This window comes from Hymenobacter terrestris (assembly GCF_013377905.1).
GTDB classification, from domain to species: Bacteria; Bacteroidota; Bacteroidia; order Cytophagales; family Hymenobacteraceae; genus Hymenobacter; species Hymenobacter terrestris.
Genome location: NZ_JABKAV010000020.1, coordinates 1 through 57,464 on the forward strand (window position 1 = coordinate 1; position 57,464 = coordinate 57,464).

The 57,464-nt window shown below is 60.1% G+C and carries 49 protein-coding genes (1 of these 49 running past the window's edge); 22 read left to right on the forward strand and 27 right to left on the reverse strand.

Annotated elements, in window-relative coordinates; genetic code table 11:
* Positions 1–143 precede the first annotated feature (143 nt).
* The gene (locus HW556_RS08975) at positions 144–758 is read right to left on the reverse strand and encodes a fumarylacetoacetate hydrolase family protein (RefSeq protein ID WP_176899691.1); all 615 of its coding nucleotides are present in this window, start codon (positions 756–758) and stop codon (positions 144–146) included.
* A 283-nt stretch (positions 759–1,041) separates the two neighbouring features.
* Between HW556_RS08975 and HW556_RS08980 the strand changes: the two genes are divergently transcribed.
* The 4 genes from HW556_RS08980 (at position 1,042) to ppk1 (ending at position 5,248) form a co-directional block, all read left to right on the forward strand.
* A complete protein-coding gene (locus tag HW556_RS08980) occupies positions 1,042–1,836 on the forward strand; it encodes a M48 family metallopeptidase (RefSeq protein ID WP_176899692.1) in 795 nt (264 codons plus the stop codon).
* 100 nt (positions 1,837–1,936) lie between these two features.
* Complete coding sequence (locus HW556_RS08985) at positions 1,937–2,506, forward strand: hypothetical protein (RefSeq protein WP_176899693.1); 570 nt, start codon at positions 1,937–1,939, stop codon at positions 2,504–2,506.
* A 2-nt stretch (positions 2,507–2,508) separates the two neighbouring features.
* On the forward strand, positions 2,509–2,658 hold the full coding sequence (locus HW556_RS08990) for a hypothetical protein (protein ID WP_176899694.1): 150 nt from the start codon (positions 2,509–2,511) through the stop codon (positions 2,656–2,658).
* A gap of 277 nt (positions 2,659–2,935) precedes the next feature.
* Positions 2,936–5,248: a polyphosphate kinase 1 gene (gene ppk1, locus HW556_RS08995; RefSeq protein WP_176899695.1), complete on the forward strand. Its 2,313-nt coding sequence runs from the start codon at positions 2,936–2,938 to the stop codon at positions 5,246–5,248.
* Between the two features lie 159 nt (positions 5,249–5,407).
* Here ppk1 and HW556_RS09000 read toward each other — a convergent pair whose 3' ends face one another.
* The 7 genes from HW556_RS09000 to topA form a co-directional block, all read right to left on the reverse strand.
* Positions 5,408–6,403 carry a Ppx/GppA phosphatase family protein gene (locus HW556_RS09000; protein WP_176899696.1) on the reverse strand — a complete coding sequence of 332 codons (996 nt, stop codon included), beginning with the start codon at positions 6,401–6,403 and terminating at the stop codon, positions 5,408–5,410.
* A 185-nt stretch (positions 6,404–6,588) separates the two neighbouring features.
* The gene (locus HW556_RS09005) at positions 6,589–10,365 is read right to left on the reverse strand and encodes a BamA/TamA family outer membrane protein (RefSeq protein WP_176899697.1); all 3,777 of its coding nucleotides are present in this window, start codon (positions 10,363–10,365) and stop codon (positions 6,589–6,591) included.
* Positions 10,366–10,432: 67 nt separating this feature from the next.
* The gene (locus HW556_RS09010) at positions 10,433–10,990 is read right to left on the reverse strand and encodes a metal-dependent hydrolase (RefSeq protein ID WP_176899698.1); all 558 of its coding nucleotides are present in this window, start codon (positions 10,988–10,990) and stop codon (positions 10,433–10,435) included.
* Positions 10,991–11,042: 52 nt separating this feature from the next.
* The gene (locus HW556_RS09015; protein WP_176899699.1) at positions 11,043–12,437 is read right to left on the reverse strand and encodes a peptidoglycan DD-metalloendopeptidase family protein; all 1,395 of its coding nucleotides are present in this window, start codon (positions 12,435–12,437) and stop codon (positions 11,043–11,045) included.
* A gap of 121 nt (positions 12,438–12,558) precedes the next feature.
* On the reverse strand, positions 12,559–13,257 hold the full coding sequence (locus tag HW556_RS09020) for an SIR2 family NAD-dependent protein deacylase (protein ID WP_176899700.1): 699 nt from the start codon (positions 13,255–13,257) through the stop codon (positions 12,559–12,561).
* 48 nt (positions 13,258–13,305) lie between these two features.
* Positions 13,306–14,187, reverse strand: coding sequence for a DUF4846 domain-containing protein (locus HW556_RS09025; protein WP_218136890.1), 882 nt, complete (start codon positions 14,185–14,187; stop codon positions 13,306–13,308).
* A 284-nt stretch (positions 14,188–14,471) separates the two neighbouring features.
* Positions 14,472–16,982 (reverse strand): type I DNA topoisomerase, encoded by a 2,511-nt coding sequence (topA, locus tag HW556_RS09030; RefSeq protein ID WP_176899701.1) that lies wholly within the window; start codon positions 16,980–16,982, stop codon positions 14,472–14,474.
* A 377-nt stretch (positions 16,983–17,359) separates the two neighbouring features.
* Here topA and HW556_RS09035 point away from each other — a divergent pair, with 377 nt between their 5' ends.
* From HW556_RS09035 to HW556_RS09065, 7 genes are all read left to right on the forward strand, one after another.
* Positions 17,360–21,118: a HAMP domain-containing protein gene (locus HW556_RS09035; RefSeq protein WP_176899702.1), complete on the forward strand. Its 3,759-nt coding sequence runs from the start codon at positions 17,360–17,362 to the stop codon at positions 21,116–21,118.
* A gap of 53 nt (positions 21,119–21,171) precedes the next feature.
* Positions 21,172–21,672, forward strand: a complete 501-nt coding sequence (locus HW556_RS09040) for a chemotaxis protein CheW (RefSeq protein WP_176899703.1) — start codon at positions 21,172–21,174, stop codon at positions 21,670–21,672.
* 77 nt (positions 21,673–21,749) lie between these two features.
* Positions 21,750–22,112 (forward strand): response regulator, encoded by a 363-nt coding sequence (locus HW556_RS09045; protein ID WP_019948088.1) that lies wholly within the window; start codon positions 21,750–21,752, stop codon positions 22,110–22,112.
* A 288-nt stretch (positions 22,113–22,400) separates the two neighbouring features.
* Entirely contained in the window at positions 22,401–24,038 is a 1,638-nt protein-coding gene (locus HW556_RS09050) for a chemotaxis protein CheA (RefSeq protein ID WP_176899704.1), read from the forward strand.
* Positions 24,039–24,095: 57 nt separating this feature from the next.
* Positions 24,096–24,734 carry a chemotaxis protein CheC gene (locus tag HW556_RS09055; protein WP_246289577.1) on the forward strand — a complete coding sequence of 213 codons (639 nt, stop codon included), beginning with the start codon at positions 24,096–24,098 and terminating at the stop codon, positions 24,732–24,734.
* A gap of 173 nt (positions 24,735–24,907) precedes the next feature.
* Positions 24,908–25,996 (forward strand): agmatinase family protein, encoded by a 1,089-nt coding sequence (locus HW556_RS09060; RefSeq protein ID WP_176899705.1) that lies wholly within the window; start codon positions 24,908–24,910, stop codon positions 25,994–25,996.
* A gap of 95 nt (positions 25,997–26,091) precedes the next feature.
* A complete protein-coding gene (locus HW556_RS09065) occupies positions 26,092–26,427 on the forward strand; it encodes a phage holin family protein (protein WP_176899706.1) in 336 nt (111 codons plus the stop codon).
* A 191-nt stretch (positions 26,428–26,618) separates the two neighbouring features.
* On the opposite strand, the gene HW556_RS09070 is transcribed toward HW556_RS09065, so the two are convergent.
* The 4 genes from HW556_RS09070 to HW556_RS09085 all read right to left on the reverse strand — a co-directional run bounded on the left by HW556_RS09070 (position 26,619) and on the right by HW556_RS09085 (position 32,216).
* Entirely contained in the window at positions 26,619–27,467 is an 849-nt protein-coding gene (locus tag HW556_RS09070) for a DUF4349 domain-containing protein (protein ID WP_176899707.1), read from the reverse strand.
* A 157-nt stretch (positions 27,468–27,624) separates the two neighbouring features.
* A complete protein-coding gene (gene murA, locus HW556_RS09075; RefSeq protein ID WP_176899708.1) occupies positions 27,625–28,929 on the reverse strand; it encodes a UDP-N-acetylglucosamine 1-carboxyvinyltransferase in 1,305 nt (434 codons plus the stop codon).
* Between the two features lie 122 nt (positions 28,930–29,051).
* Positions 29,052–29,777, reverse strand: a complete 726-nt coding sequence (locus tag HW556_RS09080; RefSeq protein WP_176899709.1) for a DUF4290 domain-containing protein — start codon at positions 29,775–29,777, stop codon at positions 29,052–29,054.
* Positions 29,778–29,954: 177 nt separating this feature from the next.
* Entirely contained in the window at positions 29,955–32,216 is a 2,262-nt protein-coding gene (locus HW556_RS09085) for an ATP-dependent helicase (RefSeq protein ID WP_176899710.1), read from the reverse strand.
* Positions 32,217–32,312: 96 nt separating this feature from the next.
* Between HW556_RS09085 and HW556_RS09090 the strand changes: the two genes are divergently transcribed.
* On the forward strand, positions 32,313–33,458 hold the full coding sequence (locus tag HW556_RS09090; RefSeq protein WP_176899711.1) for a glycosyltransferase family 4 protein: 1,146 nt from the start codon (positions 32,313–32,315) through the stop codon (positions 33,456–33,458).
* 58 nt (positions 33,459–33,516) lie between these two features.
* Positions 33,517–34,095, forward strand: a complete 579-nt coding sequence (locus HW556_RS09095; RefSeq protein WP_176899712.1) for a DUF3109 family protein — start codon at positions 33,517–33,519, stop codon at positions 34,093–34,095.
* Between the two features lie 94 nt (positions 34,096–34,189).
* Here the strand turns inward: HW556_RS09095 and accC are convergent, their stop codons facing one another.
* The 10 genes from accC to HW556_RS09145 all read right to left on the reverse strand — a co-directional run bounded on the left by accC (position 34,190) and on the right by HW556_RS09145 (position 43,254).
* Entirely contained in the window at positions 34,190–35,539 is a 1,350-nt protein-coding gene (gene accC / locus HW556_RS09100) for an acetyl-CoA carboxylase biotin carboxylase subunit (protein WP_176899713.1), read from the reverse strand.
* 111 nt (positions 35,540–35,650) lie between these two features.
* Positions 35,651–36,136: an acetyl-CoA carboxylase biotin carboxyl carrier protein gene (accB, locus tag HW556_RS09105; protein ID WP_176899714.1), complete on the reverse strand. Its 486-nt coding sequence runs from the start codon at positions 36,134–36,136 to the stop codon at positions 35,651–35,653.
* A 41-nt stretch (positions 36,137–36,177) separates the two neighbouring features.
* Positions 36,178–36,741, reverse strand: a complete 564-nt coding sequence (efp, locus tag HW556_RS09110) for an elongation factor P (RefSeq protein ID WP_116942825.1) — start codon at positions 36,739–36,741, stop codon at positions 36,178–36,180.
* Positions 36,742–36,832: 91 nt separating this feature from the next.
* Positions 36,833–37,846, reverse strand: coding sequence for a beta-ketoacyl-ACP synthase III (locus tag HW556_RS09115; protein ID WP_176899715.1), 1,014 nt, complete (start codon positions 37,844–37,846; stop codon positions 36,833–36,835).
* A gap of 76 nt (positions 37,847–37,922) precedes the next feature.
* Positions 37,923–38,864 (reverse strand): phosphate acyltransferase PlsX, encoded by a 942-nt coding sequence (plsX, locus tag HW556_RS09120; RefSeq protein WP_176899716.1) that lies wholly within the window; start codon positions 38,862–38,864, stop codon positions 37,923–37,925.
* Between the two features lie 123 nt (positions 38,865–38,987).
* On the reverse strand, positions 38,988–39,212 hold the full coding sequence (gene rpmF, locus HW556_RS09125; RefSeq protein ID WP_176899717.1) for a 50S ribosomal protein L32: 225 nt from the start codon (positions 39,210–39,212) through the stop codon (positions 38,988–38,990).
* A gap of 61 nt (positions 39,213–39,273) precedes the next feature.
* A complete protein-coding gene (locus HW556_RS09130; protein WP_218136891.1) occupies positions 39,274–39,819 on the reverse strand; it encodes a YceD family protein in 546 nt (181 codons plus the stop codon).
* A 54-nt stretch (positions 39,820–39,873) separates the two neighbouring features.
* The gene (locus tag HW556_RS09135) at positions 39,874–40,242 is read right to left on the reverse strand and encodes a helix-turn-helix domain-containing protein (protein WP_176899718.1); all 369 of its coding nucleotides are present in this window, start codon (positions 40,240–40,242) and stop codon (positions 39,874–39,876) included.
* A gap of 298 nt (positions 40,243–40,540) precedes the next feature.
* Positions 40,541–41,599 (reverse strand): 4-hydroxythreonine-4-phosphate dehydrogenase PdxA, encoded by a 1,059-nt coding sequence (pdxA, locus tag HW556_RS09140; RefSeq protein WP_176899719.1) that lies wholly within the window; start codon positions 41,597–41,599, stop codon positions 40,541–40,543.
* A 203-nt stretch (positions 41,600–41,802) separates the two neighbouring features.
* Positions 41,803–43,254: a leucyl aminopeptidase family protein gene (locus HW556_RS09145; RefSeq protein ID WP_176899720.1), complete on the reverse strand. Its 1,452-nt coding sequence runs from the start codon at positions 43,252–43,254 to the stop codon at positions 41,803–41,805.
* Between the two features lie 295 nt (positions 43,255–43,549).
* Between HW556_RS09145 and rsmA the strand changes: the two genes are divergently transcribed.
* A complete protein-coding gene (gene rsmA, locus HW556_RS09150; RefSeq protein WP_176899721.1) occupies positions 43,550–44,338 on the forward strand; it encodes a 16S rRNA (adenine(1518)-N(6)/adenine(1519)-N(6))-dimethyltransferase RsmA in 789 nt (262 codons plus the stop codon).
* Positions 44,339–44,412: 74 nt separating this feature from the next.
* Here rsmA and HW556_RS09155 read toward each other — a convergent pair whose 3' ends face one another.
* Positions 44,413–45,345: a DUF3078 domain-containing protein gene (locus tag HW556_RS09155; RefSeq protein ID WP_176899722.1), complete on the reverse strand. Its 933-nt coding sequence runs from the start codon at positions 45,343–45,345 to the stop codon at positions 44,413–44,415.
* Between the two features lie 215 nt (positions 45,346–45,560).
* Between HW556_RS09155 and HW556_RS09160 the strand changes: the two genes are divergently transcribed.
* From HW556_RS09160 to HW556_RS18915, 3 genes are all read left to right on the forward strand, one after another.
* Entirely contained in the window at positions 45,561–46,511 is a 951-nt protein-coding gene (locus HW556_RS09160) for an NAD(P)-dependent oxidoreductase (protein ID WP_176899723.1), read from the forward strand.
* 239 nt (positions 46,512–46,750) lie between these two features.
* The gene (greA, locus tag HW556_RS09165; RefSeq protein ID WP_176899724.1) at positions 46,751–47,224 is read left to right on the forward strand and encodes a transcription elongation factor GreA; all 474 of its coding nucleotides are present in this window, start codon (positions 46,751–46,753) and stop codon (positions 47,222–47,224) included.
* A 139-nt stretch (positions 47,225–47,363) separates the two neighbouring features.
* Positions 47,364–48,275, forward strand: a complete 912-nt coding sequence (locus HW556_RS18915) for a nuclease A inhibitor family protein (RefSeq protein WP_176899725.1) — start codon at positions 47,364–47,366, stop codon at positions 48,273–48,275.
* Positions 48,276–48,351: 76 nt separating this feature from the next.
* Here HW556_RS18915 and HW556_RS09175 read toward each other — a convergent pair whose 3' ends face one another.
* The 3 genes from HW556_RS09175 to HW556_RS09185 form a co-directional block, all read right to left on the reverse strand.
* Positions 48,352–49,458, reverse strand: coding sequence for an AI-2E family transporter (locus HW556_RS09175; RefSeq protein WP_176899726.1), 1,107 nt, complete (start codon positions 49,456–49,458; stop codon positions 48,352–48,354).
* Between the two features lie 181 nt (positions 49,459–49,639).
* A complete protein-coding gene (locus HW556_RS09180) occupies positions 49,640–50,770 on the reverse strand; it encodes an MFS transporter (protein WP_176899727.1) in 1,131 nt (376 codons plus the stop codon).
* A gap of 177 nt (positions 50,771–50,947) precedes the next feature.
* Positions 50,948–52,381, reverse strand: coding sequence for a DNA/RNA non-specific endonuclease (locus HW556_RS09185; RefSeq protein WP_246289578.1), 1,434 nt, complete (start codon positions 52,379–52,381; stop codon positions 50,948–50,950).
* 106 nt (positions 52,382–52,487) lie between these two features.
* On the opposite strand from HW556_RS09185, the gene HW556_RS09190 reads away from it, so the two are divergent.
* The 5 genes from HW556_RS09190 (at position 52,488) to HW556_RS09210 (ending at position 56,957) form a co-directional block, all read left to right on the forward strand.
* Positions 52,488–53,501, forward strand: coding sequence for an endonuclease/exonuclease/phosphatase family protein (locus HW556_RS09190; RefSeq protein WP_176899728.1), 1,014 nt, complete (start codon positions 52,488–52,490; stop codon positions 53,499–53,501).
* A gap of 78 nt (positions 53,502–53,579) precedes the next feature.
* Complete coding sequence (locus tag HW556_RS09195) at positions 53,580–54,038, forward strand: hypothetical protein (RefSeq protein WP_176899729.1); 459 nt, start codon at positions 53,580–53,582, stop codon at positions 54,036–54,038.
* 117 nt (positions 54,039–54,155) lie between these two features.
* Positions 54,156–54,572, forward strand: coding sequence for a hypothetical protein (locus HW556_RS09200; protein ID WP_176899730.1), 417 nt, complete (start codon positions 54,156–54,158; stop codon positions 54,570–54,572).
* Between the two features lie 57 nt (positions 54,573–54,629).
* The gene (locus HW556_RS09205) at positions 54,630–55,079 is read left to right on the forward strand and encodes a hypothetical protein (RefSeq protein WP_176899731.1); all 450 of its coding nucleotides are present in this window, start codon (positions 54,630–54,632) and stop codon (positions 55,077–55,079) included.
* Positions 55,080–55,175: 96 nt separating this feature from the next.
* A complete protein-coding gene (locus HW556_RS09210) occupies positions 55,176–56,957 on the forward strand; it encodes a DUF885 domain-containing protein (protein ID WP_176899732.1) in 1,782 nt (593 codons plus the stop codon).
* A 180-nt stretch (positions 56,958–57,137) separates the two neighbouring features.
* Here HW556_RS09210 and HW556_RS09215 read toward each other — a convergent pair whose 3' ends face one another.
* Positions 57,138–57,464, reverse strand: the end of a protein-coding gene (locus HW556_RS09215; protein ID WP_176899733.1) for a toxin-antitoxin system YwqK family antitoxin. It continues 1,119 nt past the right edge of the window; only the last 327 of its 1,446 coding nucleotides appear in the window; its start codon lies beyond the right edge, outside the window; the stop codon is at positions 57,138–57,140.

Genomic DNA, 57,464 nt, shown 5'->3' on the forward strand with positions numbered 1-57,464 from the left:
CTGTAGCCCTTTTTCCACACCCGCCCCCTTAAACCCGCCCGCGCCCGCAGCCACCGCCCGGCCCCCCCGCGCCCGCCCCCCCCCGACCGGCCGGCGGCCGGGGCAGTTGCTACCCGCGCCCCTACATCGTTCGGATTAGCGGTTTATTTAACGGCCAAGTCCAGCATTTTTTCCTCGCCGATGAAGCCCGTGAGCTGGTCGCCGATGTGGACCGGACCCACGCCGCTGGGCGTACCGGTGAAAATCAGGTCGCCCATTTTCAGGGTGATAAAGCGCGAGATGTAGCTGATGATTTTGCTGAAATCGTGCAACATGAGGCCCGAGTTACCCTGCTGGCGCGTTTCACCGTTCACTTCGAGCCGGAAGTCGATGTTGCCCAGATCGGCGAAGTCGGCTACCGGTTTGAAGGTTTGCGAGATAGGGGCCGAGCCGTCGAAGCCTTTGGCCAGCTCCCAGGGCAGGCCCTTGCTTTTGAGCTGGCTCTGTAGGTCGCGGGCCGTGAAGTCGATGCCCAGCCCGATGGCGTCGAAGTAGGTAGGCGCAAACTGCTCCTCGATGTTCTTGCCGTTTTTGCACACGCGCAGCACCAGCTCAATTTCGTGGTGAATATCCTGCGAGAAATCGGGCATGAAGAATGGCTGGTTGCGCTGCAACAGAGCCGTGTCGGGCTTGGCAAATACGACGGGCGCGCTGGGCGTTTCGTTCTGTAGTTCAGCAATATGCTCCGCGTAGTTGCGGCCAATACACAGGATTTTCATAGGAGGAAAGGCTTGGGATTTGTGGGGCGTGGGGCCGGCAGGATGTTCGGATAAAACCAGCTTTCATCTAACCACCTGCCAGGCCCGGGCCCCATCAGTATCAAAAGTAACGGTAATTAATGGGGCTCTAGTACCAAAACGAGGAGGTTTTTAGTCGCGCAGGGCCAAATGCAAACATTTTGCCGGGTTGCTGACGTATAGCACTTCAGCAATGGCTGCGTCGGACCCGGGCTTCCGGGCTGGCACGAGTGGCCGGATTCTTTCCTCTCAACTTCCTTCGCATATGTTTAAGAATATCGCCCTGGCCAGCTGCCTGTTCGTGGCAACGGCCTGCTCCACGGTTCCCATCACCGGCCGCCGCCAGCTTAGCCTGGTTTCCGATGCCGAAATGAACCAGATGGCCGCCCAGGAGTATCAGAAAGTGCTGGCCAGCAGCCAAGTCGTGAATAGTGGCGCGCAGGCCGCCATGGTGAAGCGCGTGGGCCAGCGCATCGAGCAGGCCGTGCAGCAATACTTCAGTCAGCAAAACCAGTCGCAGCAGCTCGACGGCTATGCCTGGGAGTTCAGCCTGATAAACGACAAGCAGGAAAATGCCTGGGCCATGCCCGGCGGCAAAACGGCCGTGTACACTGGTATCCTGCCCATCACGCAGGACGAAAACGGCCTGGCCGTAGTAATGGCGCACGAAATTGCCCACGCCGTAGCCAAACACGGCTCCGAGCGCATGAGCCAGCAGATGGCCGCGCAGGGTTTGGGCGGCGTTGTATCAACGGCTGTCGGACAGAATCCGTCGGCTACCCAGAACATATTCATGCAGGCTGTTGGAGCCGGCTCGCAGCTGGGGTTGCTGCGTTATGGCCGTAACCAAGAGTCGGAGGCCGACCGTTTGGGCCTCGTTTTCATGGCGATGGCAGGCTATAACCCCGAGGGGGCCGTGGCGTTCTGGCAGCGTATGGAGGCGCGCTCCGGTGGGTCGGCGCAGCCCGAGTTCCTATCTACGCACCCTTCCAACGGCACCCGTATCGCCGATATTCAGCAGCAGCTACCTGAGGCCCGTAAGTATTACAAACCCCGCTAAGTTTACTGCCACCAAAGCGCGCCGTAGTGGAAGTGTTGCCTATATACTCGTCGGCTACCTCACTATATTGCCCATCAAACTGCTATTTTCTGTATCCTGAATGATGAATTCTTTCCTGCGTAACAGTGCTGTTGCCTGCCTGAGCGCCGCCCTACTACTGGGTGGGCTGAGTGCCTGCGAAACCAGCAAACGTGGCTTCCCGGAGGTTAGCTCGCCCACCAACGACCCCGACGCGCTGAACCGGCGGCAGATGGAAGCTACCAGCAAGCAGATTGCCCAGGTGGTAAACGATAAGGTAGACTACATTACGCCCAAGCAGGATCTGGCTACCCGGTTCACCCGACAGTTCGGCGACGGCACGTCCATCAATAAAACCATCATCCGCAAGGTTCAGGAAACGCCCAAAGACAAAGCGGTCTACTACCTTGTGGGCCTAGGCCTGCGCGACGGCATGTTCCGGGCCATGGCTATTCCGCTGCTGACTTCGTCTAATAACAGCCTGTACCTGAGCTCCAACGCACCGCGTTACATTCTCACCAGCGTGGGCTGCACGTTCTGCTATTTCAACTTCGAGAGCAACGAAATAGTAGGTACCTCGTGCGAGGAAAACACCGGTGGCAGCCGCTGCGACCTGACGGTGGAAAACAACAATGCCTTCTTCGCCCGCTAGCTATGCTTAGCCGCAAATGGCTCCTGCGCCTTTCGCTCACGGCCCTGGCCCTGCTCGTCACCACCGACCGGCGGCGGCCGGCCGGGCCCACGCCGCCACCGCCAAAGCCCACGCCGCCGGAGCCGGAAACCGAGCCCGATAAGCTTACTTGAAACCGCTGCGCCGCTTGGTGGCCTGGCTGCATTTGACCTATTGCAGAACAGCGCCGGCCGGTTGGTCGGCGCTGTTTTGTTAATGGGGCTTGTAGATAACGAAACGAGCTGTGGATTGAATTGGCTTGACAGGTAGCCCAGTAGATTAGGTTCTGTACCAGTGCCACTCTGTTTCACTGCTGGCCGCAGCGCCGAAAACCTCATGCAGCATTTCCTGCCTCAAAAACACGTAACGGCACGGTTTTCCCGTATTTTGCCATCTAAAGCCTGCTATCCTATGAAAATCTTCAAATCTGCCGACCTGATTCGTAAAAGCAAGTACATCAGCCGCGACCTGAGCTGGCTGCGCTTTAACTATCGGGTGCTCGACCAGGCTCGCGACACCAGTCGCTCGCTGTTCGACAGGCTGCGCTTTATGGCCATTACCAGCAGCAACCTCGACGAGTTTTTTATGATTCGGGTGGGCTCGCTCTATAACTATATCGACTACGGCAAGGAGCGGGTGGACTACTCCGGCCTGCGCGAAATGCCCTTTCGGCGCAAGCTGCTCGATTTTGCCCATCGGTTCGTCAACGACCAGTCGATGACCTATCTGAACGATTTGAAGCCGCAATTCGAGAAGAACGGCTTCAACGTGCTGGCCCTTAGTGAGCTGACGGAGGTGGAGTTGAAGAAGGCCGACGGCTACTTCAAGAACACTGTGTTTCCGCTGCTCACGCCCATGGTATACGATTCGTACCACGGCTTCCCGCTGATGATGAACCAGATGCTCATCTTCGGGGTCGTCACGCGTACAGGCTCCGGCGACATTGAGATGGAGAAGGGGCAGGAGCGGCTTACGTTCGTGCAGATTCCGCAGAACCTGTCGCGCTTTTTCGAGCTCACGCGGCGCGACAAAGTACTATTTGTGCCCATCGAGGAAATCGTGCGGGCCAACCTGCCCAAGCTGTTCCGAAACGTGGAAATTCTGTCGGCCGACATGTTCCGGATTACCCGCAACGGGGATTTCACGCTGGAAGAGTCGGACGATATTGATGCCAACTTCATCAAGGAGATTCAGTCGGGCCTGAAAACCCGCAAGAAGGGCCGCGTGGTGCGCCTGGAGGTGGAGCCCGACGCGGCCGCTTTCCTGATGCAGGTGCTGCGCGAGCGGTGGAATATCGACAACGGCAATGTGTTCGTTATCAACTCGATGATTGATATGCGCGGCCTGCTGCAGATTCTCAAGCACCCTAACTTCCGGGGCAAAGGGTTCAAGCAGCCGGCGTCGGTGCCGCCCATCACGCTGCCCGAAACGGTGGAGGAGAATATGTTCGACTACCTCAAGCACCAGGATGTGCTGCTGCACCACCCCTACAACAGCATCGACCCGGTGGTACGGCTGCTGGAACAGGCGGCCGAGGACCCGCACGTGCTGGGCATCAAGCAAACCATTTACCGCCTCGCCGACGACTCGCGGGTAACGGCGGCGCTGCTGAAGGCGGCCGAGAACGGCAAGCACGTATCGGTGCTGTTCGAGGTAAAGGCCCGCTTTGATGAGGAGCGCAATATCCGGGAGGGGGCGCGGCTCGAAAAGGCCGGCTGCTTCGTGATTTACGGGGTCAGCAAGTTCAAGACGCACACCAAGATGCTCATGATTATCCGCCGTGAAGGCGAGAAAGTGACGCGCTACGTGCACCTGGGCACCGGTAACTACAACGAGCAAACCTCACGCATCTACACCGATGTAAGCCTGCTCACCACCGACGAAGTATACGGCCACGATGTGTCGGAATTCTTCAACGTGATAACCGGCCACAGCCAGCCCGACGAGTACGAATACCTGATTACGGCCCCCAAAGACATGCGCCAGCAGCTGGTGTGCCTGATTCGGGAGGAAGTGAAGAACGCCAAAAAAGGCCTGCCCAGCGGCATCGTGATGAAGATGAATTCGCTGGAAGACAAGGAGATGATTGACGAGTTCTACAAGGCCAGCAAGGCCGGTGTGCCTATCCGGTTTATTGTGCGGGGCATTTGCTGCCTGCGGCCGGGCCGGGCGGGCCTAAGCGAGAACATTGAGGTGCGCAGCATTGTGGGCGACTACCTGGAGCACGCCCGGCTGTTCTATTTCCATCAGGCCGGCAAGCCCCGCCTGTACGCTGGCTCCGCCGATATGATGGTGCGCTCCTTCGAGCGGCGGCTGGAGGCGCTGTTTCTGCTGGCCAACCCCCAGATCAAGCGCGAGGCCATCAACATCCTCTACTACAACCTGCTCGACAACCAGAATACCTACGTGATGCGCGAAGATGGAGCCTACGTGCGCCGCACGCCGCAGGAAGACGAGCCCATTTCCAACCTGCATAAGGAGTTTTACAGCCGTAGCTTCACCATTATGCCCGAGGAGGCACTCTACGACGACTGGCTTTCGGTAGCCAACATCCGGGCCTCTTCCGAAGATGCCAACGCCCAGCCCAAGGAGGCGGTAGTCGTCATTACCTCCGAAATGCTGCCTCCCGCGTCCGGCGAAACCGAGCCCGTGCTTCCGCAGAAGGAGGCTCCGATGAGTGCCAACGTGGACTACGATGCCCAGGAAGAAGCCGACCTGGCGTAAATTGTAGCGAGCAGGTAAGTGAAGTAGGATAGAAAGTCATTCAGAGCGCAGCGAAGAATCTAGCGTGCTAATCGTTGAAATTAACCTCCAACGATCAGCACGCTAGATTCTTCGCTGCGCTCTGAATGACTTTCTATCTCCCCTTTAGCTCTCTGCTCTTCATTCCGTTTCGGCGGGGCGGCTTTGGATGGTGGTGGTGCCGCCGGGGCGGTGGTCGTCGTGGGCCCGGAACTCCTCGAAGTGCTCTTCGAACAGCGTTTGCAGCATGCCGTCTTTGAGGCCGATGTCGGGCACGAACATATGCTGGGTGTCGGCCCATTCCATGGCCGAGAGGTAGATGTGGCCGGCCGGTACGATAACGTCGGCGCGGTCGGGGTTGAGTAGCGCCACGTTCACGCGCTCGTCCATGCTCATGTTGGTGATGCGCTCCAGCAATTCGGCAATGCGCTGGCGGGTTACCGGCTTGTCGAGGCCAGTGCCAGCCTGAGCCATGCTGTAAATCTTGTTGATGTTGCCGCCCGTGCCGATGGCCCGCGTAACGTGGAAGCGGCGGGCATTTTCGCTTACCCAGTCTTCCATGCGCTGCCAGGTTTCGCGCATGGCCTCGGTGCTCAGGCCGGCCTCCTCCTGCTGCATGCGCCGGATGCTGCCCACCTCAAACGACTGCGAAGCCACTTTGCGGCGGTTGTGGTAGATGTTGAACTCGGTGCTGCCTCCGCCCACATCAATGTGCAGGTAGTGCTTGTTATCTTCAAGTAGGTGCTCGATTACGCGGTTGATGTAGAGGGCTTCGGCCTGGCCGTCAATCACGTTTACCAGCATGCCCAGTTCCCGCTCGATGCGGGCCGCTACCTCCGGGCCGTTGCTGGCGGTGCGCATGGCCGAGGTAGCGCAGATGAGGTAGTGATTGGGGGCCACATCGTGCACTTCCATCAGCAGGCGAAGCGCGTGCAGAAACTTGATGAACTTGGCCTGCTTGGCTTCCGAAATCCGGCCGGTGGCAAACACATCTTCACCCAGCCGCAAGGGGTAGCGGATGTACTCGACCCGCTTCAGCCGGTACCGGTCTTCATGGTGCAGTACGGCCGAAATCTGGCAGCGCACGGCGTTCGACCCAATATCAATGGCGGCTAACTTCAGGAGGGGAAAGTGCATGGGCAAATATAAGGGGGCATTCAGCTAACCCAAGTAAGGGAGGGCGGTGTAGGGGCGGGGCTTGTCCCCGCCCGCCGGCAGCAAGGGCTTTGCGGGGCTTTGAAATAGTTGTTTACTGCATTGTTCTGACGGTGGGCAGGGGCAAAACCCGCCCCTACACCGCCCTTCGTAACAACTAGCAACCGCTACTTGTCGATCCGGAAGCCCAGGCCAAACTGGAGCAGGTTGTTTTCCACCGATTTCTGGTAGGAAACTGAGAAGGCGAACTGGTCGGATACGGGCGCCAGGTACACACCCGCGCCATAGCCTTGGTGCCAGCCGCCGGGCGAAGCGCCGTTCAGGTACACCCGGCCCCGGTCGTAGAAACTGAAGGCGCCGTAGGAGAAGGGCAGGAAACCGTTTTTGCTCCGGCCCAGCGCCAGGCGTAGCTCGGTGTTGAGGTAAAGGCTGGCGTCGCCGCTGAAACGGTTGCGGTAGTATCCGCGCAGCCCTTCGCGCAGGCCCAGGCTGGTGAATTTGTAGAACGGGATGTCGTCGTTGTTGCCGTAGTTTCTGGCGCCGCCGCCCTTTACCACCAACGTTACCGGAACGAGCAGCCGGGCCGTGCCGTAGTATTGCGCAAAGCCCTGCGTAAGCCCGAAATTACCTTGCTTGCCGTTGAGCTGATGGTAAGAATCGTGCTGGACCAGCAGGCGTACCCCGCGCCGGGCGAAGTTGGGCCGGTCACGCAAATCGAGGTCGAGTAGTGCATTCAGGCCCACCAGGCGCTGGAAGCTGGTGTTGATGATGGGGTCGGAAACGGGGGCATCGGGGCGGAACGGGTACGTACCCAGGTAGCTGTCGGCGGCAAAATCGTTGTTATAGTACTCGTAGCTGGGGCCCACACGCAACACACTGCGCTGAAAGAACGTGCGCTCCAGAAAGCCGTTGAGGATTATGCCCTTGTAGCGGGCCCGGTAAAAATTGTCGTCGTAGCGGTTTTGGTCGAGGCCGGTATTGTTGCCCAGGCCGAAGAAGTTGTAGAACGGGAAGTAGCTGCCGTAGCTGAACGAGGCCCCGGCATCGACCTTGCCAATGGCGTAGCGGTGGCGGGTGCTGGCCGTGAACTGGCGCTGGCCGCCGGTGCTGCCCTCCAGCAGGAAATCGTAGCGGTTTTTGTAGCCGGGCTTGCGGAAGCCCTGGCGCAGCAGCGAAATGCCCGCGCTGGCCGCAAAGCCGTCGTTGCGGTTGTAGCCCAGCCCAATAGTGGGCCGGTACGAGTCGAATTCGAACTGCTCCCGGTCGTAGGCATTCACGCCGGGTTTGGTCGAGGTGCGGTTGTCGGCCTCGGCACTCAGCTGCAGGTCGGTATCGGGCACATCGTATACTTTAGTGAGGGTACGCAGGCCGCGCACCCGCGAGTCGTCGGCAATTCGGTCTTTGCCCGATCCGCCGATGATGCGCACCAGAATGCTACTCCTGGCCTCGCCGGTTACCGTAAATATGTCGCAGCCATCGAGTCCGTACAAGCTGATTTCCTCGGTTTCCTTGGGCTGAAACGTCCGGTCGAACAGGGCCGGGCCGTTGGGCGCGTCGCCCTCACTGGCGCGGTCGAACAGCTGGACCCGCACCGTGCCATCGGCCAGGCGGTTCACCTGGAATACCTCGCCCTTGTTGGAACCCACTACATCCACGCGTTGGGCCAGCAGCAAATAGTAGCGGTCCAGGGCCGTGGGCAGCTGCTGAATGCGGGATTTGAGCTTGCGGTTGATATCGTCGGCCGACAGGGTTTTCAGCTCGGGTGGCAGCGTAGCCGTGGCCTCATCAATAGCGGCAGGTGTGATGCTGGCCTGCAGATACTGCGCAATTTCTTGCCACTGCTGTCGGTTCAGGCTTTGCAGCAGGAAACGGTCTAGGTGGCGGGCAGGCCAGTTCAGGCTCTTCATATCGCCAAAGTCGGCCTGGAAATCCTCGATGCTGGGCAATGCCCATTCGCGGTTGGCCAAGTAGCTCAGCTTGCCGTTCCAGAGGGTAAACGCCTGGTCCCGGTCGCGCGGAATGGGTTTGTAGAGGGCTTTTTTACCATCTTCGTAGGCTGCCCATTTCCAGTTGTCCTCGTGCTTGCCGAAGTCGGCCACCAGCATATCGAAGGCCCGGGCCCGGCCCAGCGCCACGGCATCCACGCGGTTGTCATTGTCTTTATACAGCTGCCGAAAGAAGCTGAACGAGCGACGGATATTGTCAGCGTCAGCGAAGCCCGGCAGGTTGGGTTTCGGGTCCTCGGGTCGGTCTTCGAGCGTGCCCAGTAGGCCGGCATAGTCGGTGCGGTAGGGTCCGAGCTGCTGGTTGTCGGGCAGCACGAACAGCCGGGGCCGGGCATGCAGAATGTCGGTTTTATCGAGCAGCGAGCTGATAACCAGCGCCGAGTAGGGGTGGGCAGTGGGCGTTATGTCTCGCAACACATCGGCGGCAAACGAGCGGCGCAGCTCGGGCGGCAGAATCTTGGTTACGTCCTTGTCAACCGACCGGAACACGTACTCCGACGAGTCGGCGGCAATCAGCTTGAGCGAAGTCGTCTGGCGTCCGCCGCCCCGCCCGAAAGGCCGTAGCCCGCCCAGTTCGGTACCCAGGTTTAGGGTTCGTACCTGCACGGGCTGGGTCCAGGTGGTGCGGTAGCCCGGCCCCAGCCAGAACCGCGACGAGCGGGTGCCGGCGTACTGGGCGCCAGCCGGCAGCGTCTGCACGGCCACAAACGGCACGTCGGGCTTCACGTCGGCTACTCCCTTCGGGGCCGAGGGGCACTCTGGAATAAAGCTGTTGACTGGTATATTAGGCAAGCGTGGCTCCTGGCAGGCGCTCTGAAACAGCGTGCCCGCGTAGGCTTGGCGCACAGGGCTGGCCTCCGCTTTATCGTCGTAGGCGGCGGTTTTCGACCGCCTCGTGGTTTTTCCGATGTCTTTATCAAACGTGAAAAAGGTGGTTTTCACGGTGCCGTCGGTGTAGTAGTCGAGCTCCGAAAAACCCTGTTTTGCCGCGTTGAACTCGGAGCCGGCGTTGCCGGCCACGTACCGGGCTTCGGCAAACGAACCCGCTACAAGGTGGTAGCTGCCCTGCTGCGACGTGAGCTGAAGGCTGTAGTCGTGGGCGGCGGCGTACACCGCGCCGGGGTGGTCGCGCAGGGTGTTGAGCACTTCGCGCTGGAACTGCTGATAGCCCGGGTTAGCCAGGTCGCGGGGCGTGCCCACGTTCTGGCGGTAGGCTGCACTAAGGGCGCCAACTACTGGAGGCCACAGGTAGCGGCCCAGCGGCAGGTGCCCACCATACTCGCCATTGCTGACCACGGGCTGGTGGCCGACCAGCAGCACATTGCGGCCCTTGGTATCGTCGAGTACATCCTGGAGCTGCTCGCGGAACTCTTCCTGCGTCAGTGTAGAGCAGTCGGTATCGGGGGCCTCGGGCTTGCTGTAGGGGTGGGTGAACCAGGGTGAGCTGAGGGCCACCAGCCGCACCAGCGGCGCTATATCCACTACATAGGGACCGGGGCAGCCATTTTCGGGGATAAAAGTGTGCTTGCCGTTGTGCTGGCTGATATACTTTTCGAGTCGCCGCACTCGCTTCAGGCCATTAGGGCCGGAGTCAGCCCAGTCCTTATCGCCAGGTACGAAGTAAATTTTGCCGTTGGGCAAGCCCTGCACCAGGGATAGTAGGGCATCAACCCGCGCAGTCTGGCCAGCTTGGCTGGAGTCTTGCTTGCTGCCCAGGCCCTCCTGGCTCACCACATCGCCCAGGTGCACAACCGTAAACGGGCCGGTTTGCTGCTCCAGCACGCGGCGCAGGGCATTTAAGTGGCGGGCCGGCAGACTAGGGCCAGCCGTGTTGCCCAGCAGAAAGACCTTGTGAGCCGGCGGCGTTTGGGCGAAAACCGACAACGAGGCTGTCAGGCTCAGGCCCGTTAGCAGCGTACGGGCGTAGCTATGTACCATAGAAGGAAATATATAAGCTTTTCTTCTACGGGCCGGGTCAAATTCCGATTGAGTCCGGCTTCAATTTCTACGCCTGCCACACACTTCGGGCCACTCGCTGCCGACGTAGTACGGCCACCTGCACCATTAGTGCCAGTGCGCACGGCAGTAGCACCCATTTCACCTCGCTTCGCAGCACCCGGGCACCCCATTCGCCCAGAAAATTTTTTATACCAATGGGCGAAACGGCAATCGGCCGGAACCCGAAGAAGTGCCGCTCGGAATCAAATGGGCTGAAAAAGGCTACGCCCAGTCCACCGGTAGTCATGGCATCGAGTACGCCGTGCGAGGCGGTAGCCAAAAACAGCAATGCCCACAGCCGCCCACGTGGCGGCGCGCCGGCCCTGCCACCTACCAGTACTACAATAAAGCTGGCCACTGCTACTGCCGCTACCAGCGAGTGGCTCAGGCCCCGATGGCCCCACAGGCTGTCGTAGGCAATGTTCAGCTTAAAACCGACTACATCGGCATCGGGCAGAAAGGCGCAGGCGGCGGCCAGCAGCCAGTAGGGCCAAAAATGCCGCTCCGGCAGCAGCAGCTTAGCCAGCGTGGCACCCAGCACGCAGTGCCCCACAATAGAAGCCATAAGTAGTAAGTGAGAGGGGGAATTAGCAGAAGCTGCCGGCAGGCAGCCCTAACTACTCAATCAGCAGCTTTTGGGTAGCCGGCCCCTCAGTAGTAGGCAGCGTAACCAAGTAAAGGCCTGGCGAGTCCGGCAAGGCCAGTTCGGTAAGGCGGGCGGCCAGCGGCTGCCGGCTCACCACCTGCCCCAGCATCGTGCGGATAAGTACCTCGGTGCCGGCAGCGGGTTGACTGGCCAGCGTGAGGGTAGCGCGGCGGTGTGCCGGGTTGGGAGCCAGCGTAAAAGCCGCTGCCTGGCGTGCGCTGGTAAGAGCTGTTACAACTTTGCCCACCGTGAATTCGTGCTTGACTACTGTGCCTTCGTAGGCTACTTCGAACCGCCAGATACCGGGTACGGCCGTTGCCGGCATTCTGAGGGACCAGTACCAGTACGATGCGGCGTAGTGCGCTGCCGGCGAGCTGTGGGTCCAGGTGGAAAAGACCGCATTATCGGGCCGGTAAACAGTATAGGTGCTTGCTTGCCCCTGGCGCTGGTCGTGGTAATAGGCGGCGAAATAGGCGGTTTCGCCGGCCGTCAGGTTGTCGCTGAGATTGGTTTGGTCGGGTTTGGGGCAGGCTTCGAATACCGGTGCCTGCTGATGGGTGAGAATAGCATTAACGGTCGGCTCGTAATAGGGCTTTTGCGCCGCCCAGGAACTGGTTGCCGCGCCGCAGGGCCCCGCATAGGGGTCCACTACTTTGCCCTGCGCATCGTGCAGCTCGAAGTGCAGGTGGGGGCCAGTGGAGCTGCCCGAGCTACCCACCGTACCCAGTACTTCGCCCGCAGCAACCGTTGCGCCGAGTTGCTTGCCGGTTACCGAACCGGTTTTCATGTGTCCGTACCAGGTCACCGACCCATCATTATGGCGCAGATATACCGCGTTCCAGTTGGTATTAGACAGGTCGCAGTTGAGGTCGAAGTTACCGTCGTAGCGGCCGATGATGACGCCAGGAGCCGCCGCTATAATCTGCGCCTGTCCGCTCTCCATCATGTTCTGGTCGAAGGGCCAGAGGAAAATATCGGTGCCAGCGTGGTTGTAGTTGCCCCTGTCGTAGGTGCGGGTATTGCAGTTCCAGTCCTGGCGTTTCCCAATTTCCGGGTTATTGTCGACAAAGTTGGAAACCCCATAAATGCTGTTGTATTGAAAGCCCGCCGCCTGGCGTAGCGGCCAGTCGAACGGAACAGTGGCCTCCGGCCGGGCTGGCTCAGCAGGCAAAAGGCCCTGGCTTGTGAGTTGGCGCACGTTGCGAGCCAGCATACTATCAATTTCAACTCGTTGCTCGCTCGTGAGGCAGATGCCGACCGGCGGCGAATAGCCACCCCCACCTGCTGGAATGCTGCTTTGACCCAGGGCCGAGCCAAGGCCTACGCCTATATTGGCCCAAATCAGGAATGGTAAGATCTTCTTCATAGCCAAATAAGTAGGGTGGTGCACATTGCTCCCAGACTTTAAAATTATATATATTTTATACGATATATGAGTTTGCATCTAATTTTATTCGTGACAGGCCTACTCATATGTTATATAGCTGCTACTCATCTGCCAGCTCCTGCCGCAACTCGCGGGCCACGTGGGGCAATCCAGTAGTGGCAGGCTCCGTGATGAAGTGCAGCCGTGGGCGGGAGGCTACCGGGGGCCGGCTAGGGTCAATAACGTAGATGGGCGCGTTGCGGGGCACGTAATCGACGAGGCCGGCCGCCGGGTACACCTGCAGCGAAGTGCCCACCACCAGCAGCAAGTCGGCGGTTTCTACTTCCTCCATGGCTACCTCCATCATGGGCACAGCCTCACCAAACCACACAATGTTGGGTCGTAGCTGGTAGCCCTGCGCGCAGTTCTCGCCCAGCTGAATCCGGTCGCCGCTCATCGGGTACACCAGCTCCTCGTGGCGCGAGCTACGGCTCTCGAACAGCTTGCCGTGCAGGTGCAGCACCCTGGTCGAGCCGGCCCGCTCATGCAAATCGTCCACGTTCTGGGTAATTACCACTACCTCAAACTGGTCTTCCAGTCCGGCCAGGGCCAGGTGGCCGGCATTGGGTTGGGCAGCGCGGGCCGCAGCCCGGCGCTGGTTGTAAAAGTCGAGCACCAAAGCCGGGTTTTTGGCCCAGCCCTCGGGCGTGGCTACGTCCTCAATGCGGTGGCCCTCCCAAAGGCCGTCGGAGCCCCGGAACGTGGCCAGTCCGCTTTCCGCCGATATGCCGGCACCAGTTAAGGCTACAATCTTCTTCATAATACGTGATGATGGAGTAGGGGAGTAATGCTGTATAGATGGGTTGGATTACTCAAACCGGCGCAGTTCAGTTTTTCTGAATGTCCATTCCGGCGTGCTCACGCGCTCCTGTTGCGGGTCGAGGTAGAACCACGCACCCAGGCCGGTTTCGTCCCAGAGGTTGGTAAGCACGTGCATCTGCTGGGCGGGCATGTAGCTCTGGGCCAGCAATACCAGCCGGCGGCCGGTAGCGGGCTGCACGGCTACATCGAGCACTAGCACAGCGTGGCCCGGCGAGCCTCCCCGAATGAGCACGTCGCCGGCCTGCACCTGCGCCAGGGGTGTTGGCTGCAACTCTTTGCTCAGCGAAAGCGTGCCGGCATAGGTAAAAATCTGGTTGAGGTAGCGGCGGAAGTTGGGGTGGCTGGGCGCTTCGGCGGGCCGGGCGGCGGGCAGCACGTCGTCGCCCTTCACCGCAAAGCCCCGGCCCGAATACCAGTCTTTGAAACCAACGTCGTCGCCGCTGGTGAGGTGGAAGTGCACCTGATCGGGGTTCTGGCTGAACAGGTACTCGGCCCGCAACCGGATGACGGCGTCGGCACATTGCTGCAGGTCGCGTTGGCCCACGTCGAGGTCGAGTACGGCGGCGTGCACATCCTGGCGGTCTTTGGGCTGGCCATTGTAGAGTTTCACGGGTGTGCCGGCCGGCAGCAGCGGCAGATACCGCAGCCATTGCCCAAACGAGCCGGCGGCCACCGCCACGCGCTGGTAGCCGGCAGGCGGCGCAAACCGGGCGGCCACCGTCTGGCTGGGCTGGTAGCGGCCGGCCGGCAGCCAGGAATATACGCTGGGGGCAGGTGGTGGCGCAGGGGCATCGGCCGCGGCGGTAGTCGGCGGCTCAGCAGCAGGCCCACCAGCCACCGGGTCGGGGCTGGTGCAGCTCAGCAGCAAAGGAAGCAGTAGGGAAGCGCTTATTCGCAAGGGACCGGGTTTTGGGAATGATAATCGGAAACGCGGCTGCAGATTACATATTTGACGGCTCACCCACAAAAAAAGCTCCGGCCACTGGCCGGAGCTTTATAAGAGCTGCTGAAACTGTTTGGAAACTCAGTAATGCCAATGAGACCGTCATGCTGAGCACAGTCGAAGCATGACGATCTTTTGACTTTGTAAACAGCTTTGATAACGTTCTGCTTGGCTCGTTCGCCACCGCTGACAAGCCAGGAGGCCTATGCCTATTCTGCCTTCTTGGCAGCTGGTTTTTTGGCAGCTGGTTTCTTGGCCGTCGTAGTGCCGGTTGCTTTCTTGGCCGGTGCCTTTTTCTTGGCGGCTGGTTTTTTGGCCGGCGCTTTTTTCTTGGCCGGCGTGTCAGTTTTTTCCTCGGCCGCGGGAGCCGCCTTCTTGGCAAAGCGGCCACCGCGGGCCGGCTTGTCGGGAGTGGCTTCGGCCAGTTCCAGGCAGCGCTCCAGCGTCAGCTCGGTCGGTTCTTCGCCCTTCGGAATTTTTACGTTCTTCTTGCCCGCTACAATGTATGGCCCGAAACGGCCGTTGAGGACCTGAATATCAGGGTTTTCGGGGAAGGACTTGATGAGTCGCTCGGCGTCGGCCTTGCGCTTAGCCTCAATCAACTCCACGCCCTCGTCGCCCGTGATGGTGTGCGGGTCCTGGTCTTTGCGCAGCGAGTAGAACTTGCTGTCGTGGCGGATATAGGGGCCGAAGCGGCCGAGAGCAGCCGTCATGCTCTTCTCCTCAAACTCGCCCACTACCCGGGGCAGCTTAAACAGGTCGAGGGCTTCTTCAATAGTCAGGCTCTCGATGAACTGGCCTTTGCGCAGGCTGGCATAAACTGGCTTTTCGTCTTCGGGCGCGCCTTCCAGCGGCTCAATCTGCACGTAGGGGCCGTAGCGGCCGAGGCGGGCGGTCAGCTTCTGGCCCGTTTCGGGGTGCAGGCCGATTTCGCGGGTGCTGCCCAGCGTGCTGCGCTCAATTTCCTCACCCAACTCCACAGTTTTGTGGAAAGGCGTGTAGAAGCCGCTCAACATGTCGGTCCAGTTGTCGAGTCCGTCGGCAATGCGGTCGAACTCGTCCTCTACCTTGGCCGTGAACTGGAAGTCGACAATGGCCGGGAAGTGCTCGACCAGGAAGTCGGTGACCACCATGGCCACGTCGGTCGGGAACAGCTTGGCCTTGTCGGCGCCGTAGGTTTCAGTTTTGATTTCCGTTTTCACCTGCTTCCCGTCCAGCGTCAGCACATGAAACTTACGCTCCTTGCCGTCGCGCGAGTCCTTTTCCACATAGCCGCGCTTCTGAATGGTGCTGATGGTTGGGGCGTAGGTGGAAGGCCGGCCGATGCCCATTTCCTCCAGCTTCTTCACCAGCGAAGCCTCCGTGAAACGAGCGGCGGGCGAGGCATACCGCTCGGTGGCCGTAAACTGCTGCAGCGGCAGCTGCTGGCCCACACTCAGCGGCGGCAGCCCCCGCGAAAACGACGATTCGGCCGGCTCGTCGCTATCCTGCTCGTCGTCATCTTTGCTTTCAGTGTAGGCCTTCAGAAAACCCTCGAAGGTGATAACCTCGCCGCTGGCCGTGAGTGTAACGCCCGGCTGGGTGCTGATGCCAATAGTGGCCACGGTGCGCTCAATCACTGCATCAGCCATTTGCGAGGCCATGGCCCGCTTGCGGATGAGGTCGTAGAGGCGCTGCTCCTGCGAGTCGGAGCCAGCTTTGAGCAGCGTGAAATCGGTGGGGCGGATGGCTTCGTGGGCTTCCTGAGCCGAGGCCGACTTGGTTTTAAAGTGACGCGTATGCGCATACTCGGCACCATAAGCGCCGGTAATAGCGGCTTTGGCGGCCGCAATGGCATCTTCCGACAGGTTAAGCGAGTCGGTACGCATGTAGCTGATGCGGCCGGCTTCGTAAAGTTTCTGGGCCACGCTCATCGTTTGGGCCACCGAGAAGCCGAGTTTGCGCGAGGCTTCCTGCTGCAGCGTGGAGGTGGTAAAGGGCGGCGCGGGCGTGCGCTTGCCGGGCTTCTGCTCCAAGTTCTGAATGGCATAATCGGCGCCTACGCAACGGGCCAGGAAGGCCTCGGCTTCAGCGCGGGTCTTGTAGCGGGTGGGCAATTCGGCTTCGAGCACTGCCCCCCGGCCGGCATCAAAACGGGCCACTATCCGATAGGCCGAAGTCACGGTAAAACCGCTGATTTCCCGCTCCCGGTCGACCACCAGCCGCACGGCCACGCTCTGTACCCGCCCCGCCGAAAGGCCGGCCTTCACTTTTTTCCAGAGCACCGGGCTCAACTCGAAGCCTACCAGCCGGTCGAGCACCCGGCGGGCCTGCTGGGCATTCACCAGGTTTAGGTCGATTTCGCGCGGGTTCTCAATGGCTTTAAGAATGGCCGTCTTGGTAATTTCGCGGAATACGATGCGCCGCGTCTTCTCACTGTTCAGGTTCAGCGTTTCGGCTAAGTGCCAGCTGATGGCTTCGCCCTCGCGGTCATCGTCACTGGCCAACCACACGATTTCGGCTTCCTTAGCCAATTTCTTTAACTGACTGATAATGTCGCGCTTATCGGCTGAAACGACGTAGGTAGGCTTGAAGCCGTTGGCAATATCAATAGCGTTATTGTCTTTGGGCAGGTCGCGGACATGCCCAAAGGACGAGCGCACGACGAAGTCTTTGCCGAGGTATCCCTCGATGGTTTTTGCTTTGGCAGGCGACTCGACGATAACTAAATTTTTGACCATAGGGTGGGGGGAAGCGGAGCGGGTGTGAACTAGGAAACGGGTTGGCCCGCGCAAAAGTTGAATTTTGCCGCAAAGATGCTGCAATAATCCGCCCCCTTCCTAACCGCCTCCCAATATGCGGGAAGGCTGCTCTCCTTATATATAGGAGTAAGTGAGGGCGACGGCGGCCAGCATGCCGGGCTAGCAGGTTGGTGGCTAGCCGCTAAGCCTCACCTGGCAGTGTTAAAGCAGAAACATGCAGACTTTTTATGCCGGATACCGGAATGAGGTATGGCCGAATCGGCAGTTCTGCTACCTTTGTTGGCTAAGAAATCCCATCCTGGCAGTTTTGTTTGCGCTCAGCCCCTGCTGCGCGGATTTGGTTACTCTTCCTTCCTATGGCTTCAGCAAAGACGTCCCAATCCACCAGTCCGGCCACCACGACCCCGGACACCGTTACTGCAAAGGTTCCCGGCGCCGCCGTGCAACCGGTCCGCAGTGACCACACGCGTAAAAAAGGAGCCGAGGATTCCCGCCAATTATCAACTAAGAGTTCCGATTCGGATTATATCAACGACCAGCTCAACCGGGTGCTCTACGCACTCGATGCCTTCAAGAAGGGCGACGTGAGCGTGCGACTGACCAAGCAGAACGACGACATCTTCGCCGAAATAGCGGAGGCCTACAACTCGATGGTTGATATGATTGCCGGCGTGGGCGGCGAGGTGTCGCGCATTTCGAAGGTAGCCGGCGTGGAGGGCAACCTCAAGGCCCGCGCTTCGGTCGAAAACGCGGCGGGCTTCTGGCGCGACATGATCAACAACATCAACGGCCTCGTGGACAGCATCGCCGTGCCGGTGCTCGAAGTGGGCAAGGTGCTCAAGAACATCAGCCGCGGCAACCTCGACGAGACGTTCCAGATTCCGGTTTCGGGCGACTTCAAAGTGATGGCCGAAACCATCAACAAGACCATCGACAACCTGAACCTGTTTGCCGGCGAAGTAACCCGCGTGGCCCAGGAAGTAGGCACCGAGGGCAAGCTCGGTGGCCAGGCCTCCGTGCCCAACGTGGGCGGCGTGTGGAAAGACCTGACGGACAACGTGAACACGATGGCTAGCAACCTGACGAGTCAGGTGCGCGACATTGCCAACGTAGCCACGGCCGTAGCCAAAGGCGACCTGAGCCAGAAAATCACTGTCGATGTAAAAGGTGAGCTGCTTGATCTGAAGCAGAACCTGAACCAGATGGTGGACTCGCTCAACCTGTTTGCTGGCGAAGTAACCCGTGTGGCCCAGGAAGTAGGCACCGAGGGCAAGCTTGGCGGCCAAGCCAGCGTGCCCAACGTAGCCGGCACCTGGAAAGAGCTGACGGACAACGTGAACACGATGGCCAGCAACCTGACGAGTCAGGTGCGCGACATTGCCAACGTGGCCACGGCCGTAGCCAAAGGCGACCTGACGCAGAAGATGACCGTGGACGTGAAGGGCGAAATCCTGGAGCTCAAGGACATCCTCAACCAGATGGTGGACTCGCTCAACATCTTCGGCGACGAAGTAACCCGGGTGGCCCGCGAGGTAGGCACCGAGGGCAAGCTCGGCGGCCAAGCCTCCGTGCCTAACGTAGGCGGTACTTGGAAAGAGCTGACGGACAACGTGAACACGATGGCCAGCAACCTGACGAGTCAGGTACGCGACATTGCCAACGTAGCCACGGCCGTAGCTAAAGGCGACCTGACGCAGAAGATGACTGTGGACGTGAAGGGCGAAATCCTGGAGCTCAAGGACATCCTCAACCAGATGGTGGACTCGCTGAACGTATTTGCCGGCGAAGTAACCCGCGTGGCCCGCGAAGTAGGTACCGAGGGTATTCTGGGTGGCCAGGCCAACGTGCCGAGCGTTTCGGGCACTTGGAAAGACCTGACGGACAACGTGAACACGATGGCCAGCAACCTGACGAGTCAGGTGCGCGACATTGCCAATGTGGCCACGGCCGTAGCTAAAGGCGACTTGAGCCAGAAAGTATCGGTTGATGTAAAAGGCGAGCTTTTCCAGCTCAAGGAAAACCTCAACCAGATGGTGGACTCGCTCAACACCTTCGGTGATGAGGTAACCCGGGTGGCCCGCGAAGTAGGCACCGAAGGTCGCCTCGGCGGCCAGGCCAACGTGCCCAACGTGCGTGGTACCTGGAAAGACCTGACCGACAACGTAAACTTCATGGCCGCCTCACTTACGAGCCAGGTACGTGACATTGCCAACGTAACCTCGGCCGTAGCCCGGGGTGACTTGAGCCAGAAAGTATCGGTAGATGTAAAAGGCGAGCTGCTCGACCTCAAGGACAACATCAACCAGATGGTGGACTCGCTGAACGTGTTTGCCGGTGAGGTGACCCGGGTGGCCCAGGAAGTGGGCACCGAAGGCCGCCTCGGCGGCCAGGCCAACGTGCCCAACGTGGATGGCGTGTGGAAACAGCTGACCGACAACGTAAACACCATGGCCGCCAACCTCACCACCCAGGTGCGGGGCCTTGTGAAAGTAGTGACGGCCGTAAGCCAGGGCGACCTGACCCAGAAGCTGACGCTGGGCGCCCAAGGCGAAGTGGCCGACCTGGCCGACACCATCAACCGCATGGTGGACGACCTTAACCGCTTGGCCGTGGAAGTAAGCCGGGTAGCCAAAGTGGCCGGCGTGGAGGGCAAGCTCACCGAGCGGGCCACCGTAACCGACGTGTCGGGCTCGTGGAAAGAACTCGTGGACACGCTCAACGCCCTTATCGAATCTATTGCCTCGCCGGTGCTCGAAGTGAGCCGCGTGGTACGGGCCATTTCGGAAGGCGACCTGCAGCAGCGGGCCGAAATAGAAACCACCGGCGACATCCGGGCCATGGCCGACGCCCTGAACCTGGCCGTTGACAACCTCAACGAGCTGTTGGGCGAAATCAACGAATCGTCGCAGATTGTGGGCGAGTCGTCGGAGGAGATGGTGGAGAAGGGACAGGCCATGAGCCAGGTAACGGCCGATGTGGCCCGCGCCATGCAGCAAATGGCCGAAGGCGCCCAGAACCAGGCTCTCAAGACCGACCAGGCCTTCAAGCTGATCGAAGAAATCATGCAAGCCACCAAGGAAACTGCTGGTAAAGCCGATGTCGGCATTAAGGCGGCTATCCTCGGTGAGCAGACCTCGCAGCTGGGCCTGAAAACGGTGGCCGAAGTGGTAAAGAACATGGAGGAAATCAGCTCGGCCGCTGCCCAGACTTCGAAAACCATCGAGGTGCTAAGTACGCGCTCGGGCGAAATCAGCAAGTCGCTGGGCGTAATCACCGATATTGCTTCCCAGACCAACCTGCTGGCCCTGAACGCCGCCATTGAGGCCGCCCGGGCCGGGGAAGCCGGCCGCGGCTTTGCCGTAGTAGCCGAAGAAATCCGGAAGCTGGCCGAAGGCTCGCGCAAATCAGCCAGCGAAATTGCTACGCTGGTAGAGGACGTTCGGAAGGACACCACCTCGGCCGCTACCGCCATCAGCACCATGGAAGGCCGGGTACTCAAGGGCAAGAACGCCACCTTCGAGGCCAGTTCGGCCTTTAAGAACATTGCCACCAGCAGCGGCGAAACCCTGCGCACCAGCCGCGACATCCTCACGGCCACCGAAATTCAGAAAACGAGTATCGGCGACGTGGTGAAGTACGTGGAGGAAGTGGTAGCCATTGCCGAGCAGACGGCCTCGGGCACCCAGCAGGTGGCCGGTACCGCCAAGCAGCTCTCTACCAGTATGCAGGAGCTGACCACCAGCAGCCAGAACCTGACCGACATTGCCGACGACCTGCAGCTTGGTCTTTCGGCCTTCCAGCTGATGGAATACCTGGAGCCCGAGCCGGAACCCGAGCCCATCCGCCGACGCCTGATGCGCCGGCCTGCGGCGGCCGCCGCCCCGGTTGCGGCTCCGGCCGCCGCCGCACCGCGCCGGCCGCGCCGCGCCGTGCCTACGCCTGCCCCCGCCGCCGAGCCTACACCTGAGCGTCGGCCAATCCGCCGAGCTGTTGCCCGTCCTGCAGCCGCTACTCCGGCTGCCGCGGCCAAGGCCCCCAGCAAAGCCGTTACTCCGGCAGCCAAGGCGAAACCGGCTGCGAAGTCTGCTAAAAGCAAGGCCGGTAAGGGAAAATAGAAGTGCGCCTTCTGGTAATCTGATTGCCCAATACCAACCACTCCGTACAACTGATGCCCGCTCCCGATAAATCTGCCGCGCCCGACCCGATTATTCAGCTTATCGTTTTTCGATTGGGGCACGAGGAGTACGCCATCCGGATCGAGCAGGTGAAGGAGGTAACGCTTACGCCTGATATTGCGCGCATGCCCAAAACACCCTCGTTCGTGAAGGGTATTGCCAATTTGCGCGGTGATATTATTGCCGTCATCGATCTGGAGGAGCGGTTTCAGTTACGTGAAGCCACCGAGGAACTGGCTGCCCACACCTACACCATGGCCATCGAAGCCAAAGATTACACCATTGGCATCGTGGTGCGCGAGGTTCCTCAGCCATTGTCGGTGCCGCAGTCGGCCATCGAGCAAACGCCCGAATTCATTCAGGAGGCCAACATTCACGATAAATACATCGAGGGCATCGCCCGCATCAACGACCGGATAATTGTGGTGCTCGACATGCTGAAACTGCTTACCCCCGCCGAAATTATGCAGTTGTCCACTACGGCGGCATCTTAGCCTCGTAGTCGCCGTACAACGGGCCAAGCCTGCCCTTTGGCTAGGCCTTGCACTCTCACTTCGCATTTCTCTTCCCCATGAAAAACCGCATTCTCATCGTCGACGACTCGTTCTACATGCGCACGATGCTCAAGAATATGCTCACCGATGCCGGCTACGAAGTAGTTGGTGAGGCCGCCAACGGTCAGCAGGCCCTGGAAATGGCCATCGAAACCAAGCCCGACCTGATTACGCTCGACGTAATTCTGCCCGACAACACCGGCCTCGACGTACTGCGCGGCATCCGCCAGGAGCAGCCCGATGTGAAAGTGGTGATGTGCTCGGCCGTAGGCCAGGAAGTTATCGTGAACGAAGCACTGGAAAGTGGTGCCTCGGCGTACATCGTGAAGCCTTTCTCGGAGGAAAAAGTACTCGAAATCGTGGGCAACGCCCTGCAATAAGCAGGAGATAGTTGAAGGAGCGTCATGCTGAGCGCAGCCGAAGCATCTCTACCGTAACGCTAACTCTGCCGTTTGGTGAGTTTGTGATGAAGTAGTAGAGATGCTTCGCCTCGGGCCCTGGCTCTATGCGCCACATTCAGCATAACGTCCTTATGCCTGTTGACTTATAAATAGCTTCACTCGTGTCGTTTTCCCCGTCCGTACTTTTTGTCCTCGTTGGCAGTCCCCGCCTGATTGGTGAGGGTGGCCGGGCGTGCGTGGCGGGCAGTTTACAACTTTCGTGGCGCGATGAGTAACCGGGAACAGGAGTACCGCGAGCTGTTTATGGCCGAGGCGTTGGAATACTACGACGCCATGAGCCGGCACATCAGCGAGTTGGAGCGTGATCCGGCCGATGAACAGGCCCTGCGGGAGCTGTTCCGGCTCATGCACAATCTTAAGTCGAACGCCCGGGCCATGGGCTACACCAGCATCGGTGAGGCGGCCCACCAGATGGAAACCGTGTTTGGCCAGCTGCGCGACGGGGAGGCCACTTTTACGGGCAGCATGGTGCCGGTGCTGTTTGGCGGAATTGATACACTCGGTGAGCTGATCCGGGCCGTGGGGCAGGAGCAGGAACTGCCCGATATCCAGCGTCTGCTCGACAACCTCGATCGGCTGACCCGCGGCGAAGAGCCCAACCTCGATGATGAGGAAGCTGACGACGAAGAGGACGTCAGCCGCAAGCTGGAGCTTTCCGACCTAGTGTATATTCAGGTGCGCAAGCTCGACCACCTGATGAACCTGATGGGCGAGCTGATTATTGACCGGGACCGGATTCTAACGCTGAGCCGCGAAATAAACACCCCCGCCCTGACGGCCGCCGCCGCCCACTTCTCGCGCATCGCCGACGAACTGCAGTACAGCATCATGGACGCCCGCCTGGTAGGGGTGGGGTCCTTGTTCAGTAAGTTTCCGCGGGTGGTGCGCGACGTGGCTACTGCCGAAGGCAAGGAAGTAAATCTGACGCTGCAGGGCGAAGACATTCAGATTGACCGCAATATCCTGCAGATTATCACCGATGCGCTGCTGCACTTGGTACGCAACGCTATTGCCCACGGCCTCGAAACGGCCGCCGAGCGCGAGGCCGCCGGTAAGCCGGCACAGGGCCAGCTCACGCTGCTGGCCCAGGCCGAGCGCGATGATGTGCTGGTACAGGTACAGGACGACGGCCGGGGAATTGACGTGGAAAAGGTGCGCCGTAAAGCCGTGGAACGCGGCTTGGTAACGCGGGCCGCTGCCGCCCAACTGAACGACGCTGCTGTGCGGGCCTTTCTGCTGGAGCCCGGCTTTTCGATGGCAAAGGAGGTAACCGAAATTTCGGGCCGTGGCGTGGGACTTGATGTAGTGAAACTGGCCATCGACTCGTTGGGTGGACAGCTACGCGTTGACTCAGTACTGGGCGAAGGCACCACTTTTACGCTGGTGCTGCCTACTTCTATTGCCGTGAAGGGGGCGCTGCTGTTCGAACTCGACGAGCGCAGCTACGCCCTGCCCCTTATGCACACCGATTCGGTGGTGTCGCTGATGCCTAATAGCTTCAGCGTAGTGGGTGGGGTGTTTCTTACGCGCCTCCAGGACGAAAACGTGCCCGTGGTATCGTTGCGCGAACTGTTGCACCTTACCGGCGACCAGCCGCTAACCCCAGCCCGCAAATCGACGCTGCAGGGTCGCCAGGACATCATTATTGTCAACTACAACAACCGCCGGCTTGGCCTTATCGTCGACCGGTTTTTACGCCAGCAGGACATTGTGGTGAAAGCCATGAGCAAGCCGCTGGACATCATTGATCTGTTTGGGGGCGTAACGCTGCTCGGCAGCGGGCAGGTGTGCCTGGTGCTCGATGTGCCAGCCTTAACCCGACTCTTTTTAGCCAAACGGCCATAACTCTCGTATTGCAGTCTGGCCGGTTGCCCTTGCAACCTGCCCTTTCACCTGAACCCTATGGAATTGCACATGACGGAACTGGAGCGCGACATTATTCGCGAAATCCTGAACATCGGTCTAGCCCGCGCCGCCGACTCGTTTGCGGTGGTAGCCCAGGAGAAAGTACTACTCGAAGTGCCCAACCTCGATATTGTATCGGGACGGAGCATCCTCGAAAAAGTAAACGACCTGCAGGCCGGCCACGTAGTCATTCAGTCCGATATCCGGGGCGACTTCAACGGCACTACGCTCATGTTTTTCTCGGGCCAGCATGTGCAGCGCCTTTCGCGGGTTTGCCTGCGCATGCAAACCTCCGACTCGGTCGCCATCGACGATATGCAGGAGTCGCTGCTGCTCGAAATCAGCAACATCATCACTGGCGCGTTGGTCACGCAGCTGGCCAACATCCTAAAGGCGCGCATTTACGGGGCCCCGCCTGCCCATCCGCAGGGCGATATGAATGCCGCACTGCGTAGCCTGCTGCACGACAACCCGATGGTGCAGCCGCTTATCTTTTCGGTGATAACCCAGTTTTCGGACAAGGATAATTCGGTGGAACTGCCGCTTATGATATTCTTCGACCGCGAAACCTTTGAGAAGATTATCGGCATCATTCGCACGTACGACTTTATGGGCGGCCACCAGTTCGGCGACTAGGTGCACCTTTTAAACGCCATGCTGCCGTAGAGTAAAAATCCGTTTGGCGATGGGCCGGACGAGTTCCTTTGCGGGATACTCGCTTCGCCCATTGCCAAACGGATTTTCGTTCTACGGGCATTTAGCGCCGGCCTTTGTACCTTCTGCCTTCACGCTTCAACCTGTAATCTGCTATGGCTAACGCTGCCTCCTCCTTTAAAGAAAAGCTTGCTAGCTTCGATCCTAATGCCCTCGCCGATGCCGCCGGTGGTCTTTTTGGGCTTCCGTTTACGCCCGAGGAAGCTCAGGTAGTGGTCGTGCCCGTACCTTGGGAAGTCACCGTGTCGTACCGTGCTGGTACTGCCCAGGGGCCCGAGGCCATACACACCGCCTCGCTGCAGGTTGACCTCTACGACCCCGACCTGCCCGACGCCTGGCGTATGGGGCTGGCCATGGAAGAGCCCGATGCCGCCATTGCAGCCGAAAGCGAAGAGTTGCGCCCGCTGGCCGAAGGTTATATAGGCTGGCTTGAGGAAGGCCAGCCCGAAGCGGGCCACGCCGAGCACGCCCCCAGTGCCGAACGCATCAACCAGCGTGGGCAGGCCTTGCTGGAGTGGCTTAAGGCCAAAACCGGCGCCCTGCTCGACGCCGGCAAGGGCGTAGTGGTGCTGGGCGGCGACCATAGCACGCCGCTGGGCTATCTGCACGCGCTGGCCCAGCGCCACGAGGAGTTCGGTATTCTGCAGATTGATGCCCACTGCGACCTGCGGCCCGCCTACGAGGGCTTCGAGTTTTCGCACGCCTCTATCATGTACAATGCCTTGCAACTGCCGCAGGTGAAGAAACTGGTGCAGGTGGGTATCCGCGACTATTGCCAGCAGGAGGCCGACTACATCGACCAGAGCAACGGCCGCGTGGCCCTGTTCGCCGACCGTTTTCTGCAGGCCGAAATGCTGGGCGGTAAGTCGTGGAAAAAGGAGTGTAAGAAGATCATTGCCCAACTGCCTCAGAAGGTCTACCTGAGCTTTGATATCGACGGACTCGACCCCAAGCTCTGCCCCGGCACTGGCACGCCCGTGCCCGGCGGCCTCGAGTTCGAGCAGGCCGTGTACCTGCTGCGCATGGTAGTGCGCTCGGGCCGTACCATTATCGGCTGCGACCTGAACGAAGTGGCCCCCGGCGACACCGAGTGGAACGCCATTGTAGGCGCGCGCCTGCTCTACCACATGGCCAACTGGATGGCCGTTTCGCAGGGCCGCCTGAAAGCCCGTGCCGTAGAATAGGGCTTGGGCCCCGGCAACTGAAAAGGCAGGGGCTCGTATGGTATTCAACTCCCTGAATACTGTACTTCTCTCACTCCAATCACTCTTTCTGCCCTATGAGCTTCATTCTCAAATTCATTCTCTCGGCCATCGTCACGTATTTGCTGGCTACCTTTCTGCCTGGCGCTTACATTCGGGGCTTCACCGATGCTATGATTCTGGTGGTGGTGTTGGCTGTTCTAAACGCGGTGGTAAAACCCATCCTGCAAATTATCGGGCTACCTATTACCATCCTCACGTTGGGCCTGTTTCTGTTCGTCATCAACGCGCTTATTATCATGTTAGCCAGCTACCTGATGGCCGGTTTCGAGATTAATGGATTCCTCTCGGCGCTGCTGTTCAGCATTGTACTTTCGCTGGCCAACTCGGTAGTTGATCTGGTAGTCGACTAACGTCAAGCTCACCTATTTCTCTGCAAGCAGAATGCCCCGCCGACTTTCGTTGGCGGGGCATTCTGCTTGCAGAGAAATACGTATCCGGCTGTTTTATGCTAGCTGCGCCGATAAGGATAGCCCCCACATGATACTGGCGCTACTATAAGCGAGCTTCCAGGCAGCCGCGGCGGCTTGTGGCTGGCAGTGGATTATTTGGACTTTTGAGGCCGACGTTGGCGCCAGGTTCGCCAGCCTGCCACTAGCGCGGCAGCCAGCAGCAGCAGCGGCCAAGCCGCAACGAGGCCCAGCATAAGGTTGGTGAGGAGTTCCCAGCCGCTGTAGAAGGAGGCCAGCAGGCGGCTGCCAAAAGAGAGTACGGGCGCATCGGGCCGGCGCTGGCTAAGCTCCTGGTAATAAGTAAGGGTGATGGTAGAGTAGGCCACTTCGTCGTTGAGGGTGCGCAGGCGACTTTGGGTGGACTCAATTTCCTCACGGATTTCGCCCACCTGTTCCTCAATCTCTAGCATGTCCGACACTTTATTAGCCTTCTTGAGCAACTCCAAGTACCGTTGCTCCAGGGCTCGTTTGGCCGCCAGCCGGGCCGTTACGTCGGCGTGCTGGGTGGTTACGTCGTCGGTCGAAAGCTGCTTAAACTCCACTGTGCCCAGCCGGCCCAAACCGCCCAGCAGGGTCCGGAAGCGGGCCGGCACCACGCGTATCTTCATCTCGTGGCGCCACTGACCATCCTCACGCTCTTCCGAAGCTTCTTGCACGTAGGCTCCGAGGGCTCTGGTGAGGCTATCCATGTGCTGGTTAGTGCGGGGCAGGTCGTCCACTTTCACCCGCACTTCGGCATGGTAAACTAGCTTGCGGTTGGCGGCCGGCGCAGCATATATGGGAATGTAGTTTGAGGAGGAGGAAGGTGGCGCATAGGAAAGACTTGGGGCCTCCATCAGTTCTGATACGGCCAGCATTTTGTCCTGGGTAGCTTCTTCGCCTTGGTTGCAGGAGCCCAGCCCAGCCACCAGTACCAACGAGAGCAGAATTGGGATGCGCATAACCAGAAAGGATAAAAGGTGGCCCCATCGCCTCGTGTCGCCCGCACAGTTACTCAACGTAGTGGCTTTGATTCCTGGTATGCATCATAGCCCAAAACAGCACCGCCCGGCTTCTGCAAGCAGAAACCGGGCGGTGGATATAGCAAATCAGATGCGCTTACAGCCGCCGAATCTGGGCCCCGAGGGCAATGAGGCGCTGGTCAATGTGCTGGTAGCCGCGGTCGATCTGCTCCACGTTCTCGATTACGCTCCGGCCCTCGGCCGAGAGGGCCGCAATGAGCAGCGCCACCCCGGCCCGGATATCGGGTGAACTCATGGTGATGCCATGCAGGCGCTTTTGGTGGTTAAGTCCGATGACAGTAGCCCGGTGCGGGTCGCAGAGAATCACCTGCGCCCCCATATCAATGAGCTTATCGACGAAGAACAGGCGCGACTCGAACATCTTCTGATGGATGAGTACCGTGCCTTTGGCCTGGGTGGCCACTACCAGCACAATGCTCAGCAAATCGGGTGTAAAGCCAGGCCAGGTGTGGTCGGAAATCGTCAGGATGCTACCGTCGAGGTAGGTATCAATCTCATAGTGTTGCTGGGCCGGAATATAAATGTCGTCGCCCCGGAATTCGAGTTTGATGCCCAGCTTACGGAACGTGTCGGGGATAAGGCCTAATTCGGCAATCTGGCAGTCCTTAATGGTGATTTCGGAGCCCGTCATGGCCGCCAGACCGATAAAGGAGCCGATTTCGATCATGTCGGGCAGCATGCGGTGCTCAGTGCCACCCAGGTGCTCCACGCCATCAATAGTGAGCAGGTTAGAGCCGATGCCGTTGATTTTCGCGCCCATGCGCACCAGCATTTTGCAGAGCTGCTGCAGGTATGGTTCGCAAGCGGCATTGTAAACGGTGGTGGTGCCCGAGGCCAGTACGGCGGCCATCACGATGTTGGCCGTGCCCGTTACGGAGGCTTCGTCGAGCATCATGTAAGCACCGGTCAGGCCATTTTCCGCCTTGATGCGGTAGAAGTCCTTTCCTTCAAGCGTGAGCTTGCCGCCCAGCTTTTCGAGGCCCAGAAAGTGCGTGTCCATCGGCCGGCGGCCGATTTTGTCGCCGCCCGGCTTGGGCAGCTGGCAGCGCCCAAAGCGGGCCAGCATGGGACCCAGAATCATGACGGAGCCCCGCAACGCCCCAGCCTGAGCGATGAACTCCGGCGTATCGAGGTAGGCCAGATTCACGTTATCGGCCTGGAACAGGTAGGAGTCCGAACTCAGCTTGCCTACTTTCACGCCCAAATCGCGCAGCAGCTCGATGAGCTTGTTCACGTCGCGGATATCGGGCACATTGCTGATAGTAACCGGCTCGCTGGTCAGCAGCACGGCACACAAAATCTGCAGCGCCTCGTTTTTTGCGCCCTGAGGCACGATTTCACCATGCAGCGGCTTACCGCCAATTACTTCAAAAGAGGCCATGTGTTAAGCTATTAGCCGACAGTTGCTAGCTGTTAGCTTGATGTTCTATACTGAATTGGTAGGAGCCAAGCATTGAAAAAAGCTATTAGCTAACAGCTGTCAGCTGTCAGCTCCACAAAACCCTACTGCGGGGGTTGCTGGGGCTCGTTGCGGTTTTTACGGCCGCCGCGGCGCTGCTTGTCGCGCCGGTTGCCGCCACCGCTGTTACCGCCACTGCCGCTGCGCCGGTTGCCGCCGCCGTCGCGCTCCTGCCGGGGCTGGGGCACAATGAAGGGCGCTGGCCGGCCGCCGGAAGTCACGAACTCAAACAGGTTTTCGTTCTGCACCCGGTCGGGGTCGAGGCTCAACTCGCCGCCCGACAGCTCGCGCAGGTGCTTGATAATGGTGAGGTCCTTGGCGTTTTCCTTGTTGTGGGAGCGGTACAGGAACTTCATGGTGCGGCCGATGATGATGGTGGCCTGCTCGCGCTCGGTGGCATCTTCCAACGTCAGGGCCTGGGCCACGAGCTGCTCCACGGCCTGGCCGTAGGCCCGGAATTTGGGGCCTTTGGCGGGGTAGGCGAGGCGCTTGGGCGGCCCCAGGTTCACCTGAGCGGCCAGCGTGAAGGGCGCATCCACGTCCAGCTCGCCGTCAGCCATTTCAAATACGTGGTTCCAGACTTTGGCCTGGCTGTCGGGTTGGTCGCGCAGCGCGGGTTGCAGGCGGAAGATGAGCTGCACGATTTGCTGAGCCCGGCGGGTGCGCTCGGCGCGGTCCTCGATACCGGCCAACTGCTGCACGAGCTGAAAGGTGCTCTGGCCGTATTCGCGCTGGAGCAGCTCGTGTTTATGAAGAGAGGGGAGGGTCATGAAAATAGTATTCGAAGGGTCAAATATACGCCAAACCTCGCCTCTTTGGGTATCTGCTTTGTACAGAAACCGGTTGGGCAAGGTCGGCCGGCAGCAGCAAGGGCCACTGGGGCGGTGCTGTGCTTCCTTAAAGTAACGTAAAGAAGCGCAGGATAGCCAGAAAGCAACAGTACCGGGCTAGTGCACCCGTAGCTTGGCGAAGCTCAGCAGCAACGTTTTCTCGCCCACTTCCTCAAACTGGATAATGGCTTTGGTGGAACCCTGCACGGTTTCGAGGCTGGTTACTTTGCCGAAGCCGAACTTGGGATGCTCCACCCGCTGACCGGCTTCCAGCTTGCTCGTGTCGGAAGGCACAAAGTCGGCGGGGGCCACGTACTTGGTGGCGGCGTTCTTGCGGGGCGGCGGGGGTACGAGGTTGGAGCGGCGCTCAAATACGTGGCCGAATGGCGACTCGCCCGGTCCGGCGCGGTCGGGCCCGGGGCCAGCCGAGAACTTGAAGTCGACGTACTTCGGGTCGATTTCGTCCAGGAAACGGCTTTTCTCGCAGCTGCGTAGGTTGCCCCACTGGTAGCGCGAGGTGGCGTAGCTCAGCGTTAGCTTCTTCTCGGCCCGCGTGATGGCCACGTAGAATAGCCGGCGTTCCTCCTCCAAATCGGCCCGCGAGGTAATCATCATCTGGCTCGGAAACAGGTTTTCCTCCAAGCCCACGATGTAGACGTTGCGGAATTCCAGGCCCTTGGCCGAGTGAATGGTCATCATAGTCACCTGCTCGCCTTCCCGGGCCGCGTCCTTGAGGTCCGAGTCCGTCACCAGGGCAATATCCTGCAGGAAAGAACCGAGGGTTTTGTCTTCGCGCTCTGGGTCTTCCACGAAGGCTTTAATGCCGTTGAGCAATTCCTGGATGTTCTCGTAACGGCTCAGACCCTCAATGCTCTTGTCGGCGTACAGTTCCTCAATCATGCCCGAGTTCTTGGCAATGAACTTGGCGGCCTCAAACGCATCTTCCTTGGCCGCCACGGTGGTGTAGGCCTTTATTTTCTCTGAGAAATCGACAATCGGGTTGGCCGTGCGGGTGGGCAGAAACTTATCGGCGTTGCTGACGACCTCCCAAATGGTGTGGTTGGCTTCCTCGGCCGCGTTGATGAGCTTGGCCAGCGTCGTGTCGCCGATGCCGCGCTTGGGGTAGTTGATGACTCGGCGTAACGCCTGCTCGTCGTTGGGGTTCACCGTGAGGCGCAAGTAGGCTACCAAATCCTTGATTTCCTTGCGCTGGTAGAAGCTCAGGCCGCCCACAATTTTGTACCGGATGCCGAGCTTGCGCAGGGCCTCTTCCATAGCCCGGCTCTGCGCATTTGTGCGGTACAGAATGGCGAAATTGTCGTAGGACAGATGTTGGTTCATCTTATCCTCATAGATGCTCTGAGCCACCAGCTTGCCCTCTTCATTGTCGGAAGAAGCCTTGAATACCTCAATCAGCGGGCCTTCCTCGTTGTCGGAAAACACGTCTTTGCGCAGCTGGGCCTGGTTGTTTTTGATAACCGAGTTGGCCGCCTTCACGATGTTCTGGGTGGAGCGGTAGTTCTGCTCCAGCTTGAACACCTGCAGCTCGGGATAGTCCTTCTCGAAGTTGAGAATGTTCTGAATATCGGCGCCCCGGAAGGCGTAGATGCTTTGCGCATCATCGCCCACCACGCAAATGTTGCGCTCCTTGGCCGCCAGCTTGCGGGCAATCAGGTACTGCGAGTAGTTGGTGTCCTGGTACTCGTCCACCATCACGTACCGGAACATGTTCTGGTACTTGTTCAGCACGTCGGGGTGGTCCTTGAAAAGTACGTTAGTCTGGTACAGCAGGTCGTCGAAATCCATGGCCCCGGCCTTGAAGCAGCGGTTGGCGTACTGCTGGTAAATCACGCCCAGCTTGGGCCGCATGGCCGCCTCATCGTCCTGCTTGATTACCGGGTCCTGGAGGTACTGCTGCACCGAAATGAGCTTGTTCTTGGCCCCCGAAATCCGACTCAGCACCATGTTGGGCTTGTACATCTTATCGTCCAGCTCCAGCTCCTTGAGAATCTGGCCGATTAGGGTTTTGGAGTCCTGGGTATCATAAATAGTGAACGAGCGGGGGTAGCCAATTTTATCGGCCTCGGAGCGTAGAATGCGGGCAAACACGCTGTGGAAGGTGCCCATCCACAGGTTTTTAGCTTCGGGGCCGACCACCTTCTCGATGCGGGCGCGCATCTCCTTGGCGGCCTTATTGGTGAAGGTGAGGGCCAGAATATTGAACGGGTTGACCTGTTGTTCGAGCAGGTTGGCGATGCGGTAGGTGAGCACCCGGGTTTTGCCCGAGCCGGCGCCGGCAATAATCATGCAGGGGCCTTCAATCTGCATCACGGCAGCGGCCTGCGAGGGGTTCAGTAGCGCGTTATAATCGAGTCCCATATTCGGTAGTCAGCAGCGGAAAACTAAGGCAGTTGGCTTGTTAGCAAAGGTAAGGCTTTCGGACGGGGGATGGAAATGGCCGCGTACCTTCGTGCCATGAACGCCACTGCCCGCGCCCCGTTTCCGCTCTCCATCCTGTGCCTGTCGGAGAGCTGGGGCGGGCTGGAGCTGAACACGGCCCGGTTTGCGGGCTGGATGCAGGCGCGGGGCTGGCCGGTGCAGGTGATAACCTGCACTAACTCGCCGCTGGCCGCCCGCGCCGCCGAGCTGGGCGTAACTGTCGTAACCCTCGGAAACCCCTGGAAAGCCCTCGATGTGCCGGCTGCCGGCCGGCTGGCCGCAGCGTTGCGGGCGTTCGGGACGCGGGCGCTGCTCATCAGCCGCAACGGCGACCTGGGCCTAGCTGTGCTCTGCCAGAAGCTGTTCCTGTCGAAGCTGCCCCTCCTATATCAGCAGCACATGCAGCTGGGCCTGGCCAAGCGCGGACTGGTGCATACGCTGCGCTACCGGGCGCTGGCGGCCTGGCTGGCCCCACTACCCGGCCTGGCCCGGCAGGTACTCGAAAAAACGCGTCTGGCACCCGAAAAGCTGTATATAGTGCCGCTGGGCGTCGAGCTGGAGAAGTTTGCCGACGAGCAGCTGACCACCGCCAAAGCCCGTCGCCGCCTGAATCTGACGCTACCCAAAGATGCCGTGCTACTGGGCCTCATCGGCCGTCTCGACGACGGTAAGGGCCAGGATTTTGTGGTGGAAGCACTCGCGGATTTGCGCACCCGGTTTCCGCAGTTGCACCTGCTGCTGGTAGGGGAGCCGACCCGCAACGAGGGCAATACTTACGCCGACGCATTGCAAGCCCGTATTCAGGCGCTGGGCCTGACCGACGTGGTACACCTTCGCGGCTTCACCCCCCAGCCCGAAGTAGCCTACCGCGCCCTCGATATTTCCATCACGGCTTCTGTAAACGAAACCTACGGCATGGTAACGATTGAGGCGCTGGCGGCGGGCCGACCCGTGCTGGGCGCGGCTGCCGGGGGTACCCGCGAGCTACTCGACGACAACCGCACCGGCCTGCTGTTCGAGCTGCGCGACTACGCCTCCTTCAGGGCAGCGGTGGCCCGGCTGCTGCAGGAGCCCGGCCTGATGGAGCGCCTGGGCCGGCAGGGGCAGCAGGAGGTATTTGCCACGTACTCGCACCACCGCCAGTGCGAGCTGACGGAACAAATCCTCTGGTCGGTGGGGTAATTGCGGGTATCTTTGCGGTGGAGTTTCCTGCGGACCTCCGCCAGAAACCAACCAGCGCATGATCCAGATTCAAAACACCATTATCTCCGACGATATTCGGGACAACTTCTTTGTCTGCAACCTCGAAGCCTGCAAGGGCGCGTGCTGCGTGGAGGGCGACCTGGGCGCGCCCCTGGAGCCCGAGGAGCTGGACATCCTCAACCAGGAGTACGAGAACATCAAACCCTTCCTAACCGACGCCGGCCGCGCCGCCATCGAGCAGCAGGGGCGCTACATCAAAGACTGGGAGGGCGACTTCAGCACCACCACCATCAACGACCGGGAGTGTGCCTACGCCCTCTACGACGAGCGTGGCATCCTTAAGTGCGGCATCGAGCAGGCCTACCTGGCTGGGGCCACCAGCTTCAAAAAGCCTATCAGCTGCCATCTGTACCCCATCCGCATCACGAAGTACGATGGCTTCGAGGCCCTCAACTATGACCGGTGGACTATCTGCTCGCCCGCTTGCTCGTTTGGGGCCAGCCTGGGCGTGCGCATCTACCAATTCCTCAAGGAGCCGCTGATTCGTAAGTACGGTGAGGAGTGGTACGGCGAGCTGGTAACGGAAATCGAGCAGGGGGGAGGGAAGGAACGGTAGGATAACCCGCATTCAGGTTCGCTCAAACGCAAGCTGGGCTGCTTCATGCAAGTGAAGCAGCCCAGCTTTTTACTGCGGTGGGTAGCTGTGTTGGTTACTGCAGTTGCGAAAAGTCAAAGGAGTCTTCCAGGAATTTGGTCGTGAAGTCGCCGGCTTTGAACAGCTCGTTGTCCATCAGGGCCAAGTGGAAGGGGATGGTCGTCTTCACGCCCTCTACCACAAACTCGCTCAGGGCGCGCTTCATTTTCACGATGCACTCCTCGCGGCTCTGGGCTACGGTAATGAGCTTGGCAATCATCGAGTCGTAGTTGGGCGGAATCTGGTAGCCCGCATACACGTGCGTATCTACCCGTACGCCGTGGCCGCCCGGAATATGCAGGGTCGTGATTTTGCCGGGCGAAGGCCGGAAGTTGTTGGCGGGATCTTCGGCGTTGATGCGGCACTCCATGGCGTGCATCTGCGGGAAGTAGTTGGCGCCCGAAATCGGGATACCAGCCGCCACCTTTATCTGCTCCTTGATGAGGTCGTAGTTCACCACTTCCTCCGTCACGGGATGCTCCACCTGAATGCGGGTGTTCATCTCCATGAAGTAGAAGTCGCGGTTTTTGTCCACCAGAAACTCAATGGTGCCCACGCCCTCGTAGCCGATAGCCGAAGCGCCGGCAATGGCTGCCGCGCCCATCCGCTCGCGCAAATCATCGGTCATGAAGGGCGAGGGAGCTTCCTCCACCAGCTTCTGGTGGCGCCGCTGAATCGAGCAGTCGCGCTCCGAGAGGTGGCAGACGTGGCCGAACTGGTCGCCACAAATCTGAATTTCGATGTGGCGGGGCTCCACCACAAACTTCTCCAAGTACATGCCGTCGTTACCGAAAGCCGCTTTCGACTCGGTGCGGGCGTCGTTCCAGGCCTTCTCAAACTCGTCTTCCGAGTTGATGATGCGCATGCCGCGCCCGCCACCACCGGCCGTAGCCTTAATGATGACCGGGTACTTAATTTCGGCGGCAATCTGCTTGCCCTGCTCCACCGATTCGAGCAGACCCACCGAGCCAGGCACCACGGGTACACCGGCGGCAATCATAGTGGCTTTGGCCGAAGCCTTATCGCCCATGCGGTTGATCATGTCGGGCGAAGCGCCGATGAACTTGATGCCGTTTTCGTGGCACACGCGCGAGAATTCGGCGTTTTCGCTCAGGAACCCGTAGCCCGGGTGGATAGCGTCGGCGTTGGTGATTTCGGCGGCCGCAATCAGTGTCGGAATGCTCAGGTAGCTCTGGGCCGAGGGTGGTGGGCCAATGCACACGGCTTCGTCGGCGAAGCGTACGTGCAGGCTCTCCTTGTCGGCCGTTGAGTATACGGCCACCGTCTTGATGCCCATTTCCTTGCAGGTCCGTATCACGCGCAGCGCAATTTCGCCCCGGTTAGCAATCAGTATTTTTTTGAACACGGTTTGTCAATTAAAAATTAAAAGGGGAAAATCAAAAAGTTGAAAAAATGACATTGCCCGATAATCATGAGGTAAGTCATTTTTAACTTTTAATTCTTAATTTTTAATTGTCTAAACCGCTTCAATCAGAAACAGCGGCTGGTCGTACTCAACAGGCGAAGCGTTTTCCACCAGCGCCTTCACGATGCGACCTGACTGCTCGGCTTCGATTTCGTTGAAGAGCTTCATAGCCTCGATGATGCAGATAACCTGGCCTTTCTCCACCATATCACCTACCTGCACGAAAGCCGGCGTTTCGGGGGTGCTGCTGCGGTAGAACGTGCCAATCATCGGCGACTTCAGGGGCGTGGCGCTGCTAGCAGCCGGAGCGGGTGCTTCGGCGGCAACAGGAGCGGGAGCAGCAGCCGGAGCCGCCTGAACGGCAGCAGCTGGAGCAGGCGCCGGGGCATGCGCAGCAGCCGGAGCGGCCATCGTCACGGTTTTGGTGCTGGGGTCGCGCTGTACCGAAATTTTAAACTCTTCGGTTTCGATATTGACCTTGTTAAGGCCCGATTTGGCGATGAAATCAATCAGGTCCTGGAGTTCTTGGGCTTTCATGGCAGAGGGAGAAAGGGTAGCCGGTGGATGGTTGACGTGCGTTACTTAACCCGCTCTACGTAGCTGTAGTCGGCGGTTTTAATCCGAATCTTGGTGTCGGTATCAACGAATAGGGGTACCTGAATGCGTGCACCTGTCTCGACGGTGGCGGGCTTGAGCGTGTTGGTGGCCGTGTCGCCCTTCAGGCCGGGCTCGGTGTAGGTTACCACCAGCTCCACGGTAGTCGGCAGCTCGGCCGTGAGGGGCTGCTCGGTTTCGGCGTGGAACAGGATACCTACTTCCTGGCCCTCCTTCATCAAATCGGCGAAGGGCACCATGGCCTCGGGCAGCACCACCTGCTCAAAGGTTGCATTGTCCATGAACGTGAAACCGTAATCGTCTTTGAACAGGTATTGGTGGGGGCGCTGCTCCACGCGGGCCGTTTCAACTTTCACCCCCGCATTGAAGGTGTTATCGAGGGTGCGGCCGGTTTTGATGTTGCGCATTTTGGTGCGCACAAAAGCAGGGCCCTTACCAGGCTTTACGTGCTGAAATTCGGTGATGACGTGCAGCTCGTTGTTGTAGTTGATTACGAGCCCGTTGCGGAAATCTGCGGTGGTGGCCATTTTCTGAATTAAAAATTAAAAGGTAAAAATTGAGAGGGTTGAATTGACTAACTATCCCTTTTTGAGCGGGCAGCCAGCCAATTTTTGATTCTCAATTTTTAATTGTGCCGGCGGCACCATCGTATGCCCATTTCAGGTAGAGCGCGCCCCAGGTGAAGCCGCCACCGAAGGCGGCGATGATGAGGTTGTCGCCTTTGCGCAGCTGCTGCTCGTAGTCGGAGAGGCAGAGCGGAATGGTACCGTTGGTGGTGTTGCCGTAGCGGTGAATGTTGAGCATCACCTTCTGGGGACCGATACCCACGCGGTGGGCCGTGGCATCGATGATGCGCTTGTTGGCCTGATGAGGCACGAGCCAGTCGATGGTTTCGGCCGTGAGGCCGTTGCGCTCCGATACTTGGGCGGCTACGTCGGCCATGTTTTTTACGGCAAACTTGAACACGGCCGCACCTTCCTGATGCACGTAATGCTCCCGGTTGGCCACGGTTTCGGCCGAAGGAGGGCGACGCGAGCCCCCGGCTTTCTGGTGCAGGTACTGCTCGCCGTTGCCGTCGGAGTGCAGCTCCTGGTCGAGCAAACCTAGGCCCTCGTGGTTGGGTTCGAGCAAAACGGCCCCGGCTCCGTCGCCGAAGATGATGCAGGTGGAGCGGTCGGTGTAGTCGATGATGCTCGACATCTTGTCGGCCCCCACCACTACCACTTTTTTGTAGGTGCCGGTAGCAATGAATTGCGCCCCGGTGGCCAAGGCATACATAAAGCCCGAGCAGGCTGCCTGCATGTCGAAGCTGAATGACTTGGTGGCACCCACGGCGGCCGAAATAATGTTGGCCGTGGCCGGAAATACTAAATCGGGGGTAGTGGTGGCGCAGATGATCAGGTCAATGTCGGCGGCGGCCACACCGGTTTTAGCCAGCAGATTTTCCACTGCTTTCACGCCCATCACCGAGGTGCCCTGACCTTCGCCCTTCAGTATGTGCCGCTCCTGAATACCCGTGCGGCTCAATATCCACTCGTCAGTCGTATCAACCAAAGTTTCCAGTTCCTGGTTGGTGAGCACGTAGTCGGGCACGTAGGCACCCACCCCGGAAATGGCGGCGGTAATCTTCATGAGTGGAGCAAAGAGACAAGAGATACGGCCCGCAAAAAGTCCGGCCTCCCCAAAGGAAACCGGACGAAGCCGAAAATCAGGACTTGAAAGTAGCTTTAATTTGGTCGGCAATGCCGGCCGTGGCCATTTGGTAGCCTTGCAGCAGCATATTGCAGATGGCTTTGGGCGTGCTCACGCCATGCCCGATAATGGCATTGCCGTTAACGCCCAAGATGGGAGAACCGCCCACCGACTCGTAGTTGAACTGCTCGAAAAACGGGTCGTGGAAGTTTTTGTCAACCAGCGCATCGTACACCGACTCCGCCATTTTCAGCAGCACGTTGCCCGTAAAACCGTCGCAGATAATGACGTCGGCTTTCTCGTTGAACAGGTCGCGGCCCTCGATATTGCCGATGAAGTTGATGTGCGGGTTGACTTTGAGCAACTGGTGGGCCGCCTGGGTGGCCGCCGTACCTTTGCCTTCTTCCTCACCCAGGTTCATCAGGCCAACTTTGGGCCGTTCGATGCCCAGCACATACTGGGCATACAAGGAGCCCAGCTCGCCGAATTGCTCCAGCATTTCGGGTTTGCAGTCGGCGTTGGCGCCCACATCGAGCATGATGCAGGTGCCGCCGTGTAGTTTGGGAACGAAGTTGGCAATAGCCGGGCGTAGCACGCCGGGCACAGCCTTTACGCTGAACATAGCCCCCACAAGCATAGCCCCGGTGTTGCCGGCCGAGCAGAATGCCTCCACCTCGCGGGTGGCCAGCATGCGGTAGCCCACAGCAATACTCGAATCCTGCTTGTGCTGGTAGGCTTTGGCAGGATGCTCGCCCATCTCAATAATCTGCGAAGCAGGCACCAGCATAAGGGCCTCGGCGGCGGCCCCGTGCGCGGTCAGCAACGGCCGCACGGCTTCCTCCTGACCAATAAGCACAATCTGAGCCTTGCCTGCCAGCTGTTGAGCGGCAAGCACGGCCCCATCGACGGCGGCTTGGGGAGCAAAATCGCCTCCCATTGCGTCCAGGGCTATCTTCATGAAAGAAAAGTCAAGAGGGTCGAAAATTTTTGAGCTGTCAGCTAATAGCTGTTAGCCGTTAGCTTCTGTTTTGGCAAAAGCTAACAGCTAACAGCTATCAGCTATCAGCTTAAAAAAGGAAGGCTATTCGTCGTCGCTGTCGAGCGGGGCGGCAGCGGCTACGGGAGCGTAGTTCTTGATGGCAACTTTACCATTCAGGTACAGGTCACCGTCAACTACGTAGGCCTTGTGGCGCAGGTGCAGTTCGCCCGTATTCGAGCAAAGGGTTACGGCCTTGGGAGTGAGGTGGTAGTGGCTGCGACGTCTGTCGCGGGCGGCGGAGGAGGTCCGGCGTTTAGGATGAGCCATGAGAAGAAAACAGTGAAAAAATGGAAAAATTTAAAAGTAAAAACTCAGGCGGACTTAACGCCTAATTGAGGTTGCGGAGGGCGTTCCAGCGCGGGTCAGATTCATCCTCATCGTCGGCGGCATCCTCGCCGCGGGTCGTGAAGATGAGCTTGGTTTTGGCGTCGGGCTCGTCGTCGGGCTCGTTCTGGAAACGCGGGTGCAGCTTCTTCATCGGCAGGGCCAGCCCTACAAAGTCGAACAGGTGCTGGGCCAGCGGCAAAGTCTGGGCGTCGGGCGTGATTTGCAGCACGTTGTCGTCGAGCTCCTTGTTTTCGTCGCCGAAGCGTACCAGCAGCTGCTCGTGCGCCTTAATGTCCTGGTCGTAGTCGTCGAGACTCCGGTCACACACCTGGCGTACGGTGCCGTTCAGGTCGAAATCAACCGTGATGAGGCGCTCGGTTTTATGCAGCGTTACGTCCACATGCACGTTGCCGTCCGGAATCAGCTCCTGATCGAATTGCTCGAAAAAGGCACTATCGAGCGTGAACTCGAAGTGGTGCGTTTTATCGGCCAGCCGGGCTATGTTGATGGTAGTAGGCGAATCCTTTTTCACGGGAGGTAGTGGCAAGGGGGCAAAAGTAGGCACTTTTGCCCGGTATGTACAAGGTGGTGCGGGGCGGGGTCAGGCGTTTTTCAAAATGAAATCCGAAGGTATCCCCAGCCGCTCATACAGACGTTTGGCTAAGTCGAGCGTTACGCGGCGCTTACCGCTCAGGATCTGCGAGAGGCGCCCGGCGGGCACTTCGAGCAGCTCGGCCAACTCCTTTTGCTTGAGGCGCATCTGCTGACGCTTGAGCTCAATCATCTCGGCCAGCGAGGTGGGCAGGTTCGGAATCGGGAGCAGGCCTAGCTTGCCTTCGTAGATATCGAGGGCCGCAATCAGGGTGCGAAACTCAGTCTCCAGCACCTCGTTGCCTTCCACGCCCGCGGCCGCCAGCGCATCGAGGCGGCGCAGGGCAGTACGGTAGTCAATGGGAGTCTGGAGGAGCATGTAGTTACGCTGATAGCCACTAGGCAAGCAAAACGCCGGAGCCTAGTGGTTCCGGCGTTTCTACTGCAAAGGTAAAGAGCAATTCTGAATTCGCAAAGAAACTTTCGATTTTGGAAAGAAAGTTTCGAAAAAGGGGTGATTAGGTGATGGAGTGTGGAGGAACGTCATTCAGAGCGCAGCGAAGAATCTCGCGTGCTCATGTTCGGTACCGTCAGTCCGACGATTACGAGCGAGATTCTTCGCTGCGCTCTGAATGACGTTCCTCCACACTCTACATAACCACTCTTGTCACCGTCCACTACTCCCTTCTACCCCTGTCGCGCGGAGCAGGGCTAGGGATAAGAGGTTTGATTTCGGCTTCGGCCTGGCGGTATTTTACCAGTTCGCAGGCCAGGTACAAGGCTTCGCGGAACGATGTTTCGTCGGCTTTGAACTGACCGGCGAGGCCGTAGGCGGTTCCGTGGTCGGGGGAGGTGCGGATGACGGACAGGCCGGCCGTGTAGTTGACGCCCCGCTCGAAGGCCAGGGTTTTGAAGGGAATCAGGCCTTGGTCGTGGTAGAGCGACAGGGTAGCGTCGAACTGCTTGTACTGGCCAGTGCCGAAGTAGCCGTCGGCGGGGTAGGGGCCGAACACCAAGTGGCCGCTCTGGAGCAGCTGCTGAATAACGGGCGTTACCACGGCAGCCTCCTCGGTGCCGAGCAGGCCGTTTTCGCCGGCATGGGGGTTAAGGCCCAGCACCGCTACGCGCGGCTTCTCGATGCCGAAGTCGTTCTTCAGGGAGGCCAGCAGAATCCGGAGCTTATTGGTGAGCAACTCTTTGGTAAGGCGTGCGGGCACATCCTTGAGCGGGATATGGCCCGTGGCGGTGGCCACCCGTAGTTCGTCGGCTACGAGCAGCATCAGGCTCTCTTTGGCTTCAAAAAAGCTGGTCAGGAACTCGGTGTGGCCGGGGAAGCGGAAGTCGTCGGCCTGGGTGTTTTCCTTGCTGATAGGGGCCGTAACGAGGCCGTCGAGCAGGCCGGCCTTAAGGTCGCGGGCGGCGGCGAGCAGGCTTTGGCGGGCGGCTGCGCCGCTGGCCGCGCTGGGCTGGCCGGGCGTGAGCTGCACGTCGTCATCTTCCCAGCAGCTCACGGCGTTGTGCTTGCCGGGAGCAATGTCGGCCGCCTCGCGCACCTGCCGGAACCGCAGCGGCTCGTGGTTGGGGTCGGCGGGGAAGTCGTCGAAGAGTACGGCGGCCGTGCCGTACACTACCGGCGTGCAGAACTTGAGCAGGCGTGGGTCGAGAAAGGTTTTATAGATGACTTCGGGCCCGATACCGGCCAGGTCACCGACGGAAATACCAATTCGTGGGAGCATTCTTTATTTGGAGCTTAGTGCTTCGTTGTTAGTGCTTAGGCAGTCTTTGGTGGGCTGGGCAAAAATAACGGTGTCATGCTGAGCGCAGCGGAGCGAAGTCGAAGCATCTCTACCGTTTTATTGCAGTCGTCAGGATTAGCGTTGCAGTAGAGAGGCTTCGGCAAGCTCAGCATGACACCGTTATTTCCCCCGTCGTTCTGATACTACGCCCGGCCTTTCAGATACTCATACGTTAACCTGACTGCCGTGCCGGTGCCGCCTTTGCCGCGGTACGAATCGGGGGCGGTGAGGAAGGCAGGTCCAGCAATATCGAAGTGGACCCAAGGATAGCCCTCGGCGTAGCGCTCCAGGAACTTGCCGGCCGAAATAGCGCCGGCCTCGGCCTTGCCCAGGTTGGTCATGTCGGCAATGGGGCTCTTGATGTGGTCGGCGTACTCATCCCAGAGCGGAAACTCCACCAGACGCTCGTGAGTGGTGTTGCCGGCTTTCTTCAGGTCGGCCATCACCTCCTCGTCGGCAGTACCCATGTATACGATGCCCTCGATGCCGATGGCGCGGGCGGCCGAGCCGGTGAGCGTGGCGTAGTCCATCACCAGCTCGGGGTTGTATTTCTTAGCGAAGGCTAGGGCGTCGGCCAGAATCAGACGACCTTCGGCGTCGGTGTTGAGCACTTCCACGCTCAGGCCGCTGTACATAGTAATTACGTCGCCAGGGGCCAGGGCGGGGCCGCCGGGGCGGTTGTCGGTGGCTGGTACCAGTCCGATTACGTGCAGCGGAACCTTGTTTTTGGCCAGCGCCGTGAGTACGCCTACTACTACGGCTGCGCCGCCCATATCGCACTTCATCATGTCCATGCTGTTGGGCGTGGGCTTGAGGCTGAGGCCGCCGGTGTCGAACACCACGCCTTTGCCTACCAGCACAATTGGCTTGGCATTAGTGGCGCCGGCCGGCTTGTACTCCATAATAGTGAACGTGGGCGGCTCGGGGCTGCCTTGGTTTACGGCCAGCAGGCCACCCATGCGCAGGGCTTCAATGCGTACCAGGTCCAGTACTTCCACCTCAAAACCAGCTTCCTCGCCGGCCTTCTCGAATTGCTGTGCCAGTTGGGTGGCGTTGAGGTGGCTGTAGGGCTTGTTTACCAGGTCGCGGGCCAGGTACACGCCCTCCAGCACGCCCGCCAGCTCGGCCACCTTCTGCTCCGATAAATCGGGGCCGACCAGCGTGAGCCGCTGCAGGGTGGGGGCTTGCTTGGATTTCTCGTCGGTTTTGTAGCCCGCGAACTGGTAGGCGGTCAGGGCGATGCCTTCGGCCAGGGCCAGCGAAGCGCCGGCGGGCGTGAGGTTGCAGATGAACAGTTCCTCCACCTTATCGGCCTTGAGGCGGGCGTGCAGCTTGTGGCCGGCTTTGCGCAACGCCTCCAGGCCCAAAGCCGACGTCTTCTTTTCCTCGGCTACTATATAATAGTGCTGGTGGCTGTACTGGTTGACAACGACCAGCTTCTCGTCGGCGGCCAGCTGGGCGGCCACGTACTGGCGGGCGGCCTCGGGCAGGTCGGCGGCGGCCGTTACGGGCAGCTCGGTGGTGCCGGCGGGCAGAATGAAGACCGTGCTGGCAATGGCGGGAAAATCGGCGGCGTAGGCTAAGGTCAGGGACATGGGCGGGATAGAACTGGAATGAAGCACCGGCCGAAACGACCGGCCGCGGCGTATCTTTGGCCGTGAAGGTAGGAAGTTTAGGAGTTTAAGGATTGAAATAACGTCATGCTTCATCTGCCGTTCGCGGAGTCGGAGCATCTCTACTGCCTCGTTGCTAAACTAGGCTGACGTTAAGAATACCATTGCGGTAGAGATGCTTCGACTGCGGCTGCGCCTTGGCTCAGCATGGCGGGAATCCTTTCTATTGCGGGCTCCTACCCATACTGCCTGCTCCTCCGCCACTCACTAAGCCCAAATGGATTCCGTTAAAGCCAAAAAGCACCTCGGTCAGCACTTTCTCAACGACCCCAACATTGCCCGCAACATTGTGGAGGCCCTGCGCCTGCCCGATGGCGTGAAGCACGTGCTTGAAATTGGACCCGGCATGGGCGTGCTTACCCAGACACTGCTGCAGCACCCGGAGTACGAAACCGCGGTGGTGGAAATCGACCGCGACTCAGTGGCCTACCTGCAGAAGCACTACCCAGCCCTTGAGGACCGGATTTACTCCCAGGACTTCCTGAAAATGGACCTGACGGCGCTCTACGGCGAGCAGCCGCTGAGCATCATCGGCAATTTCCCATACAACATCAGCACCCAGATTTACTTCCAGATTCTGGCCCACCGTCAGCTGGTGCGCGAGAGCGTGGGCATGCTGCAAAAGGAGGTAGCCGACCGCTTGGCCACCGGCCCGGGCTCGAAAACCTACGGCATCCTGAGCGTGCTGCTCCAGGCTTTCTACACCATTGACTACCTGTTCACGGTGCCTCCGCACGTGTTCAGCCCGCCGCCCAAGGTGCAGTCGGCCGTTATCCGCCTCACCCGCAACGACACCGTGCAGTTGGCCTGCGACGAAAAGCTGTTCTTCCGGGTCGTAAAACAGGCCTTCCAGACCCGTCGCAAAACCCTGCGCAACGCCCTCAAGCCGTTCGGCATGCCCCCCGAAACCACAACAGATGCCGTGTTCGACCTGCGGGCCGAGCAGCTCAGCGTGGCCGACTTCGTGGACCTGACCAACCGCGTGGCGGCGAACAAGAGCGAGTAAAGTTACCAGTGTTGCTTGTCAGACGGTGTAGGGGCGGAGGCAAGTCTCGCCCCTACACCGTCTTGGATGCCTTGCTACTTCTTCTCCTGGAAATTCTGCACTGAGTAGATGAGGCCCAGCGTGAGGCCCTGGCTGTATTGCAGGGCGGTGTCTTGGTCATAATCATAAAGCATGATGCCGGTCAGGGCCACATTGACATAGCGGTTGACTTTGGCCGTGAGGCTGGCGTCGAGGCGGTGGTCGATGCGGCGCAGGGCGAAGTCGGAACCATAGTTGACGAACAGCAGGTAGCGGGCCTTCAGGTTCACGTTGGTGGCAATGTCCTTGTCAAAATCGGCCAGAATTTGGGCGGCCAGCACCTCAAAGCGGGTGGAGTGGCCCAGGTTTACGCCGTAGGGCTTTTCGCCCAGCGCGGCCACAAACCGCTCGGGGCGGCTCACCACCGTCAGGCGTGGGGCGAAGGGCGAGAGGCGCAGCTTGAAGTAGCTGGTGGGGTGGTACTCGAAGCCGTAGGCCGCCGTGATGAAAGCCGGCGCGAAGGTGGAAGATACCAACTGCGCCTGCTGCCGGCCGTTGGCATCGTCGGAGTACTTGTAGCCGGGGGCGAACTGGGTGAGCAGATTCAGCGAGACGAACATGTCCCAGTTCGGGCTTATTGCCCGGCCGTACTTGGTGTCCAGGTAAATCCGGTCGAGGCTTTTGCGGTAGCCCTGGCCTTTGTTCGAAACGAAGGCATAGAGCAAATCGGCCTGATTATCCCAACTGTGAATGCCCTGCTGATAATCGGCTTTGGCATTAATGGAGGCGTTTAGCCCCAGCGAGCTAACGCCGCCGCCGCGCCAGTTGGACGAGAGCAGGCCCTGCTGAAAGTTAAGCGTTGAGGTGAAGCTTTTCTTCCAGGCGGAGTCGGGCACCGCGGCCGCATCGGGCGCCGTTTGCGCTGCTGCCTGCCAAGGGCCCCAGGCTGCCAGTGCGAGTAGCAGAACCAGAGTAAAGGCGTGTTTCATAAGGGCTGGGGTAAGCAATAAAGCCAGTAGTGGCGGGCTAAAGGTATTAAATGATCGATTGGGCTATACGTGAAAAGGAGGGGAGCCCGCGCAAAATCAGGCCGCTTCCTGACGGGTGGCCGTGTGGTACCTGAAGCCCACTCCGGCGGCTGGTTGGGTCAGATTGCAATACCTTCGTTCAATCGTTTGCCAACCGCCATTCTTACCCGAAAAAGATGTCTCTCTGCCTCGTCGTCGACGAAATGCACCCCAGCCTGCCGGCGTACTTGGAGCCACTGGGCCTGACGCTGCACTACCGCCCCGACCTGCGGGCCGCCGAGGTACCGGCTGCCCTGGCCGCCCACCCATACGAGGGGCTGGTGGTACGCTCGAAGCTGCGCGTCACGCGCGAGTTGCTGGCCCACGGCCCGCAGCTGCGCTACGTGTGCCGCGCCGGGGCCGGAGTCGATAATATTGATGAAGCCGCTCTGGCCGATGCGGGCGTAACGCTGCTGAATGCCCCCGAGGGCAACCGCGACGCGGTGGGCGAATACGCCATTGGCCTGCTACTGGCCCTGTTTCGGCACCTGCCGCGGGCCGATGCCGAGGTGCGGGCCGGGCAGTGGCAGCGCGAGGCCAACCGGGGCGAGGAACTGGGCGGCAAAACCGTGGGTCTGCTGGGCTACGGGCACATGGGCCGGGCATTTGCGCGCCGTCTCAGCGCGTTCGGCTGCACCGTGCTGGCCCACGACCACGAACCCGCCTGCCCGCCCGATGCGTACGCCACGCTGGTGCCGCTGGCCGAGCTGCAGGCCCGCGCCGAGGTGCTGAGCCTGCACATTCCGTACGAGAAGGCCAACCATCATTTCGTGAACGAGGAGTTTTTGGCCGGTTTCCCGAAGGCCATCTGGCTGCTGAACACGGCCCGGGGCGAAGTGCTCGACCATGCCGCGCTGGTGAGCCGCCTGCGCACCGGCCAAATCAGGGGTGCGGCCCTCGACGTGCTCGAAAACGAGAAGCTCGCCACTCTCAATGCCGAGCAACAGGCCCGCTTCGAGTACCTGCGCACGGCGCCCAACGTGGTGCTCGCGCCCCACATCGGCGGCTGGACGGTCCAGAGCTATGAGCGCATTAATGCCGTGCTGGCCCGCAAGCTGGCGGCGTTTTTACAAGAGGGGAGAGGCTGAGGGTTTGCAAGGCGAGTAGAAACATTGTTCAGAGCGCCGCGAAAGATTCTGCGTGAATTCATCGCACGACTGTTGCAACGTCAGGTCGCAAGATTCTTCGCGGTACTCTGATTGACATTGCACCGGCCCGCATTCAGAGAGTCGCCGATTTTCGTATATTTGCCTGCACCTACCAAGGGGAGAACGGCCAGCCACGCTGGCCGTTCTCCTTATTTTTTTGAGCTAATTCCACCCATGTCATGTCTACCATCAACTACTATACGCCCGAAGGTCTACAGAAGCTCAAGTCCGAGCTGCAGGACCTCAAAATCAGGGGCCGGGCCAAGGCCGCCGACGACCTGCGCGAGGCGCGTGACAAGGGCGACCTGAGCGAAAACGCCGAGTACGATGCCGCCAAGGACGCCCAGGGCCTGCTGGAGCTGAAAATTGCCAAGCTGGAAGAAGTGCTAGGCAACGCCCGCCTGCTCGACGAAACCAACCTCGACCTGAGCAAGGTGCTCATTATGAGTAAGGTGAAGCTCAAAAACCTCAAAAACAACATGGTGCTCGACTACACGCTGGTAGCCGAGGAAGAAGCCAATCTGGCCACTGGTAAAATCTCCGTTAAGTCGCCCATTGGCAAGGGCCTGCTGGGTAAATCGGTTGGCGAAACGGCCGAAATAACGGTGCCGGCTGGCAAGCTGCAATTTCAGGTACTGGAAATCAGCCGCTAGCTTCGTCAGAGGCGAGAAATCAGATGTGAGAGGTGAGACCCGGTTTGGGCCTCACCTCTTCTTTTTTGCGCTATGTTCGTAGACTTACCGCCGTAGCATTCAAAACGGTCATACTCCACTTCTCACTTTCCAAAAAAATATGGCGTCCATTTTTTCGCGTATCGTGGCCGGCGAACTGCCTGCTTATAAGGTTGCCGAAGACGAGCATCACCTGGCTTTCCTGGATATTACGCCGCTCGTGGAGGGGCATACGCTCGTTATTCCGAAGCGGGAGGTGGATTATATCTTCGATTTGCCGCCGGCCGAACTGGCGGCGTTGTACCTGTTTGCCCAGCGCGTGGCGGCCGGCGTGCGGGCCGCGGTGCCTTGCAAGCGCGTGGGCGTGGCCGTTATCGGGCTCGAAGTGCCCCACGCCCACATCCACCTGATTCCGATGAACAAGGTGGCCGACATGAACTTCGCCAACCCCAAAATAAAGGTAGACGAGCGGCGTATGAACGAATTGGCCGCCGCCATCGGTGCCCAGGTGCCCACCGTGGTGTCCGGCACACCCGAAATGCCCGCCGACCCGCGCGACACTAAAGGCGGCCGCGAAACGGTGGAAGCCTCTGAGCCCGATGCTTTCCAGGCTCCAACTCCCGACGACGCCTCGGCTGCTGATGACGCACCCTCGGGACCCTTGCATGAAATGACCAAGGGCCTCACCTACATGAGCGAATCGGAGGCGCCGCTGACGGCGGTGAGCTTCGCGGCCCCAGCTGGCGGCCTTACCGACGAGGCGCTGGCCAAATTGGCCGGAGTACCCGCCGGCACGCCCGTAGAACGGCAGGAGCTGACCTACTTCCTGCGCAACCACACCGCCGACGATGGGGTAACCGGCAGCGCTGAAACGGCCAACCGCTTCAAGCAGCTACAGATGTTTTTGAAGCAGGAGCTGAGCGGCACGCAGGTCTACCGCTTCGGCAAAGGCCCGCAGGTGCCGGTGCTGGTGCTCGGCGCGGGCGAAGGGGGCCAGCTGCAGGGCTTCAAAACGGTGCTCACCGAAACCTAGAGCAGCTTACGAATCTGTGAAAAGGCTGTAGAGACGCGACCCTTCGCGTCCCTACAGCCTTTTTTGCTGCGGTTGATTAGAATGGCTGTGGCTCTTGCATACCTTCCTCCGGCGACGTTGGCGCTGGGGTGGCAGTAGCGGGCCCAGTGGGCTCGGACTGGAACCGTTTGAGGATATGGTTTTCACGCTCGAACACGCCTACCAGCACAATGAGGTAGGAGAGCAACAGCGGCCCCATCACCAGGCCCAAAATCCCGAATAGCTCGACGCCCAGCACTACCCCGGCCAGCGTAATGAGCGGGTGAATGTCGCCCATGCGCTTGGCCAGCAAGATGCGCAGCAGGTTATCGATGTTGATGATGACGATGACGCCTACCAGCAGGATGCCCACACCCTGGCCTGTATCGCCCTGGGCCAGTTTGAGGATGGCCGCCGGACCCCACACCAACGGCGTGCCCAGCACCGGAATAAAGGCCGTGAAAAATGCCAGCGTACCCCAGAATAGCGCGTCTTTCACCCCGAAAACCTGCAGTGTGAGCAGCGTGAGCAAGGCCTGCACCAGCGCAATGAGTGCCTGACCCAGCACGTTGGCATTCACCGTGTTGCGCAGCGCGTCGCCCAGCTCCTGCAGCGTGCCCTCGCGGAAGGGCAGGTAGCGGCGCAGGCCCCGCAGAAAGGTTTCTTCCTGCACGAACATAAAGTAAAGCGTGAATAGCATCAGGCCAATGACGACCAGAAAGTGCAGCAGCCCGCTGGCCAGCGACGGGATGCGGGTGCTCAGCCAGGCCACTATCTGCTGCACCAGTTCGCGCACATTAGTTTCGGTGGTGAACTGGTAGCCGGTTTTCTGCTCGATCAGGTGCAGCACCGTCATAATCTGGCTCGTGTCCTGGGCGTAGAGGCGGATGCGGTTGACGAGCATCAGCACCAACCCCGTGAAGGGCATAATAATGACGACCACGGAAAACGCCAGCAGCACGGCCGTTACCAGCTGCCGGTTCCAACCGCGGCGGTGCACCAGGGCCGCAAACCAGGGCCGTAACACTACATAGAGCACCCCGGCCCCCAGAAACGCCGTAATGTAGGAGCCCAGCCCCAGCAGAATCAGCGTTGCCAGGCCTACAAGGCACACAATCAGCAGCACATACTGCTGGCGGGGCGTGTAGATGTTTTCGGAAGCCATAAGCCGGGGGCATCAAGGGATGAAAGTCAAAAGTAAAGGCTTGCCCGGCATTCTACCGAAACCTGCACTACAACCTGCTTACCCGCGTCGGATGGCTGGTTGTCGGCTCCGGTAGTTTAGGGCCCTGGCAGCGGCCGGTGGCCATATGTGCCGGCTTCTGACTGTCAATCCGAGACTTCCATCAGGCCACCTTTCGGCCCAGCGCGGCTACGGCCAGGCCCATTATAGCAATAAGGGCGAAGGAAACGCGCAGGCTGCTGAGGCCGGCCACGAAGCCGATAAGCGGCGGGCCCAGCAGAAAACCTGTGAACCCAACGGTGGTAACGGCTGCCAGCGCCATACCCGCCGGCATGGTGGTCGAGCGGCCCGCCGCTCCGTACACCAGCGGTACCACTGCCGCCGTGCCCAGGCCCACCAGCATAAAGCCCAGCGTAGCCGCCCACAGCGTTGGGAAAGCCACGGCCAGCAGCAGCCCGGTGGCCTCCAGCAGCCCGCTCAGCACCAGCGTGCGGCGGCGGCCGAAGCGGTCAATAAACCAGTCGGCCACGAAGCGGCCGGTGGCCATCAGGGCCATGAAGGCGGCGAAGCCCAGGCCCACCCAGGCCTCGGGCGCCTGCACTACCTGCCGGAAATACACGCCGCTCCAGTCGAACATGGTACCCTCGCATAGCAGCGAGCAGAACGCCAGCACCCCCAGCAGCAGCAACGGGCGGTCGGGCAGGGCCAGCAGCGGGGCACCGGGCGGACGGGGCGCATCGGCGGGCAGCAGGCGTGGGGCCAGCAGCAGCAGGGCGGGCAGCACGAGTAGCGCCACTCCCGCAAAGTGGTACAATGGCCCGACTCCCTGCCCAACCAGCAGTACAGCCAGCCCGGCCCCCGCAAAGCCGGCAAGGCTCCAGAGTCCGTGAAAGGTAGCCATGATGGAGCGCCCGTACAGCGCTTCCACGCCCACGGCCTGGGTATTGACGCCGATGTTGCCCAGCTCCCCGGCCATCCCAAACAGCACCAGCGCCGCCAGCAATTGGGGCACGGTGGCGGCCAACCCCAACAGCGGCAGCCCTAAACCATAAAGCAGCATGCCCAGCAGCACCACACGGCGGCTCCCGAAGCGGCTCACGAGCCAGCCCGCCAGCGGCAGCGTACCCAACGAGCCCACCGGCAGCGCCAGTAGCACCCCGCCCAGCTCGGCCGGCGACAAACCCAGCCGAGCTTGCACCGCCGGAATCCGGGAGGCCCAGGAGGCAAAGCATAGCCCCTGCACGGCAAAGGAGGCCGCCACCGCCCAGCGGTAGGTTTGGCGAGTATGGGGCATGGGCTATTGGTGGGCGAGTCTGTTTTGGGAGAAGGGAGGGGGAAGAGAGAACGTCATGCTGAGTGGAGTTGAACCATCTCTGCCGCTTCGTTGAATATTATGGAGAAGCAGTAGCGATGCTTCGGCTCCGCTCAGCATGACGTTCTTTTCTAACGGCTACGAGCTGCCCGCCACTTTCTACCGCACGGGCCCGCTGTCTATCTGCACCTCCAGCCGCTCCTGCGCGGCTATGGGCAGAGTCGAGAGCAGGTCGAGGCCGGTGGCGGCTTCCAGGGCATCGACGCTGACGCGGTAACGGCTCCAGTCGGGGCTCACCTGCTGGTCGTTGGGCGTGTCGATGGCCAAGATGCGGGCCTGACCGGACGCAATGCGCTGCAGGTCGTTGGAGCCGGCGGGCAGCACCACCAGCACCTTCCAGACGCGGGCCGGCACCGTTATGCGGCCCTCATCGATAGTCGTTTTGAAGCCCTGCAGGCCGGTGCCACCCTGCCCGTAGCTGCCCATGATGATGTACACTTCCTGCCCGAGCTGTACCTGGGCGCGGGTCCATTCTTCGAGGTTGCCCCAGGTGCGCTGGTTGTTGTTGGCGGCCTGCGGAATCATGTTGGTCATCAGGAAGGTAGCCGAGTTGTCGTCGAGCGTGCGGGTGCGGTCGGCGCTGGGGCAGTTGTGGCCCCGGTCGAAGCCCGAGCCGCTGTAGCTGCGGGAGGTGGCGGCGTAAAACTGCCGGGGCAGGGCCGGATCGGGCCGGAAATCGTCCTGGCGGGGGGCGCTGCCCATATCGGCGGCGCCCAAGTGCCAGCTCACCCAGGTAGGCGTGCCCCGACGGGCATGGTAGCCCACCGCGTACTGGGGCCGCGTGAGCAGGTAGTTGTTGGGCGTGTTCAGCGAAGCCGTGGCCCCGCTGGGGTTGCCGAGGGCCAGATTGTCGTCGGGCTGAGAAACGGGCGACTGGGGAGAAGGAGCAGGGTTGCGAGCCGGAGCCGACGGTGGGCCGGGCTGCGTTGCCGGGCCGCCGGCCACGGGGGCGCCAGCGCCGGTTTCGAGGCCGATGTCATCGATGTTGAGGCGGCCGGAACCGGCGTCGGTCTTGCGGATTTCCAGCCGCAGACTGCGGGCACTGCCGCCCTCGAAGGTGGTGGTAAGCAGGCGCGGGCCCTGGGTGCGCACGGGCTGGCCGATGCGGCGGTAGCTACGGCCGCCATCCTGGCTGCCCCACAGCTCCCAGGTACTGGCCGCATCCTGGCCGTAGGCAGCCGAGCTGATGCGAATAAGCTGCACGCCGGCCGGAGCGTCGAAGGTCATGGTGAGGCGGCCGCCGGTGCGCAGGCGGGCCGCGCGGGCTCCCCGCTTATGGTCCTGATCGGAAGCGCCGATTAGGGCCTCGGTGAGCTGCCAGGCGCCCGTGCCCAGCGTTTCAGTGGCGGTGGCGTAGCTGCCCTTGGTGCCGGCCTCGAAGGTTTCGGGAAAGCGGCTGGTAGCTTGGGCCGGAGCGCTCTGCACGGCAATGGCCGGCGGACCGGTGGGGGCGGGTGGGCGGAGGGTTTCGGCGGGCTGCTGCGAGCAGGCATTCAGCAGCAGCGAAAGCAGGGCGGGGGCAAGGCGAATCATGGAGGCAATATACCCGTCCGGATGCTGGCCGCCACCGGAGTTGCTAGACTTCTTTGGTCAGCCGGCCGTAAAAAGGCTGTACTCCTGTCATCTTCTTTCCCTTTCTATGGCTCGCCTACAACAGCTTCTGCTCAATACCTTGCTTGTTACTAGTGTGTTGGCGCTCATTATTACGCTTGCCTCCCTGCTTACGGCCCAGGTCTGGTGGCTGAAGCTGCTCGACTTCCCGCGCTTCCAGCTGCTGCTAGTGCATGTAGCGGCGCTGGTGGGGCTGGGGTTGCTGTTGTGGCTAGGGCGACGGCAGCGGCAGGGTGCCCGGCGTGCGGTACTGAGTTTAAGCTTGCTGGGGGCAGCCGTACAGTCGTATTTTCTGGTGCCCTACCTGCCGCTAGCCCCGCGGCCCGTGCCCGATGCCACCGCCGCCCAAGTGGCCGAGACCACTGCCCGCCTGCGCCTGCTCGAAGCCAATGTGCTGCAGAAAAACAACCGCGCCGACCTGCTACTGGCTGTTATAGACGAGCAGCGCCCCGATGTGGTGCTGGCCCTCGAAACCGACCAGCGTTGGGTAAATGCGCTCCGCCCGCTGCGCCGCACCTATCCCTATTTCATCGAGTTGCCCCGGCCCAATACCTATGGCATGGCGCTTTACTCGCGCCTGCCGCTGCTGAATCATCGAGTGCACAACTTCCAGGAACAGAACGTGCCTACCATCATCACCGATGTGCGCATGCCCAACGGCCAACTGGTGCGCCTGTACGCCGTGCATCCCACGCCGCCGGTGCCCAGCAGTCACCCCACCAGCCTTAGCACGCCCGACCTGGCACTGCTGCAAGTTGGCCAGCAGATAGAGCGAAACCCTGGTCCGGCACTGGTGCTGGGCGACTTCAACGACGTTTCGTGGTCGCATACTACCCGCATGTTCGAGGCCAGCGGCGAGTTGAAGAACGTACGTCTGGGGCGGGGGCTGTTCAGCACGTTTAATGCCCATATCTGGATGACGCGCTGGCCCCTCGACCACCTGTTTGTAACCAAACAGTTCCGGGTAGCCAAGTTGGAGCGGCTGCCCGGCATCGGCTCCGACCATTTTCCGCTGCTGGCCGAGGTGGTGCTGGCCGAGTAGGACCAGGAAGAATCGGCTGGATTTTTGCCCACTCGCCCGCGGCTTCGGGCCAATCCTCCACCCTTACTTTTTCTGCACATGAAAAGCATTCTACTCGCGGCCGCGCTGGCCCTGACCAGCCCGGCTGTTTTTGCGCAGGCAACCCCGGCGGGGAATCTGACCGCTGATAAGAAGGACAACACGCTGGTTGTAGAGCTGCCACAGGAAGGGGTGGCGGCTTGGCAACGCGTGGCGCAGGTGCTCACCGACCGGGGCTACCCGTTTGCGCACAGTGATATAAACCTGCTGGCCCTCACCACCGCCTTCAACCCCCTCAGTAGCACCAGCAGCCTGAGCGTGTCGGCCGTAGTCCGGGGCCATCAACTGACGCTACGTGGGCGTTCCGAGTCCGTTTCGGTGGTGGGTACGCCGAGCCAGCTTACCACGGTGCGGCGCAGTACTTCGCTGGGCGGGGTCAGTGAGGGGTGGCAGGAGCTGGAGGCCATTGCCCGGGAGCTGGGCGGTACAGTACGGTACTCGCGCCTAGTGGTCCGATAGGCACCTCCGCGCTGGGCCACCATATCGACGGGTGTTTGCCTCGCCCTTCTTGCTGCTTTTACACTCTATTTTCTGCTTATGCTACGCTACGTACTTCTGTTATCCGGGCTGCTGTTTATGACTGCGGTTCCAACCTTCGCCCAAACCGGTGGGTTGCGCACCAAGCCCATCGATTTCGACAACACCATTGTGCTAACGCTGCCCGATGAAGGCCAGGCGGTCTGGAAGCGGGCCGGCCGGCTGCTGGCCCAACGAGGCTACCCGGTGCGTTTTGCCAGTCCCGAACTACTCACGCTCAGCACCGAGCCTGTTGGCAGTTACACGCAGCGCCTGATGGGCATTACGTTCGTGGTGGAGGGGCACGAGTTGCGTTTGCAGGGCTACTACCCAAGCGGAGAGAATGGGGCCAGTTGGCTGAGTGTGATGGAGTATACTAATGGTCAAGGTATTCGGGGCCGTAGCTGGAAGGAGTTGGAGGAAGTGGCCAAGCTCCTGGGCGGCACCGTGCATTACACCCGTGCGCCCACCCACTAATTACCCGGTCCGGCCTCATAGCGGGGTCGGGTTTCCTGTTTTATATCATGTATTGCTATGAAAAGGCTCCTATTTCTGCTGCTGATGACCTTTGCCGCGGTTCCAACATTCGCTCAGCTCCTCGAGCTACACGCCCAACCCGACCGCACCGACGATACCATCGTGCTGGCGCTACCTGATGAAGGCCAGGTGGCTTGGAAGCGGGCCGCCGCAGTGCTGGTGGCCCGCGGCTACACCCTGCGCCATTCCGACGCTGAATTACTCACGCTCAGCACCGATTTAACCAACCTCGAATCGAACCCGATCATGAGTATTTTCGTGCATGTAACGGGCCACCAGCTGCTACTGCGCGGGCGTTGTATAATGAGCACTAATTTAACCGACGTCCCGCAGGTCGTGCGCCGGGGTGGGTTTTTGGGTGGTATCAATACCGAGTGGCTCGAGCTGGAAGCCATTGCCCAAACGCTGGGCGGCACGGCTACTTACTACAACTCGGCGGCGCGGTAGGCGGTAGGGCCAGAGGAGGGCAGAGCGCCGGCGCAACGCCTACCCCGCTACTCTCGTCCTTGCCGTGTACCTTGCCTGCTAACCCGCCGCTCCTTTATGAAACATCGCTACTCCCTGCCCGCCGCCGTGCTGCTGGCCGGTGCCAGCCTGCTGGCCGCCTGCGACTCGGGCAACAAGCCTACTACCGGCACCGCCGAAACCGCCGACGCGACCTTCGACGACTACAAAAACCGGTTCATCGATTCGCTCTGGTACTACAACCCCGAGTGGGCTTCCTCCCAGGGTTTCCATCGCTACGACTCGGTGCTGATAGTGCCCTCGGCCGGCCGTCGGCAGACGGAGGCCGCCGCCATTGCCCGCCGGGCCAAGGAGCTGCAGAGCTTCGAGCTGGGCAAGCTGTCGGTGAACAACCAGACCGATTACCGGCTGATGCAGAACTACCTAGCCTCGGCGCGCTTCTACAACGATACGCTGCGCACCTGGGAATGGAACCCGGCCAACTACAACATAGGCGGCTCGGTGGCCGAGCTGCTCAACGGCCGCTACGCGCCTCTCGACCGGCGTTTGCGCGCTATCAGCCAAAAACTCATTCAGGTTGCTGATTACTACGAGGCGGCTAAGCAGAGCGTCAAGCGGCCTACCCGCGAGCATACTAACCTGGCCATTCGCCAGAACCAGGGTGGCCTGAGCGTGTTTGGTCCGGCGCTGCTCGATTCGGTGGCCAAATCGGGGCTTAGCGCGGCAGAGAAGCAGGAATTGCGCGAGCGGGTGGCCACCACCCGGCTGGCTATGGAAGGCTACATCAGCTTTCTGCAAACCGAAGTACTGCCGGCCGGGAGCTTCCGCAACTTCCGCATCGGGCCCGCGCTGTTCAACCGCAAGTTTGCCCTCGATATTCAGAGCCGCTACTCGGCTGATGAGGTGTACCGGAAGGCCCTGGCGCACCGCCAGGAGCTGCTGGCTGATATGAAGGTTCGGGCTCTGCGCATCTACCCTAAATACGTGCAGTATCAGGCCCTGCCGCAGGATACGCTGGCCATTGTGCGCGACGTAGTGGCGGCCCTTTCGCGGGAGCATGCCACGCCCCAGCGGTTCGTGGACGCCGTACGCGAGCAGATGCCCGAGCTGGTACGCTGGGTGAACGAGCACGATTTGCTGACCCAGGACCCCACTCAGCCGCTGGTGGTGCGCGAAACCCCGCTCTACATGCGTGGCAGCGGAGCCGGCGCCAGCGTTTCGGCCCCCGGCCCTTACGACAAGGGGGCGGATACCTATTACAACGTGGAGCCCATCGTGGATTTGCCGGCTCCCCAGGCCGAAAGCTATCTGCGCGAGTACAACACCTACACGCTCCAGATTCTAAATATCCACGAGGCTATTCCGGGTCATTACACCCAGCTCGTGTACGCCAACCGCAGCCCTTCGCTCATCAAATCCATCCTCGGCAACGGGGCCATGATTGAGGGCTGGGCCGTGTACGCCGAGCGCATGATGCTGGAAAGCGGCTACGGCGGCAACACCGACGAATTCTGGCTGATGTGGGACAAATGGAATATGCGCGTCACGCTCAACGCCATCCTCGACCATGAGGTGCAGGCCGGCACCATCACCGAGGCCAAGACCGTGGAAATGTTGCGCCGCGACGGTTTTCAGGAAGAGGCCGAAGCCCGCAACAAGTGGCTGCGCGCCACCCTCAGCCAGGTACAACTCAGCTCGTACTTCACCGGCTACACCGAAATCTACGACCTGCGCGAGGAGCTAAAGCAGAAGCAGTCCAAGGAGTTCAACCTCAAAGCCTTCCATGAGAAATTCCTCAGCTACGGCAGCGCCCCGGTAAAGTACATTCGGGAGATGATGCTGGCGAAGGAAAAGAAGTAGACAAGCTGATGTGTTGAGCGGATTCACGCATTCGTATTTGCGAGCGAAACGAAGCAATACGCTCCTGTAGCGCTACCGCCCCGATAAGCCAAAAGCCCCTGATGCCAACACGGACATCAGGGGCTTTCTGCTTTGTAGAATTGCTTCGCTTCATTCGCAATGATAAGCGAGTTTGCGCCGCTACTTTTTCTTCTTCGCGGGAGCGGTACTCTTTGCCGGCACACCACTGCCAGCGGGCACTACCTGGCCGTTGCGGTAGGTTTTGCGCTCCTTCACCGTGGTGCCATCGGGACCGAAGTAGGACCATACGCCGGTTTCCTTGCCGTTGCGGAACGCGCCGCTGGCTTCGGGCGAGCCATCTTCGCGCAGCAGGCGGTAGGGGCCGGTTTTGAGGCCGCGCACGTAGGTGGTTTCGGCCTGCAGCTTACCCGAGGGGTAGTATTCCTGCCCTAGCCCGGCAGGCTTGCCGTTCTCAGCCAGGAGCTTGCTTTTAAGCGTGCCGGTGGG

Excerpts from the sequence above, each read along its gene's own strand:
- HW556_RS08975 (WP_176899691.1), bottom strand. The coding sequence starts at position 758 with ATGAAAATCCTGTGTATTGGCCGCAACTACGCGGAGCATATTGCTGAA.
- HW556_RS08980 (WP_176899692.1), top strand. The coding sequence starts at position 1,042 with ATGTTTAAGAATATCGCCCTGGCCAGCTGCCTGTTCGTGGCAACGGCC.
- HW556_RS08985 (WP_176899693.1), top strand. The coding sequence starts at position 1,937 with ATGATGAATTCTTTCCTGCGTAACAGTGCTGTTGCCTGCCTGAGCGCC.
- HW556_RS08990 (WP_176899694.1), top strand. The coding sequence starts at position 2,509 with ATGCTTAGCCGCAAATGGCTCCTGCGCCTTTCGCTCACGGCCCTGGCC.
- ppk1 (WP_176899695.1), top strand. The coding sequence starts at position 2,936 with ATGAAAATCTTCAAATCTGCCGACCTGATTCGTAAAAGCAAGTACATC.
- HW556_RS09000 (WP_176899696.1), bottom strand. The coding sequence starts at position 6,403 with ATGCACTTTCCCCTCCTGAAGTTAGCCGCCATTGATATTGGGTCGAAC.
- HW556_RS09005 (WP_176899697.1), bottom strand. The coding sequence starts at position 10,365 with ATGGTACATAGCTACGCCCGTACGCTGCTAACGGGCCTGAGCCTGACA.
- HW556_RS09010 (WP_176899698.1), bottom strand. The coding sequence starts at position 10,990 with ATGGCTTCTATTGTGGGGCACTGCGTGCTGGGTGCCACGCTGGCTAAG.
- HW556_RS09015 (WP_176899699.1), bottom strand. The coding sequence starts at position 12,437 with ATGAAGAAGATCTTACCATTCCTGATTTGGGCCAATATAGGCGTAGGC.
- HW556_RS09020 (WP_176899700.1), bottom strand. The coding sequence starts at position 13,257 with ATGAAGAAGATTGTAGCCTTAACTGGTGCCGGCATATCGGCGGAAAGC.
- topA (WP_176899701.1), bottom strand. The coding sequence starts at position 16,982 with ATGGTCAAAAATTTAGTTATCGTCGAGTCGCCTGCCAAAGCAAAAACC.
- HW556_RS09035 (WP_176899702.1), top strand. The coding sequence starts at position 17,360 with ATGGCTTCAGCAAAGACGTCCCAATCCACCAGTCCGGCCACCACGACC.
- HW556_RS09040 (WP_176899703.1), top strand. The coding sequence starts at position 21,172 with ATGCCCGCTCCCGATAAATCTGCCGCGCCCGACCCGATTATTCAGCTT.
- HW556_RS09045 (WP_019948088.1), top strand. The coding sequence starts at position 21,750 with ATGAAAAACCGCATTCTCATCGTCGACGACTCGTTCTACATGCGCACG.
- HW556_RS09050 (WP_176899704.1), top strand. The coding sequence starts at position 22,401 with ATGAGTAACCGGGAACAGGAGTACCGCGAGCTGTTTATGGCCGAGGCG.
- HW556_RS09055 (WP_246289577.1), top strand. The coding sequence starts at position 24,096 with ATGGAATTGCACATGACGGAACTGGAGCGCGACATTATTCGCGAAATC.
- HW556_RS09060 (WP_176899705.1), top strand. The coding sequence starts at position 24,908 with ATGGCTAACGCTGCCTCCTCCTTTAAAGAAAAGCTTGCTAGCTTCGAT.
- HW556_RS09065 (WP_176899706.1), top strand. The coding sequence starts at position 26,092 with ATGAGCTTCATTCTCAAATTCATTCTCTCGGCCATCGTCACGTATTTG.
- HW556_RS09070 (WP_176899707.1), bottom strand. The coding sequence starts at position 27,467 with ATGCGCATCCCAATTCTGCTCTCGTTGGTACTGGTGGCTGGGCTGGGC.
- murA (WP_176899708.1), bottom strand. The coding sequence starts at position 28,929 with ATGGCCTCTTTTGAAGTAATTGGCGGTAAGCCGCTGCATGGTGAAATC.
- HW556_RS09080 (WP_176899709.1), bottom strand. The coding sequence starts at position 29,777 with ATGACCCTCCCCTCTCTTCATAAACACGAGCTGCTCCAGCGCGAATAC.
- HW556_RS09085 (WP_176899710.1), bottom strand. The coding sequence starts at position 32,216 with ATGGGACTCGATTATAACGCGCTACTGAACCCCTCGCAGGCCGCTGCC.
- HW556_RS09090 (WP_176899711.1), top strand. The coding sequence starts at position 32,313 with ATGAACGCCACTGCCCGCGCCCCGTTTCCGCTCTCCATCCTGTGCCTG.
- HW556_RS09095 (WP_176899712.1), top strand. The coding sequence starts at position 33,517 with ATGATCCAGATTCAAAACACCATTATCTCCGACGATATTCGGGACAAC.
- accB (WP_176899714.1), bottom strand. The coding sequence starts at position 36,136 with ATGAAAGCCCAAGAACTCCAGGACCTGATTGATTTCATCGCCAAATCG.
- efp (WP_116942825.1), bottom strand. The coding sequence starts at position 36,741 with ATGGCCACCACCGCAGATTTCCGCAACGGGCTCGTAATCAACTACAAC.
- HW556_RS09115 (WP_176899715.1), bottom strand. The coding sequence starts at position 37,846 with ATGAAGATTACCGCCGCCATTTCCGGGGTGGGTGCCTACGTGCCCGAC.
- plsX (WP_176899716.1), bottom strand. The coding sequence starts at position 38,864 with ATGAAGATAGCCCTGGACGCAATGGGAGGCGATTTTGCTCCCCAAGCC.
- rpmF (WP_176899717.1), bottom strand. The coding sequence starts at position 39,212 with ATGGCTCATCCTAAACGCCGGACCTCCTCCGCCGCCCGCGACAGACGT.
- HW556_RS09135 (WP_176899718.1), bottom strand. The coding sequence starts at position 40,242 with ATGCTCCTCCAGACTCCCATTGACTACCGTACTGCCCTGCGCCGCCTC.
- pdxA (WP_176899719.1), bottom strand. The coding sequence starts at position 41,599 with ATGCTCCCACGAATTGGTATTTCCGTCGGTGACCTGGCCGGTATCGGG.
- HW556_RS09145 (WP_176899720.1), bottom strand. The coding sequence starts at position 43,254 with ATGTCCCTGACCTTAGCCTACGCCGCCGATTTTCCCGCCATTGCCAGC.
- rsmA (WP_176899721.1), top strand. The coding sequence starts at position 43,550 with ATGGATTCCGTTAAAGCCAAAAAGCACCTCGGTCAGCACTTTCTCAAC.
- HW556_RS09155 (WP_176899722.1), bottom strand. The coding sequence starts at position 45,345 with ATGAAACACGCCTTTACTCTGGTTCTGCTACTCGCACTGGCAGCCTGG.
- HW556_RS09160 (WP_176899723.1), top strand. The coding sequence starts at position 45,561 with ATGTCTCTCTGCCTCGTCGTCGACGAAATGCACCCCAGCCTGCCGGCG.
- greA (WP_176899724.1), top strand. The coding sequence starts at position 46,751 with ATGTCTACCATCAACTACTATACGCCCGAAGGTCTACAGAAGCTCAAG.
- HW556_RS18915 (WP_176899725.1), top strand. The coding sequence starts at position 47,364 with ATGGCGTCCATTTTTTCGCGTATCGTGGCCGGCGAACTGCCTGCTTAT.
- HW556_RS09175 (WP_176899726.1), bottom strand. The coding sequence starts at position 49,458 with ATGGCTTCCGAAAACATCTACACGCCCCGCCAGCAGTATGTGCTGCTG.
- HW556_RS09180 (WP_176899727.1), bottom strand. The coding sequence starts at position 50,770 with ATGCCCCATACTCGCCAAACCTACCGCTGGGCGGTGGCGGCCTCCTTT.
- HW556_RS09185 (WP_246289578.1), bottom strand. The coding sequence starts at position 52,381 with ATGATTCGCCTTGCCCCCGCCCTGCTTTCGCTGCTGCTGAATGCCTGC.
- HW556_RS09190 (WP_176899728.1), top strand. The coding sequence starts at position 52,488 with ATGGCTCGCCTACAACAGCTTCTGCTCAATACCTTGCTTGTTACTAGT.
- HW556_RS09195 (WP_176899729.1), top strand. The coding sequence starts at position 53,580 with ATGAAAAGCATTCTACTCGCGGCCGCGCTGGCCCTGACCAGCCCGGCT.
- HW556_RS09200 (WP_176899730.1), top strand. The coding sequence starts at position 54,156 with ATGACTGCGGTTCCAACCTTCGCCCAAACCGGTGGGTTGCGCACCAAG.
- HW556_RS09205 (WP_176899731.1), top strand. The coding sequence starts at position 54,630 with ATGAAAAGGCTCCTATTTCTGCTGCTGATGACCTTTGCCGCGGTTCCA.
- HW556_RS09210 (WP_176899732.1), top strand. The coding sequence starts at position 55,176 with ATGAAACATCGCTACTCCCTGCCCGCCGCCGTGCTGCTGGCCGGTGCC.